Below are 44,952 nucleotides of genomic sequence, written 5' to 3'. Positions count from 1 at the left end.
ACAGACAAAAATCAGGCTAAATTTACATAGAGTGTTGAAAATGCTGAATATTTTCGTTTTTGTAAAAGTTATTAAAGTTTATTGAGAAAGAAAAACTGAACGATAATTTTCAATATTTGATTTATCTTTTCGCCTTTGTTTTTCGTTCCCTCAATATGTTTTATAGATTTTCGAAAACGGGCTGACTTTCATCAGCCCGTTGGGATTTGTTTGATTATTTCAGTTTCAAAAGCTTTTCCCGCTATTCCGGTGATTCCGCCTCCGCGTTAAGTTTTCGGTATTTTTACTCCGCTATGTCTTCTATTTCATTTCCTTTTATAACGTTTACAAGGTTCATTGCCGCCCTGAGTTTCAGCTCCTCGTAAGCCTGTACGGACAGATAGGAAATGTGCGGCGTAACTATAATTCCGTCCGTTCTGAATATTTCTTCGTCAAAGGAAGGCGGTTCAACGTCAACAACGTCAAGCACCGCGCCGGCTAATTTCCCGTTTTTGACGGCATTTATCAGAGCTTTTTCGTCAATTATGCAGCCGCGCGCCGTATTGATTACGTAAGCCGAGGCTTTGAGACAGGTAAGTTTTTCTGCGTTAAGCATACCCTTTGTTTCATCGGTAAGTTTGGCATGAATGCTGACGTAGTCTGCATTTCCGAGTGCCTCGTCAAGTTTCTCCGCTTTTTTTACGCCAATCGAAGCCATTTTTTCTTCACAAACGTACGGATCGTACGCGTACACGTTCATACCGAGCGATACGGCTTTTTTAGCCGTTGCGCTGCCTATTCTGCCTATGCCGATTATGAGAAGATTTGAACCCTTTATTCTGTTTGCGGGCTTCGGCAGTGCGGGACTACCCCAAAGCTTCTCCGCCATTTCTTTTTTGTAGGAGGTTACGTGCTTGTTGCATTGGAAAATCGCCGCTATCGCGTAATCCGAAACGTCCTCGACACAGTACCCCGGAACAAAAGCGACTTTAATTCCCTTTTCTTTTGCGGCGGAAACATCAATTCTGTCATAACCTCCCCCGAAAACAGATATGACCTCGCAGTTTTTCAGCTGCTCCATTTCCTCTCTGCCGATTCTCGTGTACACCTGGGCGAGAATTCCGTCAACTCTGCCGCCGAAATCTTCCAAATCTTTTTTGTAATCATAGCCTGAATAATGTATTTCGCAGTCAGGAAACTGATCGTTCAGCGTCTTGTTCTCCACGTCGTAATCAAGCCACTCTTCGTCAATTATCCAAATTACAGGTTTCATAATCACGCCTCCTTAGAGATACAATTACAATAAACAATGAATAGTGAAGAATTTATAAAGTCAAAAGTTCGTTAGTAACCGGCATTTACATTCTTCATTATTAATTTTTCATTTTGAATTATGTTATTTACACTTCGTTCAAGCTTTTTCCGCGCTTGGTCTCCACCTTGAGCGGCACGGAAATCTTGCATACGCCCTCCATAGTCTCAACAAGCAGTTTTTCAACTGCGTCAGCGTCGTTTTCGTCACATTCGCAGACGATAGAGTCGTGTACCTGCAGGATAACCGCGGCGTTCGGAAATTTTTCCGCAAGGCGTTTGTCAAATTCCGCAAGCGCCATTTTGGCGATGTCGGAAGCGGCGCTCTGCACAGGCGTGTTGACCGCTATTCTGTCTATCGGATTGTTTCCGCGCCCCTCTATTGTCGCGACCTCGGAAAGCGGACGGCGCCTGCCGAAAACAGACTCCGTATAACCCTTTTCTTTCGCCGTTTTGATACTCTGTTCTATATATTTTTCAACGCCGGGCAGAACGCTGAAGTAGCGTTTGACGATACTTGCCGCCTGCGGACGCGGAACGCCGAGCCTCTGAGCAAGCCCGAAGGCGCTCATGCCGTAGAGCAGCCCGAAGTTGACAACCTTTGCAAAGCGGCGCTGTTCTTTCGTAATATCCTCCGGCGGAAGTCCGAACACCCATGACGCGGTTTCAAGATGAACGTCCTGTTCTTCGCGGAAAGCGGAAAGCAGCCTTTCTTCCTGCGAAAGGTGCGCAAGAATGCGAAGCTCTATCTGCGAATAGTCCGCAGAGACAAACGTTCTGTCTTCAGCGGCAGGGTGCAGACATTTTTTAAATCTTTCCGCCCACTCCCCGAACTGCGGAATGTTCTGCACGTTTGGCGAATAGCTCGCAAGGCGCCCCGTTCCCGTCTCAAGCTGGTCAAAAGTGGAATGTATTCTGCCTTCTCTCTCTTGTGCCAGTGCAAGAAACGGCTCGACAAAACCGGACAGTATTTTCGACTCCTCACGGAAATTCATAAGCAGCTTCGGAACGTCGCAAAGCGGCCTGGGCAGCTGCGCGAGCTCTTCAAGCACCTCAGCTCCGGTAGAGTAGCCCGTCTTGGTTTTCTTTATCGCAGGCAGTCCCAATTCCTCAAACAAAACGTGTCCCACTTGCTTTGGTGAATTAAGGTTAAATTCTTTTCCTGCTTTTTCCCATATTTCAGTCTCAGTTTTTGCTATTGCGGTCTTCAAATCAGAGCTTAAATCAGACAGCATTTTAGCGTCCGCAGGAAGCCCGCGGCGCTGCATTTTCGTCAGCGTAAAGCTCAGCGCGTTGTCCAGTTTTTTCATCAGCTCTTTTTGGTGTTCCGTCAGCTGATTTTCAAATGTCTTATAAATATTTAAAAGTTGAACAGCAAGCGTTTTATCTTCAGGCAGTTTACCGAGAGTTTTTTCAATTCCTCTGCCTCCCCTGTCGGGATGCAGCATGTAATGTGCTGCTTCAACGTCGTTAATTCTTTCAGCAGGCGGCACGGGAATCGTTTCGTCCACAAGCAGTCCGCGAAGACCAAACACGGTAAGAACACCCTTCTCCGTCCATTTTTTCCATGCTTCGTCGTTTTTCAGACGTTCAGTATCCGCAAAACAATATTCGCCGTTCCCGTTTGCGCACAAAACGCCGGTTTTGCCGTCAGAAGCCGTTTTAACAAGCATACTTGCGTTTTCTGAGGATAGTAATCGCCCAAGCTCAACTTCTTTCAGATTTACGGCGTTCTGGGGAACGTAATTTTCCTGACCGAACAAAAAATTCCCAAACTCCGCTTTGCTTTTCGCGTTTTTGGCAGGCGTATCGGAAGAATCGTCCTGAAGCGTGAAATCGCCGGTCAGGATTTTCAGCTGCGCGTATATTTTCCGAAGCCCCAGTCTTTCGCACAGCTGTTTCAGAAGCTCGGAATCCGCACTCCTGATTTTTGTATCCTCAGCGTCAACCGCTTCCACCTCTATCGGCAGCACAAGCGCACGGCTGTCAAACGCTGACTGCTTTCCCTCCTCAAGCCGCAGTCTCTTTGCGCCCTTAAAATCCTCAATATGCTCGTAAATGTCTTCAATGCTTGAATATTTCTGAACAAGCTCCGCAGCGCTTTTTTCGCCGATTCCGGCAACACCCGGAATATTGTCCACGGCGTCGCCGAGCAGCGCGAGATAATCGCTCATGCGCTCCGAGGGAAAGCCGTACTTATTTTCAAAAAAAGCTTTGTCATAAAAATCAAATTCGCTGACGCCTTTGGTCGGGCGTATAACAAAAATATTCTTGTCAAGAATTTGAAGCAGATCCTTGTCTGCTGAAAGGATAAGCGCGGTGTCCCCGCCAGCCGCAAGGCTTCTGGCTGTTGAAACTATACAGTCGTCGGCTTCTATTCCGTCCCTGATAAAAACGGGAACGCCCGCCGCTCTGCTGAGTTCGATAATAAGCGGCATCTGCGCCTTAAACGCGTCGGGAGCGGGCTTGCGCCCTTCCTTGTACTGCGCGTACGCCTTCTTGCGCACGGTCTCGCCCTTAGGGTCAAAAAACAGCGCGACACCGTCAGGCTGCCACTTTTCAAAGGTTTTCAGCAGCATGTTCATAAAGCCCACTATGGCATTCGTAGGGGTGCCGTCAGGAGCGGAAAGCCCCTCCGGAACGGCGTAAAAGCCGCGAAAAGCAAGCCCGTGCCCGTCTATAAGAAGAATTTTTTTATTCATTTTATCTGCCTCCGTCAGCGAAAAAGGGTCAAATATGCGATTTTTGCGGTATAATGCTCAGGTGCTTGCATAATTATAAACCATAACAGGTCATTTGGAGGAGCAAAATGGACAGCAACGTAAGAGTAAGATTTGCGCCGAGTCCGACAGGCGCACTGCACATCGGCGGAGCCCACACGGCGCTTTTTAACTGGCTTTGGGCGCGCCACAACGGGGGAAAATTCATACTCCGCATAGAGGACACAGACCTCGAACGTTCAACAAAGGAATATGAACAGAGCATAATGGACGGTATGCGCTGGATGGGCTTCGACTGGGACGAAGGTCCCGACGTCGGCGGAAGCTATGGACCTTACCGCCAGTCGGAACGCATGGAGCTTTACAGAAAACACGCGCAGGAGCTCATTGACAAAGACATGGCGTACGTTAAAGACGACGCTGTTTTCTTCCGCGTGCCGGAAGGCAGACTGCTTACCTTTGACGATGCAGTCTACGGACATATTGAAGTCCGCAGCGAACGCTGCTCGGTCAATCAGGACGGAACAATAAAAGACATTGTCCTCATGAAACGCGACGGAATGCCCACCTACAACTACGCCTGCGTAATAGACGACCACTATATGGACATAAACACCGTAATCCGCGGCGAAGACCACGTAATCAACACGCCGAAACAGATACTCGTCTATCAGGCGCTCGGCTGGAACGTCCCAACCTTCGGACACCTTCCGATGATACTCGGCAAAGACAAAAAGAAACTCTCTAAACGTCAGGGCGCAACCAGCGTATTCGAATACAACGACCTCGGCTATCTGCCTGACGGCGTATTCAATTTCCTCGCGCTGCTCGGCTGGACACCGAGGGAAACGGGCGAAGTATTCTCAAGAGACGAAGCAGTTGCGCAGTTTGAGCTCAAACAGGTAACGACAAAGGCGGCAGTCTTTGACATGGACAAGCTGAACCACATAAATCAGGAACAGATGAAACGCATGGATCCGTACAAACTGCTTGAAATCATCCGCCCCTTCTGGGAAAAGCTCGGCTTGAATCCGCAGAACTACAGCGACGAATACCTTGCGTCCTCGCTCAAAACAATGGGCGGACGCGGACAGACAACGCTTCAGGTTGCGGAATACAGCGATTACTTCCTCAGCTTTGACGTTGTAAAGGAACGTTACGACGCTTCGGAAATCAGCGAAGATCGCCGTCCCGTCCTTAAAGGCTTCTACCGTCAGCTGCTTGACAATGCTTCCGAATGGAAAGCACCAGTGCTTGAACAATTCACAAAAGACTGGATTGAAACGAACGGCAGCAGCATGAGAGAGCTCTGCCTGCCTCTCCGCTGGGTGCTTACCGGAAGAAAAGTCAGCCCGGGCGTATTTGAATGTGCGGAGCAGCTCGGCAAAGCTGAAACCGAAACGCGCCTCAAACATTACAACCTCGTTGACTAATTTTAATAAAAAAATATACCCCAAACACGGGGTATATTTTTTTATCCAATCTTATGTCTTATAATTTCAATAATATTTATTTTTGGCAGAATTCACAACGTTAAAAATATTATAGGTCATTATAAAATCCTAACGATTTTTCCCTGCCCAAAATCCTCACAGAATACTACTGACACACAAAAAAAGACAGCCGAGGCGGTTGGTTCGGCTGCCCTATCGGAGATGTGTCATGCACATAGTACAAACACAATGCAGATACTACTCTCTTTCAAACTGTTTGTCAAACTGAAATTTCAATATTTTCGTTTTGCTTAAAAATTATTGACACAGTACTACAGTCTGCATATAAAAAACAAACGGGCTTGCGCCCGTTTGCGGGTAATATTTCTGTATCAGTCCTGTTATTTCCCTATTGCTTTTACAAATCTGAAGATGTCGCGAAGCGTGTTTTCGTAGTCTTTTTTGCTGCGCGGTTTTGCTTCGCTGAACGGTATTGCAAGGCGGTTAATGCTGAATATCGCGCTTACGCCGAGTTCGTACGCGCCGTAGGCATCGTCCGCAACGTCACCGACGACCGCTACGACGGGGACTCCGCATTCTTTTGCCCTGCGTGAAACGCCGATTACGACTTTGCCGGTGAGGCTCTGCGAGTCGAGTTTGCCTTCGCCCGTGATTACAAGGTCCGCGCCTTCGAGCTGCTTTTCAAATTCAACCGTGTCAAGCACAGCCTGAATTCCGGGTTTGAGCTGCGCACCCATAAAGGCTATCACGCCGCCGCCCATGCCGCCGGCTGCCCCCGCTCCGGGGACTTCGGCTACTGATTCTATGCCGAGTTCGCGGACGATTATTCTGTCAAGCGCTTTGAGTTCCTCGTCCAGTTTGAGCACCATATTGGCGTCCGCGCCTTTCTGCGGCGCGAAAATGTATGCCGCGCCTTTCGGCCCGTGCATAGGGCTGTCAATGTCGCACATTGCCGTTACCTTGACGCCTTCGAGAAGCTTTTTCGCTTCGGTCATGTCTATGACTTCAATTTTGGAGAGTGTGCCGCCTGTCGGTACAAATTCTTTTCCGTTGATGTCTTTGAATTTAACGCCTATGGCTGCCGCGAGTCCGCAAGCGCCGTCGTTTGTCGAGCTTCCGCCGAGTCCGAGAAGGATTTCTTTTGCGCCGTTTTCAACGGCGTGCCTGATCTGCTCGCCTACCCCGTAGGTTGTTGTTACGGACGGGTTTCTGTTGGTTCCAACAAGCGGAAGACCGGCGGCTGCCGCCATTTCTATTATTGCGGTGTTTCCGTGGCGGAGATAACGCGCGTCAAGTAGCTCCATGTGCGGCCCGTGGACTGTAGTTTCGACAAGTTCGCCGCCGATTGCCTGACGGAAACATTCCACTGTTCCTTCACCGCCGTCGGCAACGGGGAGATTTATTATTTCACATTCCGGAAAGCTTTCGTTAATAACTTCTTTGGCAATGTGGCAGATTTCAATTGAATCGATAGAGCCTTTGAAAGAATCCGATACAACTACTACTTTTTTCATTTTCAGCACCCCTTTTTGAAAAAACAGGGCAGGCATTTGCCCGCCCTGTTTTATTGGTATTTCTTAAAGAAGAATAAGTGATGCGATGTAGATTACTACGAGGCAGACAAGACCCATTGCGCCGGTCATACCGGTCTGGCACTTGTAAGCTTCTGACGGCTTCATATCTGAGAACTGTGATACAACCCAGAAGTAGGAGTCGTTTGCGTGTGAGGCTGTCATTGAGCCGGCGCCGATTGCCATTGTGACGAGGACTTTGCCCATCGTTGAATCGAAACCGAGCGTTCCGAGCAGCGGTGCAACCATCTGTGAGGTTACGATCATGGCAACCGTTGAGGCACCCATGGAGAGTTTAAGAATTGTTGAGATGAGGAACGGGATAAGGATACCGAGTCCGAGGTTAAGCAGTGAGCCCTGAAGCGCGTCTGCGATCGGAAGTTTTCCGAGAATTGCGCCGAATGAGCCGCCGGCAGCCGTGATAACGAGGATTGCCGCTGAGTTCTGTACGCCTTCCGTTACCCATGCGAGGTCTGTATCTTTGTCATGGACAGGGATAAGCGTCATGGCAAGGAATACACCGATGATAAGGGCGATGACAGGGTTTCCGATGAAGGAAACGAAGTGCTGAAGCGCACCTTCTCCGAGCGGATGGGTTTTGAAATCGCCTATTGATTTGAGAGCGATAAGGATGATCGGAAGAATGATCGGTGAGAAGCTGTGAAGAGCGCCCGGAAGTTTGCCGTATTTTTCGAGAAGTTCTTCAACCGTGAACTGCGGGTTGGCAGGAATATCAATCGTTGATGCGACTTTGTTTGCGTAGAAAATTGCAAATGCGACCGCAGGGATTGATATTACAAGACCGGTCATAATGACGAGACCGAGGTCTGCACCGAGGTTACCGGCAATGGCGATCGGGCCCGGCGTCGGCGGAACAAGGCAGTGCGTTGCATAGAGACCGCCTGAAAGGGCTGTCGCTATAACGGCGAGTGACTTGTTGGACTGGGCTGCAAGAGCTCTTGAAATCGGGGAAAGGATAACGAAGCCTGAGTCGCAGAAGACAGGGATACCGGTGATGTAACCGACTATACCCATCGTAAGGACGGAGCGTTCTTTTCCGACGATTCCGAGAATCGTGTTAGCCATTGTGAGAGCCGCACCGGTTTTTTCAAGGATTGTTCCGATGATGGTTCCGCAAAGGATAACGATACCGATGTTGCCGAGTATGTTGCCGAAGCCGGTTTTAACTGTCTTAATGACCTCTTCGGGGTCCATTCCGCAGATAAGACCGACGAGTATCGCGATAATGACCATTACGATGAACGGATGCTGTTTCAGTTTTGAAATAGCAAATATCATCGCGATAACTGAAAGGAAAATAACTGAGAACATAAACGCGCTGGACATTTTCAGTCCCCCTTGATTTGTATTTGTATTAAATTACTGCGCAAGGCAGTAATAATACACAGATTTAAGCGGCTATATTTCTATAATGTCGCCTGTCGCGAGATGACAGCCGCAAAGCGACGCGTCGTCTTTCAGCGCTTCCTGCACGGTCTGTCCCGAGCAGTGGGAAAAGCCGTTGATACCAACGCCGAGTTCTTTCATTTCAGCAAGAGTATATGCTATGCGTTCTTCGTCTGCTTCCATTAAGTGCGTCCCGCCGAAAATCGCGACGATGTTTTTGCCGAGTCTTTCGCTTACCGATGACAGAATGTTAAGTATGCCCGGGTGCGAACAGCCCACAAGAACCACAAGCCCCTTGTCCGTGTCAAAAGCAAGACATATTTCATCGTCAAAGCTGTCGCGCACGTACCCGTCCGCAGTCTTTTTAACAAAGCGCTCAGGAATTTTCTCAAACGCGTACCTGCGTTCAAAACCGGTCAGCACAAAGCACCCCTGAACAAGTTCAAGCATATCTTCGCACACCTTGTGTTCAATTCCGAGCCTGTCTAAATCAGCTTTTCCGAAACCGGTACCGAGATAGGTGTACTTAACACCGTTAAATCCGAATTTTTCTTCCCAAAAGTGCTTTCCCGTTATAAGCTGCTTAGCCCAGCCCTGCTTCATAACGTGGTGAAAACCGCCCGCATGGTCGTAATGCGCGTGGCTGCACAGCATAAAATCAGCCGTTGAAACGTCTATGCCAAGCTGCTCTGCATTGAAAAAAGGAAGCGAGGTTGAGCCGAAATCAAACAACAGCTTCGTGCCGTTGTACTCTACCCACATGGAAAGACCGTGCTCGCTCTGAAGAGCGAGATTTTCAGAACCTTTATCGTCCATCAGCACCGTAATCTTCAAGATGAAATCTCTCCCGTCTTGGATTTTACGTTGGTATTATATCCCAAGCCACCGGAAAAAGCAAAGCAAAAAATACCTTATGCCTTTTCAGCCGCCGTACAGCTGCATTTATCTACGCAAGCGGCAGGTTTCTGATTTCGTTTTCGCTTTTCATCTTAAAATGAAGTGTATCATTCATATTAAGAAGGGTTAGTTTTCCGTCCCTGATTTCAGCCGTGGTTATTGAGCAGTTGTCAAGTCTTATTCTCCAGAATATCGAGCTGTATTCCGATTTCAGGCAGGCGAGGAGTATCAGACGGAGTATGCTGCCGTGCGATACAATTATGGTTTCTTCGTCCTCAATTTCCCCGAGTTTTTCAACGACTTTCCTGGCACGGGCGTATATTTCCGCCTCAGTTTCCCCGCCCGGAACATCAGCCTTTCCCATGCGCCACGCTTTGTATTCCTCCCTGTACTGCGTGCGTATGTCGGCAAATATTTTTCTTTCCCAGTCGCCGAAGCACTGCTCTGTCAGTTCGTCCCATACAATTAACTTTCTTTTGTCTCCGGCGATAATTTCAGCAGCCTGTCTGGCGCGCGACAAAGGACTTGAAAGCACGGTTTTCGCACTGCTCTGTTCAAGCCTGAGAGCAGCTGTCTTTGCCTGCGCTATTCCTTCTTCGTTCAAAGGGATGTCGTTTCGTCCCTGAAATCTTGACTCAGCGTTCCAGTCCGTCAGACCGTGGCGCACAAAGTAGAATTTCCTGCTGCCGTTCATATCACATCACCCGCCGAAATTATACTACGTATTATAAGGCAGACAAATCCGATAAAGCAAAATTTCTTAAATTTCTTAAATTTTTCTGTTCCATTTATGCAGAAGCGTGGTACAATTCTCGCGTAAGGGTTTATGCGAGCAAAGCTTTCGCTGTCATTATAAGGCGAACGCCTTTGCAAACGCCCGAAACAATATTTTTACAGGAGGAATAGCAATGCGCAAAGTTTTCTCAGCAGTACTCGTTCTCGCGATACTGACAGCCGGATTTGCAGGTCTCGTCAGCAAAGCGGAAGCAGCAGAAGAGCTCATCGTCTACACGTCGATGAAGGAATCCCTCATTAAGGGTATCGTACAGGGATTCGAAGCACAGAACCCCGGCATCAAGGTCAGCTATCAGTCAGCCGGCGCCGGAAAGCTCATGGCAAAAATAGCAGCAGAACGCCAGAGCGGCAAGATCCTCGCAGACGTTCTCTGGACGTCAGAAGTTCCCGATTTCTACAAGATGCGCATGGAAGGCATTCTTGAGAAATACAAGAGCCCGAAATTCAAAGAGACAGTCAACCCGTTCAAGGACTATGACGGTTCATTCCACGCTGCGCGTCTCGGCACGCTCGGAATCATCGTCAACACCGACAGAGTGAAAAAAGACCCGACAGCATGGAGCGACCTTATGAAACCTGAATTCAAAAACGGCTTCGGCGTTGCAGACCCCGCGCTTTCAGGAACATCATACATGAGTGTAGCGCTTCTCGCAAAGAAATTCGGCTGGAAATTCTGGGAAGACGTTAAAGCCAACGGCGGACGCATCGGTAAAGGCTCAGGCCAGGTTATCGACGACACGGCGTCAGGCGAACTCCTTGCCTCACTCGCAGTTGACTACATCACAGACAACAAAATCACAAAAGGCGCACACATCAAGATGTGCTATCCGAAAGAACTCCTCGTCGTTCCTTCACCGATCGCGATTTTCAAAGGCACGCCGCACCTTGCAGCAGCAAAGAAATTTGTTGACTACATGCTCGGCAAAGAGGCTCAGACGCTCGTAGCAGCTCAGGGCACAATTCCTGTCCGCGAAGACGTTGTAATGCCCAACAAAAACTTCACGCTTCCGAAACCGAAAGCGGCTCTTGCACAGTCAATCAAAATAGACTACAACGAAGCAGTCAAAACAAAGGAAGACACAATCAAGAAATTCTCCGAGATAATGAAAAAGAGATAGTTCTGATTACTTTCAGAGGCAGAACGGGGTTACCCTGTTCTGCCTTTTGATTTAATTGTCAGGAGGAAACAGGATGGAAAATATTATCAGCATAAAAGGAGTGGCAAAGGCATTCGGCAAACATACCGTTTACGAAAACCTTAACCTTGACATCGTCAAGGGCGAATGCTTTACGCTGCTCAGTCCGTCAGGCTGCGGCAAGACCGTGCTCATCCGTCTTATCGCCGGTCACGAAGTGCCTGACGCGGGAAAAATTGAAATAGACAACGTTGTCGTTGCGGACAGCGAAACCGGCGCCTACGTCGCTCCGGAACGCCGCACGCTCGGCATCGTTTTTCAGGATTACGCGGTCTGGCCTCACATGAATGTCTATCAGAATATCGCGTATCCCCTTAAAATGGAAAAACGCCCCAAGGATGAAATCGATCAGCTCGTTATGCGCATGATAGACGTCGTGGGCATGAACGGGCTGGACAAACGTCTGCCTTCGGAGCTTTCAGGCGGTCAGCAGCAGCGCGTAGCGCTCGCGCGCGCCCTCGTTGCGGATCCGGCGGTTATGCTTCTTGACGAACCGCTGAGCAACCTTGACGCGAACCTCCGCGAAGAGATGCGTTTTGAAATCAAAGACCTTCAGCGCAAATTCGGCATTACGGTTCTCTACGTCACGCACGACCAGGAGGTTGCTCTCGCGATTTCCGACCGTATCGCGATTATGGACAAACAGGGCAAAATCCGTCAGATTGGAACTCCGTACGAGATTTTTGAAGAACCTGCCGATATGTTCGTATTCAAATTTATGGGCATAGCAAACTTCCTTAAAATCCGCGAAGCGGACGGAAAATTCTGCGTTGGAAACGGTACGCAGGAAGTTTCGCTGAACGCTCCTGAGGCAAATGCGGGACACGAATGGGTCGTCGGTTTCCGTCCATCGGACGTTTCCGTCAGCAGAACCGAGGGAACGCTTAAAGGCGTTGTCAGAAGAGCAAACTTCCTCGGCGCAACGATGGACTACGCCATTGACATTGACGGCGAAACGCTCCGTACCGAAATCGTTACGCATGAGGCTATCAGCAGCGGCCTTATGTTTAAGGAAGGCGAAGAAATTTTCGTCACGTTTAAGGCTCTGCACTGGTTTGACGCAGAACAGCTGAAGGAGGTTGAAGAATAATGAGTCAGAGTGCAATCAAAAAAGAAAGCAGCTTCGGCGTTGCACATATAATTCTTTTCCTCGCCATAGCAATTCTCGTTATATTTGTTGCATGGCCGGTGCTTCTTATACTTTTCAACGCGTTTTTCGTCGGCGGGAAATTCAACAGCAAAGACTTTATCGCTGTTCTTACCGAGCCTGACACCTTCTCCGCGCTGAAAAATTCTCTCGTAATCGCAAGTATGACGACGATCGGTTCAACGATTGTCGGCACGTTTTTTGCATGGCTGGTCACACGTACCGACCTTCCCTACAAAAAATTTATGAAGGGACTTTTCCTCGTTCCTTTCATGCTTCCGTCATTCATCGGCGCTCTCGCGTGGAAAATGCTTCTTTCCCCGAACGCAGGCTACATCAACAGACTGTTTATGAGAGTTTTTGAAACGGATCAGCCGCTGTTTAACATTTACAGCTATCTCGGCATAAGCCTTGTCGAGGTCATGTATCTGTTCCCGTTTGTCTTTATTCAGGTCTGCGGCGCTCTTGAGCGCATGGACCCGACGCTTGAGGAATCTGCAAGAATTTCCGGCGCAGGACTTTTCACAATCACACGCAAAATCACGATACCACTCGTTCTTCCTTCAATTATGTCAGGCGCACTTCTGATTATGCTTTATTCAATGGCGCACTTCGGAACCGTCGCGGTTTTGGGTATTGAACAGGGTATTTACAACATACCGACACTTATTTACGAAAAGATTCACCAAAGCGCGGGATCTTTTGCCTCAATACGTACCGGCGCGGTTCTTTCAACGGTTCTCGTCGTAACCGCCGCCGCCATTATTTGGGCACAGCAGAAAATACTCAGCAAAGGGCACTATCAGATTATCGGCGGAAAATCCTTCAGACCTATGGAACTCAAGCTCCGCGGTCTCCGCTATCCGCTGCTTTTCTTCTGCCTTGCCTACATCGGTTTCACGATTCTGCTTCCGACAGCCATCATCTTTATGATCGGTTCCGTTGACACCTACGGAGTTCCTCTCACGTGGGCGAATATGTCGCTTGCCAACTACAAGTACATACTGACGGAATACGACGTAACCAAGGACGCAATCTTCAACAGTCTCTCCCTCGGTCTGGCAGCTGCCGCGATTACCATGTTCGCAGGCGTTATGATATCCTACGTTATAGTCAAGATGAAGGTAAAGGGAAAAGGCATTCTCGAATTCCTCGGCATGCTTCCTTTCTCAGTTCCGGGATCCGTTATCGCATTGGGCGTTATCCTTGCATGGAGCGGCAAATTCGGAATAAACCTTTACAACACGGTATGGATTATCCTTGTCGCCTACATCGCGCGTTACATGGCGTTCTCGCTGCGTGCAAACACGGCTGCTTTGGAGCAGGTTCACGACTCTCTTATGGAAGCTTCCCGTTCCTGCGGCGCAACCATGTGGCAGTCGCTTAAGGATATCGTTATACCTCTCGTGCGCCCGGGCATGATAAGCGCGTTCTTCCTTATCTTCCTTCCGGCGCTCCGCGAGCTTACGGTTTCAATTATGCTCTACGCCCCGACCACAAGAACAATCGGCGTTGCGATTTACACGCTGAATGAAGACGGCGAAACGGTTATGTCGGCAGCTCTCGCAGGTATCGCACTGATACTTATAGTAATCTGCCAGTCGATCATCAACCGCATAACCAAGAAAGCAGGTGAATAACATGTCCTTTGTCCGCTTAATAGACGTAACAAGACGCTTCGGAGACGTTACGGCAGTCAACAAACTCAACCTGAAAATAGACAAAGGCGAATGCTTCTCAATGCTCGGACCGTCAGGCTGCGGCAAAACGACGACCCTGCGCATGGTAGCAGGCTTCGAAGACCTTACCGACGGTGAAGTCTGGGTTGGCGACAAACTTTTCTCGTCACCGAAGAAGCATCATTACACACCGCCCGAAAACAGAAACTTCGGAATGGTCTTCCAGGCGTTTGCAGTATGGCCGCACATGAGCGTCTACGAAAACATAGCGTTCCCTCTCCGCCTCAGGAAGCTTGAAAAGGCTGAAATAGAGCGCCGTACCAAAGATGCTTTGACCGCCACCAACCTGCTGGACTCTGCAAATGACAGCCCCGCGGATCTTTCAGGCGGCGGCAAACAGCGCGTAGCGCTTGCCCGCGCCCTTGCAATCAACCCTGACGTTATGCTTCTTGACGAACCTCTTTCCTCCCTCGACCCGCATCTCAGGGAAGAAATGCGGTTTGAAATTAAAGAACTGCAGAACAAATACGGCTTCTCCATAATCTACGTAACGCACGACCAGTCCGAAGCCATGGCGCTTTCCGACAGAATCCTCGTTATGAAGCTCGGCGTTATGCAGCAGGTTGACACGCCACTCAACATTTACAACGACCCTGCGAACAAATTCGTTTTCAGTTTCATCGGCGTATCAAACTTCACTGACGTTCAGTGGAAGGGAGACACAGCGCACATATCCGGCTCAGAGCTTGCGCTTCCTGCGTCTCTTGTCGTGCCGAACAGCATGAAAGACGAACGCACGTTCAGCCTCGCAAGCCGTCCGACTGAAATCAACTTCACGAGCGAAAGCGACCCTGACGGGGTACGCGGCTTTGTACTCCGCAAGGCATTCCTCGGCGAAATTATCGACTACCTTATTAAAGTCGGCGATCAGGAAATCCGCGTTCAGACAGGACGCAGAGATCAGGGACCGGAAGTTGAACAGGGCTGCAGCCTTAAATTCCTCCGCCCGTTCTGGTATCAGATGGACGACTAAAAAATTAAGTTCAAAAAAAACATTCTCCGCATACAGCGGAGAATGTTTTTTTACGAGGATAAACTTGTACTGCGACTAATCACTATCCCTGTTTTTTGACCTCTTTGCCCCATGAATCTTTGAGCGTTACCGCAAGGTTGAATACTGGCTTTTCCGGCGTTGAATCCTTGTCCGTGCAGAAATATCCGTGACGGAGGAACTGGAATTTATCCAGCGGCGCGGAATCCGCAAGCGATGGCTCTACAAGGGCATTTTCAATAACCTTAAGGGATTCGGGGTTCAGATAGTCTTTGTAATCCTTTCCTTCTTCCATGTCGCCGAGGTTTCTTATTGTGAAGAGATGGTCGTAAAGGTTAATACGGGCTTTTACCGCGTCGCCTTCCCATACCCAGTTAAGCGTTCCCTTTACGCGGCGTCCGTCCGGCGCTTCCCCGCCGCGGCTTTCCATGTCAACCGTGCAGTGAAGCTCGACAACGTTTCCGGCTGCATCTTTTATCACGTCCGTACATTTGACGAGGTACGCGTATTTAAGCCGCACTTCGGCGCCGGGGGCAAGGCGGAAATATTTTTTCGGCGGTTCTTCCATAAAATCGTCCTGCTCAATGTAAATAACTTTGCCGATTTTTACCGTGCGTTTTCCCGCAGCTTCGTCTTCCGGATTGTTTTCCGCAGGCAGTTCGTCGACAAAATCCTCCTGCCAGTTGTCAAGAACAACCTTCAGCGGTTTAAGTACAGCCATTCTTCTTTGTGCCGTTTTGTTCAGTTCCTCGCGGAGGCAGTGCTGAAGAAGCTCTATTTCAACCATGCTGTCCGATTTGGCAACTCCTACTTCTTTGCAGAAACGGCGTATGGAAGACGGGGTGTATCCGCGGCGTCTGAAACCGGAAATTGTCGGCATACGCGGGTCGTCCCAGCCTGAGACTATGCCGAGCGTTACAAGCTCAAGCAGCTTGCGTTTGCTCATTACGGTATAGGTGAGGTTAAGCCTTGCAAATTCATACTGGTGCGGTGTATGCGGCGTATTGACGTTTGCGATGAACCAGTCGTAAAGCGGTCTGTGATCCTGAAATTCAAGCGTGCATATTGAATGAGTAACACCTTCAATGGCGTCTTCAAAGCCGTGAGCAAAGTCATACATGGGATATACATTCCATTTGCCGCCGGTTCTGTGATGCGAACGTTTGAGTATGCGGTATATTACAGGGTCACGCATATTCATGTTGTTGCTCGCCATGTCAATCTTGGCACGCAGCACGCATGAGCCTTCTTCAAACTCCCCTTTTGTCATTCTGTCAAACAGTTCAAGATTTTCTTCAACTGTTCTGTTTCTGTAGGGCGATTCTTTGCCCGGGGCTGTCAGCGTTCCGCGGTTAATGCGTATTTCTTCGGCATTCTGATTGTCCACATAAGCTTTTCCGGCTTTTATAAGGTCAAGCGCCCATTCATAGAACTGATCGAAATAGTTTGAAGCGTAACAAAGATTTGCCCATTTAAAGCCGAGCCATTTCAAATCTTCCTGAATAGCGTTAACGTATTCTGTTTCTTCCTTTGCAGGGTTTGTATCATCAAAACGCAGGTTGCACTGGCCGCCGAATTCTTCTGCTATTCCGAAATTCAGACAGATCGATTTGGCGTGCCCTATATGCAGATAACCGTTAGGCTCGGGCGGAAAGCGCGTAATAACTTTTGAAATTTTGCCTTCCTCTAAATCTTTGGCAACTATTTCCTCAACGAAATTCATCTTTTTGTTTTCTTCCATTTTGACTGCCTCCGGCTTTGTATTTGTAATGATTTAATATGCAATCATTTCTGCCGCGATTATAATACTGTCATAGAATACAAGTCCCATGGCGATAAGTACAAGAAGCGGCAGGATAAAGAAATATACTTTTTTCGAGACGTGCGTTTTAATAAAATGCATCACTGACCAGCAGAGGCTGACCACGACAATTCTGAGCAGCACAAGCATCACCCAGAAAACGACAAATGCGGCGAGCGTCATCAGCAATGCGATTAAAGGGCCTTTGTCTATACGCACGAACCATTTCCAGGGGAAAAATATCTGTTCTGTCAGCAAAATTACCAAATATGGAATAACCAAGCTCCACAACTGAAGAACAAATCTTGTTTTGCCGGTAAATTCAGGCATATCGTTCACCGAGATAAGCATGCAGTCTTCTCCGGGCTCTTTATCCTCCGAATAAATTTGGCTGAAAATAATAAATCCGAACAGAAGCAGCCCTGCTATGCCGTACTTGGACATTGAATTATAAGGCGTAGCGGATATCAGCAGAGAGAGGCTGAATGTATCGCCCGCAATACCTATGGTCTCAAGATAAGAGGCAATGGAAACAATACACGCCGCCAGAGGGATATACAGTCTTGCGACAGAAATCAGCAGCTTTTTGAACACGTATTTTTTGTCGCTGAAATTAAGCGCTTCAAGAGCGACAAACACAAAACCCACTGACATTATAATCGAAAACAGCATTTGCAAAAGGTCACCGCCGTTTTCAATCACGGGGACAGCCGCCCCCGAGGGTATACAGGCGAAAACGGAGCACAGCAGCGCAAATGAAATTGACAAGGCAAAAAGCACTGTCTTTCTGTAGCCCTGCCCCGACAAACCGTAATCCTGCCTAAAGAAATCAATAAACTTATGATATTTGTTTCTGTCGCGTTTTTTCAGCAGCATACGCATAACTGAGGTATAAACGCCTTCCGTCAGGACAATAAGGCAAATCCATACCGCCAGGGCTGCAAGCAGAAGTATATAACGGACAATCAAATATAGTACGCTCATCTGTTTACTCCGTAAAAAGCACAGCCAGGCACACCGCAAAAAGTATGAACGGCAAAATCACGTATTTATAGCGGTTGCTCATCCAGACTGTCAGATATTTTCTTGCCAGAGAGAGATGTTCTTCGTTAACAATCTCGTTTTCGTCAATACTGCTTTTGTCTCGCATCTCAATTTCATTTTCAGCGCGGCTGTCAAAAATATTGCATATAAGAGCAACAATAAGCAACGAGAGAAAAACAACAAACATCCATACAAGAGGCATCCAGTAAAAGCGTGCTACGGAAACGGAGGTAATCATTTTTCTGCCTCCTCAATTACGTTAATGGAATAGCCCGTATTCATCAAAGATTCAGCCGACGGTGCCGCAAAATTCTGCAGCAGAAGACCGGGGGAAACGGACAAGAGTAAAATCCAGAACATAAAAATTGAAGTTACAAGGATAATTTCCCTGTCCCGAACAGTACTTTTTTCTTTGTCTTCCTTTGTCCATGCTTTGCCGAAAGCAACCGTAGAAATCATGTAAAGTCCTATGATAAACATGGAGAATACAGCCAAAACAAGAAATACTGCCAAAAACGGCCATATAAAGTTTGCGGCTCTGAATATCAGCTGAATAAACGGATAGGTTACAAGCGGAGGCATACCGCAGAAACCGAAAAGAACAAAATAGAGCGCAAAAACGGCGACAGGCGTTATGCTCAGCAGTCCGCTCTTGCGATAAAGCTCAATCCCGTCATCGGCAGGAGTTTCAATAAGCGCAGAAGAAATAGTCAATATTGTGAACATTGGCAGATAGAGCAGCCAAAGTGAAATCATACTTTCAAGGGCTGTAAAACCGTACTGCGCAAGACCTTCCGCGCTGAAACAGCCGTAATACGCAATTCCGGCAGAAACAAGCAGAAACCCCTTGGCGAACAGGTCCATAAAAGCGGAATATTTGCACGGCTCTTTTGTTGAGGTTGTCATAAGCACGGAGAAAAGTACCGCCGCGCAGCCCGTAAATATCATTATGTTCGGCACTTTTTCAAGTCCCGCGGAAACGCCGAATATTGAGAAAATGATTCTGATGATTACATAAAATACAGCCTGGCTGCGCATAACGAAAAACGCGCGGTAGACAGGGTCCTTGGTATGAGTTGCAGGCCGCAGGAAAAGAGCCGCCATCGGCGCAAACATCAGGGCAAAAGCAATTTTTTCTCTCATTCCGACTGTAAAACTGCATGATATAAGCCTTGTAAGCGACGGTCCGTATTTTGAACTGAGTATTACAACTCCGGCAAGAAAAAGCAGCATCGAAACTATTCTGGAAAGATGATGCATAAATACGGGAACTGCTTTTCTGCCGTAAACCGCAGAATGTCTGTAAAGTCCGTAGGAAGCTGTCTGAGACATAATATTAAAAAAAAGTATTCCGTAGAGACTGTTGGAATAATACATACCTTCTACCGACGCGATAACAAGGAAAATACACGCCATTTTTGATATGCTCAAAGCGTTTTTTCTGTCTGCCATTGCCCTGAGACCTACAAGCAAAGCAGCAAACGCGGACAGGGCGGCAGCGCATGCCGAAAGAAAGTCAACAAAATAATTTTTCCCGGTATCAAACTGCTCTCCGCTGCTCAGCACGTCAGTCGTAACGCGGTTCACAAAAGGAGCCGGCATCTGCAGTTCAGTTCTGTAGAATTTAAAAACGAGAAGAACAAGAATAAAATTAATTACAAGCACCGCAAGAAAAAGTATGTTAAGCGGCTTGCGGCGGACAACGACGTTAATGCCCAGTCTGCCTTTCGCGTAATGCACGTACACGATAAAAAACGACATAAACAGACATACAATGCAGGGCAGATATATAGTAAAAACAGGCAAAGGAAATTTCAGCACTGCTTTATCTTCCTCCGATTCGCTTATCGCTCGTATCTTACGCCGGTCTGATGTACAGCGCAGATGACCGCATAAGGTACGAACATAATAATAGTAAATAATTCGCAGCTTTGCAAACGTAAATTGAAACAATCAGCAATATTGTTCGTTTACTTTACGCGGCGACATACAAAAGGGACTCCTTACGGAGTCCCCCAAATCTCTGGCGCGCCGAACAGGACTTGAACCCGTAACCTTTAGATCCGTAGTCTAACGCTCTATCCAATTGAGCTACCGGCGCAATATTTAAATAGTGGCGGTGAGGAAGGGATTTGAACCCTTGAGGGAGATTTTTGTCCCCCTACCCGCTTAGCAGGCGAGCGCCTTCAGCCTAGCTCGGCCACCTCACCAACGGTGAAACATTTTATTTCAGAAACGTACTTTTGTCAATAGCAATAAACTGTACAGGGGAAATCTACTGCTTCGCCGGTGCGCTTTCTTCGGGTTTTGCTTCCGTTTTCTGCGGAATGAAGAAACTGTCTTCGATTATTTCGACTTCAACGTTCTTTCTGAGCTTTCTTACAAGCCTGAGGACTTCCATTCTGCCGCGCTGGTTCTGTATCATTTTAACAGCGTCGTCTTTTGCCTCGTCAAATGAAAGTATCTTTTCCGCTTCGTCGCTTTTCTTAAGGAAGAGGAAATATTTTTCTGCTCCGGGCATCTGAATTACATTGGAAACCTTACCGGCTTCAAGAGTCTTGACTGTTGTGAACGGTTCTGTTGAAAGCTGCGCGGCAGGAATAAAATCAGGCTTTTCTTCTTTCGTTGAGTTCTCTGCCTTCTGTTCTTTCATTATACCGTCCCATTTGGCGCCTGATTCAAGAGCCTTTTTCGCAAGCTCCGCAGCTGCTTTGTTGCCGAAAACCGCTATAAGGAGGTTGCTTCCGGCAGGACGTTTGAAAATTGAATCTTTGCCGTCCTCGTAGAATTTTTTCAAGTCTTCGTCCGTTACTTTTATTTCCGACGTAATTTTATCAACCAGTTTCTGCTGTTCCATCTGGAATCTCACTTCGTCCTTGAAATCAGCCATTGATTTGTCGGCGCGGCTGAGATAGCTTTCAAATTCTTCTTTTGTGGGGAACCGGGCAATAATGGCGTTAACCTGTTCCTTAAGCTCTTTTCTGTCAACCTTTACGCCGCGTGCTTTGATTTCTTTTTTGAGTTCGCGTTCGAGACCCATTGATTCCACAGCCTGTTTTCTGAACAGATAGATATCGTCTTCAGAAGCTTTCACGCCTGGCATACTTGCCGACTGCTGTTCAGCTATGCGCAGAGCAATACGTTCCACGTCGGCGCGGGCAACTTTTTTACCGTTGACCTTTGCGACTGCGTCGTTGGGACCCTTACCGTCAGCGCCTTTGCCCCCGCCTACGCCGTACATAACACCGCAGGTAATTACAAAAACGATGACAACCGCTATCATTATCAATTTGAGATTTTCTCTCATCCATTTAAACAAACCCATCATCCTCCTTAGGGAATTGTTGCCTCATGCACAACTTGGATATGATATTACATTTTTACAGCCATGTCAAAGCTTGCGCCTTAATATTGTCAAGCAGTGCGGCATTGTCTTTCATAAACCGTTTCAGCACAGCCGCCGACTTCTGCGTGTCGGTGCGCAGCTGTTCTGCAAGCTTTTCGCTGCTTTCAAACTTCATTTCTCCCCTGTTTTCTTCCGCAAAGAAAACGGTAATTTTTTTTCCGTAAATATCTTTTGCAAAGTTTGGCAGGTGTGTTTCGCATATCAGTTTTTTTCCGTCGAACGTGGGATTGAAGCCTATGTTTGTTACCGAAGGGTACAACTCGTTTTCAACAAGCGTGATTGTAAAATAGCTTCCGTTTTTCGGATAAACCTTGCCGTTCTCCGGCAGCAGATTTGCAGTCGGAAAACCTATAAGTCTGCCGCGCTGCTCACCTGTAACAACTTCTCCTGACAAATAATAAGGAAGCCCGAGCAGTTCGTTTGCAGTTTTGATTTTTCCCTCGCATACAAGCTTTCTTATCCGTGTGGAACTGACGGTGCCTCCGTTGAATTCCAGAGTTTTTACTGACGAAAACGCCATATTGTTTTCCGCGCAGTAATCCCTGATAAACAACGCGTCCCCCCTGCGTCCTGCTCCGAAACGGAAATCTTCGCCGACGACAATTCCGCAGGCTTCGTATTTCTCTTTCATAAGCCGCATAAATTCGTCCGGTGCAAGTCCGGCAAGTTCTTTTGTGAACGGAATTTTTACAAGCTCAGGTATATTAAGCAGTTTGGCGTAAAAATCACGCTCCGCGTCCGTAAACAGCTGCTTGAAATTACCGCCGGACAAAAACTGCTGCGGATTACGGTCAAAGGTCAGAACACCCCATCTGCAGTTTTCTGCTTCTGCCGTACGCCGTGCTGTTTTCAGCAGTTCGCAGTGTCCCGTATGGAAACCGTCAAACGCACCGATGGCGTAAATCATAATTCTCCACCGAGATACAGATTGACTGACGGGTGCAGCATTACTCTGCCGTCCTCAGTTGCAAAACTGCAGACTGAAAAATAGTTTCCCGCGGCAAGCAGTACGTCTTCGCCGAAATAATTTTCGGTTTTTCCCCTGCTTCTGACAGACAGAAGTTCCATCGGAACGTTTTGTCCCAGCGCAAGTTTTTTTTCTGCTTTTTTGTCTCCGGCGTACATGGGCAGTACGTCAGAAATAACAGAAAGTTCAAGCAGACGGGCATATATGCCGTCAGCCGTCATCGTTTCAATTTCGGAGAAATCAACCGCGTTATCCAAATTGAAAGGTCCTGCAAATTTTCTTTCCAGCCTGCAGACATGCCCTGCCGTGCCGAGGACGCGGGCGAGATCCCTGCCGAAGCTTCTCACGTAGGTTCCCTTCTGGCAGTATATTTCAAAAGAGAGTTTTCCGTCTGAAGATATATCCGTTGTCCTTAATACTTTTTCAAAATATACAGGCTTGGGAGCTATTTTAACTTCCTGTCCGCTGCGGCTCAATTCGTGCGCCCTCTGTCCGTTGACGTGAACCGCGGAAACGTTCGGAGGCGTCTGCAGGCGCCAGCCGGAAAACTCCGCCATAGCGTCGTCAATGTCAGAAACGGACAAATGGCTCCATTCCGCCTCGCGGATAACGTTTCCTGACGCGTCGTCAGTATCAGTTTCGCTTCCGAGCTGAAGCGTCGCGGCATAGCATTTCGGAAATCCCATTACGATATTGCTGAGCCGCGTGGCTGCGCCCGTCAGCAGAACGAGAACGCCGGAAGCCGTGGAATCAAGCGTGCCGCCGTGCCCCACCTTTGCTTTTCTGCCAAGCTTGCGGTGCACTACCTCCACACAGCGCGTACTGCGTTCTCCAACCGGCTTATTTATTACAAGAAAGCCCGATTTCGGCATATTTCGTTACCCGTTCTTTAAGTTCCGCAATCACCTTGTCTATATTTCCGCACAGCTTTGCGCCCGCCGCCTGGTCGTGTCCTCCGCCGCCGTAAAACGCCGCGATTTCGCGGGCAATGTACGGCTGTTTTGTTCTCACGCTGAGCTTGACCATACCGTCAAATTCGGACACAAACAGCGCTATTTTGACGCCCTTAACGCGGAGCAGCTGATTGACAAGATTTTCCGTAACACTCGGCTCGGAATGAAATTCCTCAAAATCCGAAGCAGAAATGAGCAGCACGGCGGCAGTCCCGTCCGCAAACAGTTCTGCACCTTCCATTGCCCTTCCCCAAAGCTTCAGGGCTTCGTGCGTCATCGACTCGTTCAGGTAGCTGTCTATTTCATTCGGCTTTGCGCCTGCCTGCAGCAGAATACATGCTATCTCATGACTGCGCGGAGTTACCGAAGAAAAACAGAAACTGCCGTTGTCCGTCGCGAGCGCAGTGTAAAGGCACACCGCTTCGTCCCTGCTTATGTCAAAATTATCGTGCATAAGCTCCGCAACAATTTCAGCCGCCGCCGAAGCCTCCGGACAGACAAGATTGATTTTGCAGAATTTCTCGTTGTCCGCATGGTGGTCCATCGCGACGCTGTCGTGCAACGGCAAAATTGTTTCCAAGCCTTCTATTGATCTGTTTTTTGTGCTTGTATCAACGACCACAAGCAAGGAATCGGGCAGCACGTCATTTGCCGAAAACTGCCTGTATTCTCCGCTGTACGGGAGAAAAAGATATTTGTCCGGAACGGCGTCCCTGCCGCCTGCGACGACCTTTTTCCCCATACGCCTGCCGAGCGAAAAGAGAGCAAGGGCACAGCCGAGCGTATCCCCGTCAGGTTTTTCGTGGCAGAGAATCGTCCAGCTGTTGTATTCTTTCAGTTTCCGTGCAATATTCTCAGTCTTCATCTTCCTCAGATTTCGTTTCGGACGATTTAATGATTTCAGCGTCAAGCTTTGCTACTCTGTCAAGCAGTTCGTCCATTTTTCTCGCTTCGGCTTCTGAATTGTCATACACAAAAGTCAGCTGCGGAATAGTGCGCAGGTGCATTTCCCTGCCGAGTATTCCGCGAAGCTGTCCTGCAACGGATTCCAGCGCTTTCTGCACCGTGCCCCTGACGTGTTCGTCAAGCAGAGTGTAATAGACCTTTGCGTAGCCCAAATCGGAAGATACGTCAACCGCCGTTATAATCGCCTCGGAGACGTGTTCTTTCTTTATGCGCAGCTGAAGCAGGTCGGATATGCTGCGCTGGAATTCTTTGTTTATTCTTCCCATACGGTATGAACGCATAGCAGACTCCCACGGTTAATCGAGCGTTCTCTTCTCTTTAAGAATTTCAAAGGATTCGACGATGTCGCCGACTCTGAAATCCTGAAATTTGGCGAAGCTGAGACCGCATTCGTTTCCTGCCTTGACTTCTCTTGCGTCATCCTTAAAATGTTTTAGGCTCGCAAGTTCGCCCGTCCAGAAAACAACTCCGTCGCGGATAAGGCGCACGCTTCCGCGTTTCACCGAACCTTCAAGAACACGGCAGCCTGCAATGTTTCCAACCTTCGGAACTCTGATAATATCGCGGATTTCAGCCTGTCCGAGCGTGTTTTCCCTGATTTCGGGCGCAAGCATGCCTTCCATGGCTGCCTTAACGTCATCAAGCATATCGTAAATTACCTGATAAAGTCTTACCTGAATACCTTCGGTTTCGGCAATCTTCTTCGCGTTGCTGTCAGGTCTGACGTTGAAGCCTATAATAACGGCATTCGAGGCGGCGGCAAGCATAACGTCCGATTCGGAAATGCGTCCGACGCCTTCGTGAACAATATTCACGCTGACGGCTTCGGTGCTCATTTTTACAAGCGAAGCATGGAAAGCTTCAAGCGAGCCCTGAACGTCGGTTTTAAGAACTATGTGCAGCTGCGGGGTTTCTCCTCCCTGCATTTTGTCATAAAGCTCTTCAAGGGTGACTCTCTTGGCTTTTACAGACATCTGCTCTCTGCGTTCAACCTCTTTCTGCGACATAAAATCGCGGGCCTCGCGCTCTGACGGGAAGGTCTTGAAAATCTCTCCGGGCTGCGGGACGTTTTCAAGTCCGAGAATTTCAACAGGCATGCTCGGTCCGGCGCTGCTGACCATATTGCCCTTGTCGTCAAGCATTGCCCTGATTTTGCCCCAGGCAGTATCCGTGTATATAATGTCTCCGCGTTTGAGCGTTCCGTTCTGAACTATAACCGTTGCAACCGGTCCCTTGCCCTTGTCGAGGTTTGCTTCGACAACCGTACCCTGCGGTTTGGCTTCCTTTGCCGCCTTGAGTTCCTGAAGCTCGGCGACAAGAATAATCATTTCAAGCAGTTCGTTCACGTGTTCGCCGGTTTTGGCTGAAAGATTTACCATAACCGTATCGCCGCCCCATTCTTCGGGAACGAGACCATAATCGGAAAGCTGCTGGCGTACTCTGTCAGGATTTGCCTGCGGTTTGTCCATTTTGTTGACCGCGACTATAATCGGTACGTTTGCCGCTTTTGCATGGTTCAGAGCCTCTATTGTCTGCGGCATAAGACCGTCGTCGGCGGCGACAACGAGAATCGCGATATCCGTAACCTGAGCGCCGCGCGCCCTCATGGCAGTGAACGCCTCATGCCCCGGAGTATCGAGGAAAACAAGCGTGTTTCCGTTGTAATTTACGCAGGAAGCGCCTATATGCTGCGTAATTCCGCCTGCCTCCCTGTTCGTAACGTGAGTATTGCGTATATAGTCAAGCAGCGTCGTTTTGCCGTGGTCAACGTGTCCCATAACCGTAATAATCGGCGGCCTCGGCGTGAGTTCAAGCTGCTCTGTTTCTTCTTCCTTGGCGGCAGCAGACTGCTTTGCAATCTGTCTTTCCGCTTTTTTCTCAGCTTTCTTTTCAGCTTTTTTGTCGTGTTTTTTGTCGGGCTTCCTGACAGCGGCAACGGGCTTTTCTTCAAAACTTTCAAAATTTTCCGTTTCCGTGTATTCCTCCGCAAAAACAAAATTTCTGCCGAAGCCTTCGCCGAGAACTCCGAGCAGATTGTCGTCAACGGCGGTAACCGCTGAAATCATAAGACCGGCATTCATAAGAATTTTGACCGCCTTGCCCGATTTTTCGCCAACGGAAGAAGCAACGTCCGCAACGCTTGCCCCGGGTTTGATTTTAACAAGCGGCAAACCACGCTTAGGCTGCGCCGCGGCAGGCTTTGAGCTTTTTTCCGCGGTTTTGTTTTCAGCGGAGCCTGACGAAACGGAAGCCTTTAATTTGCCGGCTTCTGCCTCTTCTATCGAGCTTGAAGCAGATTTCACTTCAATGCCGAGCCCTGCAAGAATTTCCATTACTTCTTTATTTGTTTTACCGACCTCTTTGGCAAGATCGTATATTCGTATTTTACTCATCTGCATCACTCCTGTTCATTAAACTGAGAATTTTCCCCGCAAAACCGTTTTCGTAATCCATTGATACAATCTGAGCTGATTTTGTTCCTACTGCCTGTCCCATCTGCGTCCTGTCAAGATTAAGTTTCATTCTTTCAACGTTTATGCGCGTCTCCGCGTTTTTCAGGCTTTTGAGTACGTTTTCAGAGCAGTCGTCCGACGTTAACACAAGCAGAGCTTTATACTTTTTGCAGCTTTCGAGAACCTGATCCTGACCTATGAATATAGCCCCTGATCTTCTCGCTATGCCGAGCAGATTCAGGATTTTTCGTTCGTTTTCGGTCATTCGCCGCAAACCTGCTTAAGCTTCTCAAAAAAATCGGCATCGGGAACAACGTTCAAATGTTTTGCGACAAGTTCTTTCTTCTGAGCGCGTTCTATACACTCGCATTTGCGGCACAAATACGCCCCGCGTCCGTTTGCGCGTCCCGTCGGGTCATAAACTGCCCTTCCTTCGGGAGTGCGTACAATCCTGAGCAGCTCGTTTTTCCGGGCTGTCCGGCCACAGGCTATGCAGCTTCTTGCCTGTTTTATTTTCTCTGCCGCATTTGCGTTTTTCATCAGCCTGTTTTTAGTCCTCTTTTACAATGCTTGCTATATCAACAAAAAGTTCCTTCATCGTAGGAAGCTTTTCTGCTTCAAGCACCTTGATATCTATCTTCCAGCCTGTAATTTTTGCCGCAAGACGCACGTTCTGCCCTGCCTTGCCTATTGCAAGCGAAAGATCCTCGCTGTGGACGTAAGCCGTAACGGCATGCTCCACACCCTCGACCGGCTCAATTTTTACTATTTTTGCCGGCGACAGTGCGCTTCTGATAAACGTATACGGATCATCGCTCCAGGCTATAACGTCAATTCTTTCGCCGTTAAGTTCAGTGCTGAGAGCCTTTATGCGCATACCCTGTTTGCCGACGCAGGCTCCGAGCGGCTCAACGTTCGGATCAAGGCTGTTGACCGCAACCTTTGCGCGAAGACCTGCTTCGCGGACGATGCTGCGAATTTCAACCGTACCGTCCTGAATTTCGGGAACTTCAACCTCAATAAGCTTGCGGAGCAGTCCCGGATGCGTTCTTGAAACAACTATGCGCGGGCCTTTTGTCGTCTGTCTGACGTCAAGCACGAAGAATTTCATCTTCAGACCTGCATGATAGCTTTCACCGTTAATCTTTTCATCCTTCGGAAGAACCGCTTCCGTTTTCTCATTAAGATTGATAAGAATCTGGTCGTCTTCAACTTTAAAGATATTTCCGACTATTACGTTGCCTATTTTGTCCGCAAACTGCTCGTAAATATACTGGCGCTCCGCGTCCTTAAGTCTCTGAATAATAACCTGACGCGCTGTCTGTGCGGCTATTCTGCCAAACTTGTCCGGAGACACCTTGACTTCTTTTCTTATCTGGTCGCCGAGCTCAAGGTCGTTATAGCCTTCTTCCCTTGCTTCTTCAAGCGTCAGTTCCGCGTCGGGATTTTTTATCTCTTCAACAACGGTACGAATCTCCTCAATCTTGAGGTCGCCTTCAGCGTCAATAAACGCCTCAACGTTTTTGTTCTGGTTGTACGGACTGGATTTCTTGTAAGCCGAGCTCATTGCCGCCTGCAGGCTTGCGCGAATAACATCCTCCGACAGATTTTTTTCCTCTGCAATGGTATGAAGAAGTTTTCCGAAATCTTTTACCAAAAGCATTTTCTGTTCCCCCTCTTAAAAATATTGAAATTTATATGGATAAAACTGTCTGTATCCTGTGTTATTTTTTCTTGCGCGGCGTTTTCTTGAAACTCTTTTTCTGACCGCTCTCTTCCTCGTAAATCAGATTGGCTTTTCTGATATCTTCAAAAGCTATCGTTCTTTTATCACCAGATTTGTCAATTACAACAATTTCGTCATCGGCTGCCTCGCAAAGCGTCGCCTCAAGTTTCTTGCCGCTCTTGAGATTTATTGCAATCTTCTTGCCGCACTGCGCCGCGTAATCCTCCATACAGAAAAGCGGACGCTCAAGACCGAGAGAACTCACCTCAAGATAGTAACGGTCGGGCAAAGCACTCTCAACCGTATCAAGATAATCAGTAACCACCCTCGCGACCGTCTCGCAGTCCGACAAATCAACGCCGCCCGGCATATCAATATACGCGCGGAGAATATTCATGCCGCATTCGGAAACAAGCTCGAAACCTGCGCAGTTGTACCCCTCGGTTTCAATGCACTTCTTCATCTCAGCGTAAATTTCTTCAAGCTTTTCGTTATCCAAAACAAGCCCCCCTTTAACAAAAGAAAGAGCGGGACTGCCCGCTCTTTCAGCAACTGCTCCTGAAATAGCTTAGTTATTATATACTTAGCGAATTACCAAGTCAAGTACGCGATCTCGTAAAGAACTATTTTCTGCTTCTCGTCCATTCAAAGAGCGCAAGCGAGGCTGCAACTGAGGCGTTGAGCGAGCCCGTGCTTCCCTGCATGGGTATTTTTCTCAGCTCATCGCAGGCTTTTTCCGCAGCGTGTCCGAGTCCGTCTCCCTCTGCACCTATTACGAGCAGAAGGCGCGGCGGCATGTCTTCTTTGAAGAGCGTTTCGCTGCCTTCCATGGCAAGTCCGACAGTCCAGAAATTTTCGTCCTGAAACAGTTTTATCGTCTGCGCAACGTTTCCGGTACGGGCAACAGGCAGGCGCAAAGCCGCTCCGGCACTGGTTTTGACAACCGTTCCCGTGGGCATGCAACTTCCGCGTTTGGGAATTATTACCCCGCTTGCCCCCGCCGCCTCGGCGCTTCGGATTACTGCGCCCAGATTGTGCGGATCTTGGAGATGGTCGCAGAGCAGAACGAGGCACGGCGCCGGAGCCTTGGGAAGCGAAGGTATAAATTCTTCCGCGTCAAGGAGCGTAACGGGGAGCATGTACGCTGCGGTTCCCTGATGATTTTCACCGTTGCAGAGCCTGTCCAGCGAGGCAGAGTCAACGCTGTTGAATACTATTTTTGACGCGCGGCATAGCTCTTCAATTTTTGCCTTTACGTGCGGCTGCACGTTTTTGGCAAGCAGCACCTTTGAGCAGCGTTCGGGGCTGTTTTCAAGCAGGGATATTACCGGATTTCTGCCCCAGCAGAGTTCTTCCGCCGGTTCTTTTTTTTCAGTCGGATATTCCCGTTGTTTATTTCTGTTTTCTGTTTTTCTCATTTTTTTCCTCCGTTTTGCCGCGTGCGGTTTCTTTCAGGAACTGTCCAAGATATTTTCCCGTTTCCGTTCCGGATTCGGCAATCTGTGCCGGCGTTCCCTTTGCCGATATTTCGCCGCCGTTTTTGCCTCCGTCAGGTCCGAGGTCAATTATGTAGTCTGATGAGGCAAGCACGTCAAGGTTGTGCTCTATAACAATCACCGAATTTCCCTGGTCAACGAGCCTGTGCAGAAGTTTGAGCAGTTTTTGCACGTCCGTATAGTGCAGTCCGGTAGTTGGTTCGTCAAGCAGATAGAGCGTGTTTCCGCGGAATTTTTTGCTCAGTTCCGTGGCGAGTTTTACGCGCTGCGCTTCACCTCCGCTGAGCGTTGTAGCCGACTGTCCGAGCCGTATGTAGCCAAGACCCGCTTCCTGAATTACCTTAAGTTTGTTGAGTATTTTCGGTATTCCAGCAAAAAGCTCGCAGGCTTCGTCAACCGTCAGGTTCAGAACGTCCGCTATGGAGTGTCCCTTGTATTTTACTTCAAGCGTTTCGCGGTTGTAGCGCTGTCCTTTGCAGACGTCGCATTTTACGTAGACGTCGGGGAGAAAGAGCATGGAGACCTTCAGGACGCCGTCTCCGTTGCACGCTTCGCAGCGTCCGCCCTTTACGTTGAAGCTGAACCGCCCGGGCGCGTAGCCGCGCAGTTTTGCTTCGTGCAGTTCGGAGAAAAATTCGCGTATGGCGGAAAATACACCCGTATAGGTCGCTGGATTTGAACGCGGCGTGCGCCCTATCGGGCTCTGGTCAACAAGAACAACGTTGCGCAGCTTTTCCCAGCCTTTGATGTCGTCGAATTTTCCGGGACGTTCGCGGTATTCGCTGTCAAATTTTCCGCGCAGCCCTTTGTAAAGTATTTCGTAAAGCAGTGTGCTTTTGCCTGAGCCTGAAACGCCGCTGATTGCTCCGAACACGCCGAGCGGAATTTCCGCTTTGATATTTTTCAGATTGTTTTCGCGGCAGCCGGTAAGTTTCAGCCAGCCGTTCGGTCTTCTGTATTTTTTGACGGAGCTGTACACGCCGTCTGCTTCCCCGCGCAGATATTTCGCAGTGGAGGAATCGCCTTTGCGCAGTTCGTCTGCGCTGCCTTCCGCAACAAGATACCCTCCGTTTTCCCCTGCTTCGGGACCTAATTCAACAAGATAATCTGCGGCAAGCATCGTGTCCCTATCGTGTTCAACGACTACGACGCTGTTGCCGAGGTCGCGTATCACCTTAAGCGTCGCGAGCAGTTTGTTTGTGTCGCGCGGATGAAGCCCTATCGTCGGCTCGTCCAGCACGTAGAGGACTCCCGTGAGCTGTGAGCCTATCTGCGTCGCGAGGCGTATTCTCTGGCTTTCGCCGCCCGAAAGCGTGTCCGCACGGCGGGAAAGCGTGAGATAGCCTGCGCCGACGTCAACAAGGAAAGCAAGACGCTTGCGGACTTCGTTGACCGCCTGTCCGACAATTTTCTGTTCCTGTTTTCCGAGTTTCAGCCCGTCAAGCACCTTTATATGCTCTTCAACCGTAAGATTGGAAAGCTCCGCAATATTGTAACCGCCGAGCGTAACCGCGAGCGCTTCAGGACGGAGCCTTGCCCCGTGACACGATGAACATTCGTCTTCCACTCGGTAACGCATCAGTTCTTCACGGTAGTTTTCGGACTCGGTTTCGCCGTAGCGTTTTTCAAGCCACGGAATAAGTCCGGGATAATGTCCGTTGTATTCCCAGTCGCCATGTTTGGTTTCAAAAATCATCGGTATTTTTTCGTCGCTGCCGTAAACGAGCGCACGGCGCACTTCCTCAGGCAGTTCGCCAAACGGTTTTGATATGTCCCAGCCTTTGAAATCAGCAAGGGCGTGAGCCTTTTCAATCATATATTTCATGGTTTTCCACGGCAGGAACGCCCCGTCGTCAAGACTCAGCGACGGGTCAACGGAGAGTTCCTCCGAAAAATGCGCGTGAAAACCGAGTCCCGAACATTCGGGACACGCGCCGGATGGCGCGTTAAAAGAGAAAAATCTCGGTTCAATTTCAGGCAGGCTCACTTCGCAGTCCGGACAGATGTAGCGTTCAGTCAGTTCAAGCTCCGGTTTGTCTTTTGACACAAGCAGGACAAAGCCGTCCGAAAGCTTAAGCGCCATTTCAACCGCTTCCGTGAGGCGCATTCTGTTGTCTTCGCGCACCTTAAGCCTGTCTATAACACATTCTATCGTGTGACGTTTGTTTTTTTCAAGTTCCACTTCTTCCTCCAGCCACACGACGTCACCGTCAATGCGAGCGCGGAGATAACCCTGTTTGTGCAGTTTTTGCAGAGTATTTTTGAATTCGCCTTTTTTGCCTTTTATTACAGGGGAATAAATTTCAAGCGGCAGACCGTCATATTCGCGGAAAATTTTGTCAACTATTTCGTCAACGCTGTAACGGTGCACCTCTTTACCGCATTTCGGACAGTGCGGAATTCCCGCCCTGCCGAAAAGCAGACGGAGATAATCGTATATTTCGGTGACGGTGCCGACCGTTGAACGCGGGTTGTGGTTTGTTCCTTTCTGTTCTATTGAAATTGCTGGAGAAAGCCCCGTTATCTCGTCAACGTCCGGTTTGTCCGACATTCCGAGGAATTGTCTTGCGTATGAGGAGAGCGACTCTACGTAACGGCTCTGCCCTTCGGCGTATATCGTGTCAAAGGCAAGCGAGGATTTTCCGCTGCCCGACGGTCCCGTTATTACGACCAGCTGATATTTCGGTATTTCAACGTCTATGTTTTTTAAATTGTTTTGCCTTGCGCCCTTTATGCTTATGCACTGTTTCAAGCTTCTCTCCACCTCTCAGTTCCTGTATAAGATCTCTCAGTTCGGCGGCTCTTTCAAAATCAAGTTTCTCAACCGCCGTCCACATTGCTTTTTCAAGTTCCTTGATATTGTATTCCTTTTCTTCCGGTTCTGCCGCGCGGTGTTCTGCATATGTTCCCTCTTCGTCAAGCATTTCTTCCGGCAGCAGATTTTTAACCGCTTTCTGCACGCTTTTCGGAACTATACCGTGCTTTTCATTGTATGCAATTTGTGCTTCCCTTCGCCTTGCTGTTTCCTTTATCGTTGCGTCTATGCTGTCCGTAATCGTGTCCGCGAAAAGAATTACCCGTCCCGCTTCGTTTCTCGCCGCCCTGCCTACCATCTGTATAAGCGAACGGTGCGCGCGCAGAAAACCCTCTTTGTCCGCGTCAAGTATCGCCACGAGCGAAACCTCAGGCAGGTCAAGCCCTTCACGCAGCAGGTTCACGCCTACAAGCACGTTGAACACGCCAAGACGCAGATCCCTGAGCAGTTCGGCGCGTTCAAAAGTGTCAAGCTCTGAATGTATGTAGCGCACCTTTATTCCAAGTTCGGCAAGATATTCAGCCAAATCCTCGGCGGAGCGTTTAGTAAGCGTCGTCACAAGCGCCCTCTCCCCGCGCTCTATAATCGGACGCAGCTCGGCAACAAGAGCGTCCACCTGCCCCGTGGCAGGCTGAACCTCTATAACAGGGTCGGGAAGTCCCGTCGGCCGTATAAGCTGCTCAACGACGTGGAGCGAATGTGAAAATTCGTAATCCCCGGGCGTAGCTGAAACAAACAGCGTATCTCTGTGAAGCTTCGGCTCAAACTCGTCCCATTTCAGCGGACGGTTGTCAAGACAGGACGGAAGCCTGAAACCGTGCTCTACAAGCACGTCCTTACGCGCCCTGTCTCCGTTGTACATTCCGCGCACCTGAGGCAGCGTTATGTGCGACTCGTCAACAAATATAAGCGCGTCCGGAGGGAAAAAGTCAAGCAGCGTTCCGGGCGGCTCCCCTTTCTCTCGTCCTTCGAGGAAACGAGAGTAGTTTTCAATTCCGGAACAGTAGCCTACCTCGTTCAGCATTTCAAGGTCATAGGTCGTACGCATTTTAAGCCGTTCGGCTTCGAGCAGTTTTCCCTCTCCGTTCAGCTTCAGCAGACATTCTTCAAGCTCCTGTTTTATGCCTTCTGAGGCGCGTTCGATAGCTTCTCTCGTTGTAACGTACTGTTCTGACGGATAAATTCCTATGTGGTCCGTAACCTTTACGCAGTGTCCGCTTACAGGGTCTATCTCTTCAAGCCTGTCTATCTCGTCGTCAAAGAAGCCTATTCGCACCGCCGTATCGCTGTAAGACGGGAATATCTCTATAAACTCCCCTCTGCTGCGGAAGGTGCCCGGAGTAAGTGTCAGGTCGTTTCTCGTGTAATAGGCGTCAAGAAGCCTCGTCATAAACGCCCTGCGTTCCCAGTTCTGACCTGTTTTCAGCCAAATAATCGCGTCCTCGTAATTCTGCCGCTTGCCGAGTCCGTATATGCTGGAAACGGAGGCAACGACTATAACGTCGCGCCGTTCAAGCAGAGCCTTCGTCGTCGCGAGCCGCAGCTTTTCAATACGTTCGTTGACGGAAGCGTCCTTTTCAATGTATATGTCCTGTGCGGGCATGTACGCTTCCGGCTGATAATAGTCATAATAGCTTACAAAATAATTTACGGAATTTTCGGGGAAAAACTCCTTAAATTCGCTGTAAAGCTGCGCCGCAAGCGTTTTGTTGTGCGCCATGATAAGCGTAGGGCGCTGAAGCCCCTGAATGATATTCGCCATGGTAAAGGTCTTTCCGCTGCCCGTAACCCCCAGCAGCGTCTGAACGGCGTGTTCCTCTGTAAAGCCCTTCAGCAGCTTTTCAACAGCCTCAGGCTGGTCTCCGGACATGGGCCACGGAGACACAAGCTTAAATTTCTCATTCATGACTTAATTTTAACACGGTAATCCGCCTTTTTTAGTGTATACTTTCAGCATGAAAATTATCTCTTGCAGGGAGTGAAACACATGACGACAAAGATAGGCATACTCGGCTACGGCAATCTCGGACACGGCGTTGAATGCGCCGTAAAACAAAACCCCGACATGCAGCTTGAAGCGGTTTTCACAAGGAGAAATCCTTCCGATGTAAAAATACTGACAGACACGGCGGCCGTTGAAAACGTATCGTCGCTTGAAAAATACAAGGGCAGAATAGACGTGCTTATTCTCTGCGGAGGCTCGGCACGCGATCTTCCCGTTCAGACACCGGAAGCAGCAAAGCTTTTCAACGTCGTTGACAGCTTCGACACCCACGCAAAAATTCCGGAGCATTTTGCAAACGTCAACGCCTCAGCAAAAGCAGGCGGCAATCTCGCCGTTATTTCAGGCGGCTGGGACCCGGGCATGTTCTCTCTGCAGAGACTTTACGCCAACGCAATTCTCGTCAGCGGAAAGGATTACACCTTCTGGGGACGCGGTGTAAGCCAAGGACATTCCGACGCAATCAGGCGCATTGACGGGGTAAAGAATGCAAAGCAGTACACCTGCCCCGTGCAGGCGGCGCTTGATTCTGTCAGAAACGGCGAAAATCCGGAGCTTACGACAAGGCAGAAGCATACGCGCGAATGCTACGTCGTGCTTGAGGAAGGCGCGGACGCCGAGCGCGTCGAACGCGAGATAAAAACAATGCCGAACTACTTCGACGAATATGACACTACTGTACACTTTATAAGCGAAGAAGAACTGCTTGCCAAACACAGCGGACTTCCGCACGGCGGGTTCGTAATACGCGGCGGCAAAACCGGCTGGAACGAAGAAACTAAACAGATAATCGAATACAAGCTGACGCTTGACTCAAATCCGGAGTTCACAAGCAGCATTCTCGTCGCCCTTGCAAGAGCGGCTCACAGAATGTCACAGGAGGGACAGACAGGCTGCCGCACGATTTTTGATATACCGCCGGCGTATCTCATCGCAAAAGACGGAGAGTGGCTCAGGGCGCATCTGCTGTAAATGAATAAATATATTTCTGTCTTCCAAAACGCTTAACAGATTATAAAAACTCCGCGATTTTAAAGTCACACTTTAAAATCGCGGAGTTTTTCGGTATACTTTTAGTTACGCTTCAGTATTTTCAGAAACGTTGTTTTCTGCTGCGACTTCCGGCGTCTGCTCTTGTTTTCCGGCGTTTTCGTCTGTTTCCGCAGTTTCCGCGTCTTTCTTTTCCGGTTCTTCCTCCGGCGGATAGCCGAGAAGCTCGGCAAGCTCATTTCCTTCAAGCACCTCTTTTTCAAGCAGGCGCGTGGTCATATCGTCGAGAACGGCTTCGTTGGCTTCAAGAATTTCCTTTGCTTTCGCAAAGCAGCCGTCTATTATGCTGCGTACTTCCTTGTCTATTTCGTATGCGATTTCCCCGCTGTAATTTTTGCTTTCGTCCGCAAAATCACGACCGAGGAATACTTCATGCTGCTGTCTGCCAAGCACCACCAGCCCAAGCTTTTCGCTCATGCCGTAGCGCGTAACCATGTCGCGTGCCGCCTGCGTGGCTCTTTCAAGGTCGTTGGACGCACCCGTGGTTACGTCTTTGAATTTGAGCACTTCCGCGCAGCGTCCGCCAAGCAGCGTAGTTATTTCGTTCAGCATGTCGCTTTTCGCAATGTGCACCTTGTCTGTGTCAGGTATCTGCCAGGTGAGCCCGAGCGCTCTGCCTCGCGGGATAATGGAAACCTTGTGAACTTTTGTGGCTCCGTCAAGCTTGCTCGCGACAACGGCGTGTCCCGCTTCGTGGCAGGCGGTAATTTTTTTGTCCCTTTCCGTAAGTACAAAGCTCTTGCGTTCGGGTCCGGCAATAACCTTGTCTATTGCTTCTTCAAATTCCGGCATTTCTATCTTTTCCTTGCCGTGTCTCGCGGCAAGGAGTGCAGCTTCATTCGTAATGTTTTCAAGATCCGCGCCGACAAAGCCCGGTGTGCGTTTGGCAATTGTCGCTATATCCACGCCGTCGGCAACCTTTTTGTTTTGCAGATGAACGCGGAGAATTGCCTCCCTGCCTTTAACGTCGGGCACGTCAACAACTATCTGTCTGTCAAAGCGTCCTGAGCGCAGCAGAGCAGGGTCAAGAACGTCAGCCCTGTTGGTGGCGGCTATAACTATTATTCCGGAATTGTCCTCAAAACCGTCCATCTCAATCAGCAGCTGGTTGAGCGTCTGTTCTCTTTCGTCATGCCCTCCGCCGAGTCCCGTACCTCTCTGGCGTCCGACCGCGTCTATTTCGTCTATGAAAATAATGCACGGATGCATCTTGTGCGCCTGGTCAAACATATCACGGACACGGGCAGCGCCGACGCCGACAAACATCTCGACAAAATCTGAACCGCTTATGCTGAAGAACGGCACTTCCGCCTCTCCGGCGCAGGCTCTTGCAAGCAGCGTTTTGCCGGTGCCGGGTGAGCCGAGCAGCAGCACGCCCTTGGGAACACGCGCGCCGAGGTTTGCAAAGCGATCCGGCTTTTTGAGGAACTCAACTATTTCCATAAGCTCTTCCTTGGCTTCATCACACCCCGCAACGTCCGCGAACGTGACTTTCTTTCTGTTGTCAAGGAACATTTTGGCTTTGCTTCTTGCAAAGTCCATCATTCTGCCTCCGCCCTGCATGCGGTTCATGAAGAAAATCCACACGGCGACAAGAAGCAGCGTAGGAAGCAGAGAAATAAGCAGCGTGCTGTACCACGTGCTTTCCTTGGGCGGGATAACCTTGACTTCAACGCCCTTTTCGGCAAGCTTTGCCGGAAGCGTTTCGGCATCGAGAATATCCGTCGCGAACTCTTTGCCGTCGGCAAGTACGCCTTTTATATGCTCGTTGTGGTCTATTTCAACAGATTTGACTTTTCCGTCCGCAACGTTCTGCAACAGCTGGCTGTAGGTGAAATCGAGCACCGTTTTTTTCTCCGTTTCAGTGCCGGGATTTATAAAGATGTTCACAAGACTTACTGCAAGAACGATTACGACTATGTAAACGCCGATATTTTTAAATTTGTTCAAAGCTGGACCTCTTTTCTTTTTATTCCGCAACAGCCTTTACCGAATAAAGCGCATCGAGATGGCGGTATTTTTCAGCAACGTCAAGACCGTAGCCGACCACAAATTCGTCGGGAATGACAAAGCCGGTGTATTTCGTTTCAATCTCTTTCTTGCGGCGGTCAGGCTTGTCAAAGCAGACGCATACGTTGAGACTCTTGGGATGGCGGTCTCCGAGAAGTTTAAGCAGATAAGAAAGCGAAAGTCCGGAATCGATAATATCCTCTATGATAAGGACGTGTTTTCCCTCTATGGAGTTACTGAGATCCTTATGAATCTGCACTACCCCGCTGCTTTTCGTTCCGCTGCCGTAAGAAGAAATGACCATGAAATCAACCTTGACGTCAACCTCTTTGCCTATTGCACGGACCATGTCGGCAAGAAAAACAAAAGCCCCGGTCAGAACACAGATACAAATCAGTTCTTCGCCTTTGTAATCCTGCGCAATCTGCTCTCCGAGCTCTTTAATCTTCTTCTGAATTTCCTCTTTGCTTATGAGAACCTTGTCAAGCCTGTAATCCATAGAGCGCACCCCTTGTTCCGTACGTAAATTAAATTTCCCAGTAATGATACCACATATAATGATGCTTTTTATCGGTAATTTGACTTAAAATTCTTATTTATATCCGTTCTGCGTCTGCTCTGTGCAGCCAGAAAATTCCCTCTGCCGTTCTGCACACTTCAATATCCGCCGCCCACTGGAAACGCCATCTGCCGCCAGCTTTTGCAAGCCTCACAAGCTCTTCCGTGCGTTTTCTGTCAAGCACCGGCAGTCCGAGCTTTTTCCCCTGCAAGCGGAACAGCTCTGAAATATCGGAATCTGCAAGCCCCTTTACGGCATTTCTGCGCCATGCTGCGAGCGCCGTCCCGTTTTCGCAGGAAATATCCGCAAGCAGCGTTTCCGCTTTTGCGTTGCGCACGGCGGACAATTCCGCTGCCTGACGGGCAAGTGCCGCCATAGATATTTCAAAATTGGCGTTCATGTTTTCTTTTATCCACGGGATAAGGTCGTTTCTGATCTTGTTCCTTTTGTATGTATTCCCTGCATTTGTTTCGTCTTCGCACCAGGAAATTTCCCGTGCCGACAAAATTTTTCTCAGTTCGTCCCTGCGAAAATCAATAACCGGACGGACAATCCTGCCGCGCACTTCGGGAATGCCGCGCAATCCGTCAATGCCCGTTCCCCTGAAAAGATTGAGCAGCTGTGTTTCAACAAGATCGTCAAGATTATGCCCGAGTGCGATAAAATCAAATTTTTCGGCAGCGGCAAGCCCGTCAAAAAATCCGTAGCGTATTCTGCGCGCCGCCATTTCAAAAGATTCGCCCGTCAGTTTTTCTTTTTCAACGTCAATTTCTTTAACGAAACAGGGAATATCCCATTTTTCGCAAAGCTTTCGGACAAAATCAGCGTCTCTGTGAGAAGCGCCATTTCTTGTGCAGTGGTCTATATGCGCCGCAGCGATTTTTCCCTTGTAAAAATTTTTGAGCAGCCAGAGCAGGGCAACAGAATCCCCGCCGCCCGAAACGGCGGCAAGAATGGAAGCGCTTTGCAGCCAGCCTTGTCTTTTTCCGGCAGCCTCAAATTTTTTTCTGAAACCTGCTGTCTGTCTGTCCATACCATCACCATACAAAAATCCCGCCGTACGGCGGGATGTGATTGCGTTCCCTACCGGCGGTAAAATCTTACCGCCGACACACGTTTAATGCAAGAAATTATTTAAGCTTCGCTATTGCGTCTTTCGTAAGGTCCACGCCGCCGCAGACAACGTACTGCATATTGACTACGACCTTGCAGCCGCTTGCCTTTGCCGCTGCCTGAACTGCATTGCTGACGTCTTTGAAAATCGGCTGCATAAGGGCGTTTTCCTTATCGGCGACTTCTCTCGCTTTTTTGCGGATTATCTGCTCCTTGGTTTTGTCGTCCTTTGCCTTCTCAACTTCCTTGTCAACCTCTTTTTCCTTCTGGTCGGCAAATGCCGCTATCTGTTTCTGAACAGATGCGAATTTGGGGTGTTTGGACATAACCTCTGCCGGATTGATGTAACCGACAAGCTCTGCCGCAAAAGAAACTGCCGGAACAATGCAGATTGAAAGTGCTGCAAGCAATGCTATAACTGTCTTTTTCATATTGTTTCCTCCTGTTAAAAAGACCTCCGCGTTGCCGTGGAGGCCATGATTTCAATGGAGCGGAAAACGGGATTCGGACCCGCGACCTACGGCTTGGAAGGCCGTCGCTCTACCAACTGAGCTATTTCCGCATACTCGCGTCTCGCGACGGAGAGTATATTACAGCGAAAGCGCAAAATAGTCAAGCAGAATTCTAAACGCTGTGCTGTACAAAAATTATGGTCGGGATGGTCGGATTCGAACCGACGACCCCCTGCTCCCAAAGCAGGTGCGCTAACCAGACTGCGCTACATCCCGAAAACGCAAGAATTATATCACGCTTTTATCAGAAATTCTCCGTAATCTTTATCTCAGCTGTTGTCAGCCTGTACAGCTTGTTCACACAGGCATTGAGCCTGCGCTCTGTTTCAAACGCAGCGTCTCTCTGTTCGGGAAGAAGCGTTTTGCTGCCTCCGGCATATATTTTCAGCAGGCGCTTCGCGCACTCTGCGATCTCGTCGCGGAGCTTAACACTGCTTTTCCGAGTCAGGCTTACTTTAACGACGGGCACACGGGCAATGTCGGCAGGTTTGAGTTCGTAATAGCCGTTCAGCAGTTCGCCTGCTCTCTGCCTGAACCAAAAATCCATCACGCGCGAATTGAGAATACCGAGCAGATAATAATCTTCCCCGATTATTACCGACGTTTTGTCGTTTGAGTACAGACCGTCAAGGTCCATTGTCGCGGAAACCTTGCTGACAATCGTCGGACAAATTATTTTAGGTTCGGAAAGCGCTTCGTAATGCTTGAACGAACGCAGTTCCCACCAGTAATCCCCCTGGTCGCGCCGGTGTTCTGCAATGTTCTGGAAGCTGCTCAGATGCAGCGCGGCGTCAAAATAATTTTCAGCGAACCATTCTTCAGGGTCGGCTCCGTTTCTGTGCGCGTCAGTGAAGCCGCGCGGTATACATATCAGATATTTTTTAACAACAGGCTTGGCATAGCGTTTTACGTTTCTGCCTGAAAGGAACGGCTTAAGAATTTCAGCGTATTTTGCGTCTTTTTCAATCAATTTTTCCGCCTTTTCGCGTTCCATTGTAAAAGCCTTGTTGCAGCCGGTCAGAATTCCGCGGAAAAGTTTTTTCTTTCCTGCGTATTCCTCAAGCGGGATACCAATGCTCTGAAGCTTGTCCAGCAGGGACGAAACCGACGCAGGGGCAAGTTTCCAGCGTTTGGAAGAAAGGGCTGAAAGGTCAAGCGAGCCCGCGTTTTCTTCCGCAAAACTCAGCAGGTCGGTTATCGAACGCTCTGTATCGGTCGAAACAAATCTGACGGGATTTCCGGAAGCCGGAGAATTTTCAGCGGTAAAAAGCGACATTGACATATTTGAGCCGTCAAGCGCCGGAATATTTCCGTAGTCAACAATTTCAAGCACGTTTTTGGAGGCAAGGAAACCGCGCAGTCCCCTGCCGTAATCCGCGCGCATCCAGCGGTTTGATGTAAGAAGCATTGCAATTCCGCCGCTCTCCAGCAAATCGAAGGAGCGTTCCGCATAATAGCAGTATATGTCGGCATTCTGCGAATCGGCTTTATAATTTGCAAGCTCTTTCTTGATAAAGAAGAAATAGTCTTGTTTCATGTGAGGCGGGTCGGAAATAACGGCATGGAAACGCTTTCTTCCGAAAAGGTCTTCAAGCAGCACGTTGCCCCACACAATTCTGCCGTCAAGAGCGGCATCGGGCATATTGAGGCGCATTTCAAGCTTGAACGTTTCAACGATGCCCGGGTCGCAGTCTGTCGCACAGAGCGAATTTTCCAGAGCGTTTCTGAAAAATTTTTCTTCCGTGCGCTCCATTTTATGCGTAAAAAATTTATTCAGCCTCAGTCTGCGGCTGACAACCGCATTAACGAGCGCGTTGGCAAGCTGCCCGTTGCCGACCGCAGGGTCGCAGAAACGCATTGTTTTCAGCGCGGCGTCAATTATGCGTGCCTTATCCTTAAGCTGCGTATCGTCAACAAGCGAGCCTTCCTTCGGGAAGCACACGTCAAGCTCCGCCTCAGTCAGCTGACAATTTTTTGCAAGATACACGCGCAAAAGTTTTTCAATCATATAACGGACAATGTCCTGAGGTATTTCAAAACTGCAGAAACGCGGCGAACGGACAAGCGCGGTTCTCCAGCCTTTTCCCGAAGCAGGCGTGAAAGAGACAAACGCCGCGTCGCATGAATTTTCAAGAAGATGACGGCAGACAAACTCGGTCGCCGCATCGAAAGAGGCAGAGTCAAGCATACCCGTCAGCTGAAGCTGCAAAACCTCTATTCTGGAACCGTCAGCTGTCGAACTTCCGCAGCACTTGAAAGAGGATACAAAATCTCTTGCTTCCGGATGGATAAACAGACCTGAGCGTATATAGCTGTCCTTTTCGTTCAGTGAAGGCAGAACCGTCCTTGCAGTACGCATAAACTGCTCCGCATTGAACTGCGAAGCGTATGAAACAGAGCAGGAAACGCAGAAATTGTCTTCTCTGAGCATCAAATCACCGTGCCTTTAACAGCCGAACAAAGAAAATTACAACAGAAAAACAAAAAAATGTCAACAACTGCGACAAATTTTCTGCCCAAAAATATTATATGCGGCAAAACTTAACGGCTCAGACAGGAAATTAATTATTCCCGTTTTCGGAAGCTCTCAGGCTCTCGTCCCAAAAGAACGGATCGCCGTCGGCGGATTTGAAATCCCTGTACGTAACGTTCGCGGTCTGCCCTGGAATTCCTGTGACCTGTTTTCTTTCGCAGAAATCCACTCTCAGGCCGTACACGGGCGTTTTGCAGAAGCAGCACGCAAGCGAAGCGCAGAACTTCTCCGCATAAGCGCGTTCCTCCTCCGTAACAGCCCTCGTGAAACGCAGAATAACGTGCGAACCGGGCACGCCCTGCGCGTGAAACCATATATCGTCCGGCTTTGCAAACTTAAACGTAGCGTAGCGGTTCCCCTTTGCAGAAAGACCGGCAACGACTATCGCGTAATCAAAATCAAAACGCTTGTACGGCGGAAGCGTATCGGCATTCTTCTTGTTTTTGGGCTTGGCATCACGAAGCCCGACTTCCCTGCCGAGCGCTTCCAGCTCATCCGTATCCTCCAGCGTCTGTGCAAGCGCAAGCTGCTCATTCAGCTCTGCGATCTCGCCCTGCACCTTGAAAAGCAGCGCTGCCGCCCTGTTCTGCGCAGCAGTAATCTTCTTGTATTTCGCGTAAAGCCGCTCAGCATTCTTCGCTGGCGTAAAAGCCGGATCAAGCGGCACGACAACGGAAACTTCCTCTCCCTCATCGTTGTAGCACTTAATCTCCGCACTGGTGCCCTGCTTCATCTGCCACAAATTAGCCGTAATCAGATCCGCCCGTCGCTTAAACTCAGACGCCTCCTCTCCGTTCAGCAGATTCATGATATCCGTAAGCTGCCGTTCCCTGCGCGTAAGCTCATGCTTAACTTTGTCAGCCGTTTTCTTTCTCGCGGCGTCAAGCTCACGCCTCAGAAGCGGTGCAAGCAGCTCCTCGCGCCCAAGCCTGTAACCGCTGAGCGGCTGTGCGTATTCGTTGACCAAAGACGGATAAACCGTAAAATAATTTCCGGAAAGCTGAGGCAGCATATTTGAACTGTCACGGAAGAAATCCTTCATACCCGAAACAAGCTCAGAGCACGTCTTATCCTCAACCGCGAAACGGAACTTTCTGCCGAAACCCGCCACCTCGTCAAGCATTGCCTTATCAGGCTCCGCAAGCCACGTTTCAAGCGAAATGCCGCGGAACTCAGGCGGCGCCGTGTACGGCTGACCGGGCAGAACGGAACGGTAACGGTTTTCTGCGGGATGCACGTGCTTTGCCGCTTCAACAACCTTTCTGTCCGAATCAAGCAGAATTAAATTGCTGTAACGCTCCATAATCTCAAAAACGAGATAAAACTCCGACACAAAACCCGCGCCGACAGTCTTTGAAAAAGCAAACTCAAGAATTTTGTCGCGGTTAAGCTGCCGCACGGACACAAGCTCCGCACCCGTCAGCTGGCTCTTAAACAGATTTATAATAGGCGGAAGCTGCTTTGACGAAGCAAACAGTCTTTTCTTCTCACTCTCCGAAACAAACGCGGCGCCGCAGAACTGTGCGTTCCATGAAAGCAGAAGAGAATCCCTGCTGCCGGAAAAAGTGAACACGCAGTATGAATCTGCACCGTCTGCCTTAAACAGGCGGCGCTTCTCAAAAACCTTAAGCTGCTCACTCCAAAACCACACAAGCTCAGGACCGAAAGACATTTAATCACTTCCTCCGCTCTATTATAGCAGTTAAAGAATTTAATTTGACAAAACTGCGCACCTTGGTATAAAATTCTTCGGTACGTTAAGGGGCTGTAGCTCAGCGGGAGAGCACCTCCCTCGCACGGAGGGGGTCGGGCGTTCAAATCGCCTCAGCTCCACCAGAAAAATCCAACCGGCAGTCAGCCGGTTTTTTTGTGCCCACATATTTTTTTAAGCAGTCAAGACTAAAATATCATTCATTATTTTACGCAGAATAAACTCGAATAACTTTAGCGAAAATAACATATATGCAGTATTTACAACGCTTTACGGCTTATTGACACAGTTTTGCAATAAAAAAGCAAAAAAAATAATTTCTTTAGCATTTCTTTTTAATTATTTTCGTTTTTTATTTCCTAATAAGCTCCGAACACAGTCCTTATCAGCATTTCCCGTTATCCTGTTACAAATTCCTTATTTAGTGTCCCGCTTTTGCAAATACGACATAAAGCATTGATATTACTATGTTTTTTCAGCAGTTTTTCGTTCTGCGTTCATAGTTCTTCGTTTCCCCGTCAGGGGGGTGTTACAAATTTCTTATTCTGTGAACATTACAGTGCAGAGAGTGACGGGGAACAGAATTGTTGTTTTTAATCCTGTTCCGGCTCGGTGGTTTTGAAACGTT

35 protein-coding genes and 5 tRNA genes are annotated in these 44,952 nt (G+C 48.9%); 7 read left to right on the top strand and 33 right to left on the bottom strand.

Annotated elements, in window-relative coordinates:
• Positions 1-283: 283 nt before the first annotated feature.
• Together KBS54_01400 and polA are read right to left on the bottom strand one after the other, a co-directional pair.
• Positions 284-1,258: a C-terminal binding protein gene (locus KBS54_01400; protein ID MBQ0054785.1), complete on the bottom strand. Its 975-nt coding sequence runs from the start codon at positions 1,256-1,258 to the stop codon at positions 284-286.
• Between the two features lie 121 nt (positions 1,259-1,379).
• Entirely contained in the window at positions 1,380-3,992 is a 2,613-nt protein-coding gene (polA, locus tag KBS54_01395) for a DNA polymerase I (protein MBQ0054784.1), read from the bottom strand.
• Between the two features lie 107 nt (positions 3,993-4,099).
• Here polA and KBS54_01390 point away from each other — a divergent pair, with 107 nt between their 5' ends.
• Entirely contained in the window at positions 4,100-5,443 is a 1,344-nt protein-coding gene (locus KBS54_01390; GenBank protein ID MBQ0054783.1) for a glutamate--tRNA ligase, read from the top strand.
• A gap of 401 nt (positions 5,444-5,844) precedes the next feature.
• On the opposite strand, the gene KBS54_01385 is transcribed toward KBS54_01390, so the two are convergent.
• The 4 genes from KBS54_01385 to KBS54_01370 all read right to left on the bottom strand — a co-directional run bounded on the left by KBS54_01385 (position 5,845) and on the right by KBS54_01370 (position 10,033).
• The gene (locus KBS54_01385; GenBank protein MBQ0054782.1) at positions 5,845-6,978 is read right to left on the bottom strand and encodes a glycerate kinase; all 1,134 of its coding nucleotides are present in this window, start codon (positions 6,976-6,978) and stop codon (positions 5,845-5,847) included.
• Between the two features lie 63 nt (positions 6,979-7,041).
• Complete coding sequence (locus KBS54_01380) at positions 7,042-8,382, bottom strand: GntP family permease (protein MBQ0054781.1); 1,341 nt, start codon at positions 8,380-8,382, stop codon at positions 7,042-7,044.
• Between the two features lie 72 nt (positions 8,383-8,454).
• Complete coding sequence (locus KBS54_01375) at positions 8,455-9,276, bottom strand: MBL fold metallo-hydrolase (GenBank protein ID MBQ0054780.1); 822 nt, start codon at positions 9,274-9,276, stop codon at positions 8,455-8,457.
• A 112-nt stretch (positions 9,277-9,388) separates the two neighbouring features.
• On the bottom strand, positions 9,389-10,033 hold the full coding sequence (locus KBS54_01370) for a histidine phosphatase family protein (protein MBQ0054779.1): 645 nt from the start codon (positions 10,031-10,033) through the stop codon (positions 9,389-9,391).
• A gap of 214 nt (positions 10,034-10,247) precedes the next feature.
• Here KBS54_01370 and KBS54_01365 point away from each other — a divergent pair, with 214 nt between their 5' ends.
• From KBS54_01365 to KBS54_01350, 4 genes are all read left to right on the top strand, one after another.
• Complete coding sequence (locus KBS54_01365) at positions 10,248-11,252, top strand: ABC transporter substrate-binding protein (GenBank protein MBQ0054778.1); 1,005 nt, start codon at positions 10,248-10,250, stop codon at positions 11,250-11,252.
• 73 nt (positions 11,253-11,325) lie between these two features.
• Positions 11,326-12,420 carry an ABC transporter ATP-binding protein gene (locus tag KBS54_01360; protein ID MBQ0054777.1) on the top strand — a complete coding sequence of 365 codons (1,095 nt, stop codon included), beginning with the start codon at positions 11,326-11,328 and terminating at the stop codon, positions 12,418-12,420.
• Positions 12,420-14,117, top strand: a complete 1,698-nt coding sequence (locus tag KBS54_01355) for an iron ABC transporter permease (protein ID MBQ0054776.1) — start codon at positions 12,420-12,422, stop codon at positions 14,115-14,117. The genes KBS54_01360 and KBS54_01355 overlap by 1 nt, the downstream gene beginning before the upstream one ends.
• A gap of 1 nt (position 14,118) precedes the next feature.
• Complete coding sequence (locus KBS54_01350; protein MBQ0054775.1) at positions 14,119-15,189, top strand: ABC transporter ATP-binding protein; 1,071 nt, start codon at positions 14,119-14,121, stop codon at positions 15,187-15,189.
• 82 nt (positions 15,190-15,271) lie between these two features.
• On the opposite strand, the gene KBS54_01345 is transcribed toward KBS54_01350, so the two are convergent.
• The 19 genes from KBS54_01345 to uvrB form a co-directional block, all read right to left on the bottom strand.
• Positions 15,272-16,948 (bottom strand): glutamine--tRNA ligase/YqeY domain fusion protein, encoded by a 1,677-nt coding sequence (locus tag KBS54_01345; protein MBQ0054774.1) that lies wholly within the window; start codon positions 16,946-16,948, stop codon positions 15,272-15,274.
• Positions 16,949-16,981: 33 nt separating this feature from the next.
• On the bottom strand, positions 16,982-17,992 hold the full coding sequence (locus KBS54_01340) for a hypothetical protein (protein ID MBQ0054773.1): 1,011 nt from the start codon (positions 17,990-17,992) through the stop codon (positions 16,982-16,984).
• A gap of 4 nt (positions 17,993-17,996) precedes the next feature.
• On the bottom strand, positions 17,997-18,290 hold the full coding sequence (locus KBS54_01335; protein ID MBQ0054772.1) for a hypothetical protein: 294 nt from the start codon (positions 18,288-18,290) through the stop codon (positions 17,997-17,999).
• A complete protein-coding gene (locus tag KBS54_01330; protein MBQ0054771.1) occupies positions 18,287-19,813 on the bottom strand; it encodes a hypothetical protein in 1,527 nt (508 codons plus the stop codon). Before KBS54_01330 ends, KBS54_01335 begins: the two co-directional genes overlap by 4 nt.
• A 263-nt stretch (positions 19,814-20,076) precedes the next feature.
• Positions 20,077-20,153 (bottom strand) — tRNA-Arg (locus KBS54_01325).
• Positions 20,154-20,166: 13 nt separating this feature from the next.
• A tRNA-Ser gene (locus KBS54_01320) sits at positions 20,167-20,262 on the bottom strand.
• A 65-nt stretch (positions 20,263-20,327) separates the two neighbouring features.
• Positions 20,328-21,380, bottom strand: coding sequence for a SurA N-terminal domain-containing protein (locus KBS54_01315; GenBank protein MBQ0054770.1), 1,053 nt, complete (start codon positions 21,378-21,380; stop codon positions 20,328-20,330).
• 52 nt (positions 21,381-21,432) lie between these two features.
• Entirely contained in the window at positions 21,433-22,365 is a 933-nt protein-coding gene (ribF, locus tag KBS54_01310) for a riboflavin biosynthesis protein RibF (protein ID MBQ0054769.1), read from the bottom strand.
• Complete coding sequence (gene truB, locus KBS54_01305) at positions 22,362-23,297, bottom strand: tRNA pseudouridine(55) synthase TruB (protein ID MBQ0054768.1); 936 nt, start codon at positions 23,295-23,297, stop codon at positions 22,362-22,364. Before truB ends, ribF begins: the two co-directional genes overlap by 4 nt.
• Complete coding sequence (locus tag KBS54_01300) at positions 23,266-24,243, bottom strand: bifunctional oligoribonuclease/PAP phosphatase NrnA (GenBank protein ID MBQ0054767.1); 978 nt, start codon at positions 24,241-24,243, stop codon at positions 23,266-23,268. Before KBS54_01300 ends, truB begins: the two co-directional genes overlap by 32 nt.
• Entirely contained in the window at positions 24,233-24,625 is a 393-nt protein-coding gene (gene rbfA, locus KBS54_01295; protein MBQ0054766.1) for a 30S ribosome-binding factor RbfA, read from the bottom strand. Before rbfA ends, KBS54_01300 begins: the two co-directional genes overlap by 11 nt.
• Before the next feature lie 15 nt (positions 24,626-24,640).
• The gene (infB, locus tag KBS54_01290) at positions 24,641-26,737 is read right to left on the bottom strand and encodes a translation initiation factor IF-2 (GenBank protein ID MBQ0054765.1); all 2,097 of its coding nucleotides are present in this window, start codon (positions 26,735-26,737) and stop codon (positions 24,641-24,643) included.
• A complete protein-coding gene (locus tag KBS54_01285) occupies positions 26,730-27,062 on the bottom strand; it encodes a ribosomal L7Ae/L30e/S12e/Gadd45 family protein (protein MBQ0054764.1) in 333 nt (110 codons plus the stop codon). The genes infB and KBS54_01285 overlap by 8 nt, the downstream gene beginning before the upstream one ends.
• A complete protein-coding gene (locus KBS54_01280) occupies positions 27,059-27,337 on the bottom strand; it encodes a YlxR family protein (GenBank protein ID MBQ0054763.1) in 279 nt (92 codons plus the stop codon). The genes KBS54_01285 and KBS54_01280 overlap by 4 nt, the downstream gene beginning before the upstream one ends.
• Before the next feature lie 10 nt (positions 27,338-27,347).
• Positions 27,348-28,460 carry a transcription termination/antitermination protein NusA gene (gene nusA, locus KBS54_01275; GenBank protein MBQ0054762.1) on the bottom strand — a complete coding sequence of 371 codons (1,113 nt, stop codon included), beginning with the start codon at positions 28,458-28,460 and terminating at the stop codon, positions 27,348-27,350.
• Between the two features lie 61 nt (positions 28,461-28,521).
• Positions 28,522-29,022 (bottom strand): hypothetical protein, encoded by a 501-nt coding sequence (locus KBS54_01270; GenBank protein ID MBQ0054761.1) that lies wholly within the window; start codon positions 29,020-29,022, stop codon positions 28,522-28,524.
• A gap of 124 nt (positions 29,023-29,146) precedes the next feature.
• Complete coding sequence (gene rlmB, locus KBS54_01265) at positions 29,147-29,941, bottom strand: 23S rRNA (guanosine(2251)-2'-O)-methyltransferase RlmB (protein MBQ0054760.1); 795 nt, start codon at positions 29,939-29,941, stop codon at positions 29,147-29,149.
• Entirely contained in the window at positions 29,916-32,771 is a 2,856-nt protein-coding gene (gene uvrA / locus KBS54_01260; protein MBQ0054759.1) for an excinuclease ABC subunit UvrA, read from the bottom strand. The genes rlmB and uvrA overlap by 26 nt, the downstream gene beginning before the upstream one ends.
• Positions 32,710-34,740, bottom strand: coding sequence for an excinuclease ABC subunit UvrB (uvrB, locus tag KBS54_01255; GenBank protein ID MBQ0054758.1), 2,031 nt, complete (start codon positions 34,738-34,740; stop codon positions 32,710-32,712). The genes uvrA and uvrB overlap by 62 nt, the downstream gene beginning before the upstream one ends.
• 81 nt (positions 34,741-34,821) lie before the next feature.
• Between uvrB and KBS54_01250 the strand changes: the two genes are divergently transcribed.
• Positions 34,822-35,808 (top strand): diaminopimelate dehydrogenase, encoded by a 987-nt coding sequence (locus KBS54_01250; protein MBQ0054757.1) that lies wholly within the window; start codon positions 34,822-34,824, stop codon positions 35,806-35,808.
• A gap of 105 nt (positions 35,809-35,913) precedes the next feature.
• Here the strand turns inward: KBS54_01250 and ftsH are convergent, their stop codons facing one another.
• The 8 genes from ftsH to KBS54_01210 form a co-directional block, all read right to left on the bottom strand.
• Positions 35,914-37,836, bottom strand: a complete 1,923-nt coding sequence (ftsH, locus tag KBS54_01245; protein ID MBQ0054756.1) for an ATP-dependent zinc metalloprotease FtsH — start codon at positions 37,834-37,836, stop codon at positions 35,914-35,916.
• Between the two features lie 19 nt (positions 37,837-37,855).
• Positions 37,856-38,395 (bottom strand): hypoxanthine phosphoribosyltransferase, encoded by a 540-nt coding sequence (hpt, locus tag KBS54_01240; GenBank protein ID MBQ0054755.1) that lies wholly within the window; start codon positions 38,393-38,395, stop codon positions 37,856-37,858.
• A gap of 97 nt (positions 38,396-38,492) precedes the next feature.
• On the bottom strand, positions 38,493-39,488 hold the full coding sequence (gene tilS, locus KBS54_01235) for a tRNA lysidine(34) synthetase TilS (GenBank protein ID MBQ0054754.1): 996 nt from the start codon (positions 39,486-39,488) through the stop codon (positions 38,493-38,495).
• A 97-nt stretch (positions 39,489-39,585) separates the two neighbouring features.
• A complete protein-coding gene (locus tag KBS54_01230) occupies positions 39,586-39,999 on the bottom strand; it encodes an OmpH family outer membrane protein (protein MBQ0054753.1) in 414 nt (137 codons plus the stop codon).
• Positions 40,000-40,054: 55 nt separating this feature from the next.
• Positions 40,055-40,130 (bottom strand) — tRNA-Gly (locus KBS54_01225).
• Positions 40,131-40,218: 88 nt separating this feature from the next.
• Positions 40,219-40,296 (bottom strand) — tRNA-Pro (locus KBS54_01220).
• 28 nt (positions 40,297-40,324) lie between these two features.
• Positions 40,325-42,514, bottom strand: coding sequence for a hypothetical protein (locus KBS54_01215; GenBank protein MBQ0054752.1), 2,190 nt, complete (start codon positions 42,512-42,514; stop codon positions 40,325-40,327).
• 127 nt (positions 42,515-42,641) lie between these two features.
• Positions 42,642-44,285: an NFACT family protein gene (locus tag KBS54_01210; GenBank protein MBQ0054751.1), complete on the bottom strand. Its 1,644-nt coding sequence runs from the start codon at positions 44,283-44,285 to the stop codon at positions 42,642-42,644.
• Positions 44,286-44,374: 89 nt separating this feature from the next.
• Here KBS54_01210 and KBS54_01205 point away from each other — a divergent pair.
• Positions 44,375-44,449 (top strand) — tRNA-Ala (locus tag KBS54_01205).
• The last annotated feature ends 503 nt before the right edge of the window (positions 44,450-44,952 follow it).

It is taken from the genome of Candidatus Equadaptatus faecalis (assembly GCA_018065065.1).
In the GTDB taxonomy this organism is placed as follows: domain Bacteria; phylum Synergistota; class Synergistia; order Synergistales; family Synergistaceae; genus Equadaptatus; species Equadaptatus faecalis.
The sequence above is the reverse complement of the archived record's forward strand: the minus strand, read 5'-3'. Positions and strand labels throughout refer to the sequence as shown.

Coding starts and splice junctions, on each gene's coding strand:
- KBS54_01330 (MBQ0054771.1), bottom strand. CDS start 19,813: ATGTCGTTTTTTATCGTGTACGTGCATTACGCGAAAGGCAGACTGGGC.
- KBS54_01370 (MBQ0054779.1), bottom strand. CDS start 10,033: ATGAACGGCAGCAGGAAATTCTACTTTGTGCGCCACGGTCTGACGGAC.
- KBS54_01345 (MBQ0054774.1), bottom strand. CDS start 16,948: ATGGAAGAAAACAAAAAGATGAATTTCGTTGAGGAAATAGTTGCCAAA.
- truB (MBQ0054768.1), bottom strand. CDS start 23,297: ATGCCGAAATCGGGCTTTCTTGTAATAAATAAGCCGGTTGGAGAACGC.
- rlmB (MBQ0054760.1), bottom strand. CDS start 29,941: ATGAGAAAAACAGAAAACAGAAATAAACAACGGGAATATCCGACTGAA.
- KBS54_01250 (MBQ0054757.1), top strand. CDS start 34,822: ATGACGACAAAGATAGGCATACTCGGCTACGGCAATCTCGGACACGGC.
- KBS54_01210 (MBQ0054751.1), bottom strand. CDS start 44,285: ATGTCTTTCGGTCCTGAGCTTGTGTGGTTTTGGAGTGAGCAGCTTAAG.
- KBS54_01380 (MBQ0054781.1), bottom strand. CDS start 8,382: ATGTCCAGCGCGTTTATGTTCTCAGTTATTTTCCTTTCAGTTATCGCG.
- nusA (MBQ0054762.1), bottom strand. CDS start 28,460: ATGCTTTTGGTAAAAGATTTCGGAAAACTTCTTCATACCATTGCAGAG.
- KBS54_01385 (MBQ0054782.1), bottom strand. CDS start 6,978: ATGAAAAAAGTAGTAGTTGTATCGGATTCTTTCAAAGGCTCTATCGAT.
- uvrB (MBQ0054758.1), bottom strand. CDS start 34,740: ATGAATGAGAAATTTAAGCTTGTGTCTCCGTGGCCCATGTCCGGAGAC.
- KBS54_01350 (MBQ0054775.1), top strand. CDS start 14,119: ATGTCCTTTGTCCGCTTAATAGACGTAACAAGACGCTTCGGAGACGTT.
- tilS (MBQ0054754.1), bottom strand. CDS start 39,488: ATGGACAGACAGACAGCAGGTTTCAGAAAAAAATTTGAGGCTGCCGGA.
- KBS54_01230 (MBQ0054753.1), bottom strand. CDS start 39,999: ATGAAAAAGACAGTTATAGCATTGCTTGCAGCACTTTCAATCTGCATT.
- KBS54_01340 (MBQ0054773.1), bottom strand. CDS start 17,992: ATGAGCGTACTATATTTGATTGTCCGTTATATACTTCTGCTTGCAGCC.
- KBS54_01300 (MBQ0054767.1), bottom strand. CDS start 24,243: ATGAAGACTGAGAATATTGCACGGAAACTGAAAGAATACAACAGCTGG.
- KBS54_01390 (MBQ0054783.1), top strand. CDS start 4,100: ATGGACAGCAACGTAAGAGTAAGATTTGCGCCGAGTCCGACAGGCGCA.
- KBS54_01285 (MBQ0054764.1), bottom strand. CDS start 27,062: ATGACCGAAAACGAACGAAAAATCCTGAATCTGCTCGGCATAGCGAGA.
- rbfA (MBQ0054766.1), bottom strand. CDS start 24,625: ATGCGTTCATACCGTATGGGAAGAATAAACAAAGAATTCCAGCGCAGC.
- polA (MBQ0054784.1), bottom strand. CDS start 3,992: ATGAATAAAAAAATTCTTCTTATAGACGGGCACGGGCTTGCTTTTCGC.
- KBS54_01315 (MBQ0054770.1), bottom strand. CDS start 21,380: ATGATGGGTTTGTTTAAATGGATGAGAGAAAATCTCAAATTGATAATG.
- KBS54_01365 (MBQ0054778.1), top strand. CDS start 10,248: ATGCGCAAAGTTTTCTCAGCAGTACTCGTTCTCGCGATACTGACAGCC.
- infB (MBQ0054765.1), bottom strand. CDS start 26,737: ATGAGTAAAATACGAATATACGATCTTGCCAAAGAGGTCGGTAAAACA.
- hpt (MBQ0054755.1), bottom strand. CDS start 38,395: ATGGATTACAGGCTTGACAAGGTTCTCATAAGCAAAGAGGAAATTCAG.
- KBS54_01360 (MBQ0054777.1), top strand. CDS start 11,326: ATGGAAAATATTATCAGCATAAAAGGAGTGGCAAAGGCATTCGGCAAA.
- KBS54_01335 (MBQ0054772.1), bottom strand. CDS start 18,290: ATGATTACCTCCGTTTCCGTAGCACGCTTTTACTGGATGCCTCTTGTA.
- ribF (MBQ0054769.1), bottom strand. CDS start 22,365: ATGATTTACGCCATCGGTGCGTTTGACGGTTTCCATACGGGACACTGC.
- KBS54_01280 (MBQ0054763.1), bottom strand. CDS start 27,337: ATGAAAAACGCAAATGCGGCAGAGAAAATAAAACAGGCAAGAAGCTGC.
- KBS54_01355 (MBQ0054776.1), top strand. CDS start 12,420: ATGAGTCAGAGTGCAATCAAAAAAGAAAGCAGCTTCGGCGTTGCACAT.